Annotated in this window: 60 protein-coding genes, 1 pseudogene and 1 riboswitch (2 of these 62 only partly in view); of the genes and pseudogenes, 42 read left to right on the top strand and 19 right to left on the bottom strand. The window is 39.0% G+C overall.

The genetic code is table 11. The annotated features are described in order from the left end of the window. The 7 genes from nhaC to J2S77_RS07025 all read left to right on the top strand — a co-directional run. A protein-coding gene (nhaC, locus tag J2S77_RS07055) for a Na+/H+ antiporter NhaC (protein ID WP_306975947.1) crosses the window boundary here: on the top strand, positions 1-598 show its 3' end. Its footprint begins 824 nt before the window's first position; only the last 598 of its 1,422 coding nucleotides appear in the window; its start codon lies beyond the left edge, outside the window; it ends in the stop codon at positions 596-598. Between the two features lie 196 nt (positions 599-794). Then, entirely contained in the window at positions 795-1,766 is a 972-nt protein-coding gene (locus J2S77_RS07050; protein ID WP_306975946.1) for a PstS family phosphate ABC transporter substrate-binding protein, read from the top strand. A 95-nt stretch (positions 1,767-1,861) separates the two neighbouring features. Beyond that, positions 1,862-2,791, top strand: a complete 930-nt coding sequence (pstC, locus tag J2S77_RS07045; RefSeq protein ID WP_306975944.1) for a phosphate ABC transporter permease subunit PstC — start codon at positions 1,862-1,864, stop codon at positions 2,789-2,791. Next, the gene (gene pstA / locus J2S77_RS07040) at positions 2,792-3,670 is read left to right on the top strand and encodes a phosphate ABC transporter permease PstA (protein WP_306975942.1); all 879 of its coding nucleotides are present in this window, start codon (positions 2,792-2,794) and stop codon (positions 3,668-3,670) included. Between the two features lie 14 nt (positions 3,671-3,684). Next, positions 3,685-4,470 carry a phosphate ABC transporter ATP-binding protein PstB gene (gene pstB, locus J2S77_RS07035; protein ID WP_306975940.1) on the top strand — a complete coding sequence of 262 codons (786 nt, stop codon included), beginning with the start codon at positions 3,685-3,687 and terminating at the stop codon, positions 4,468-4,470. Between the two features lie 19 nt (positions 4,471-4,489). Then, positions 4,490-5,146, top strand: a complete 657-nt coding sequence (gene phoU / locus J2S77_RS07030; RefSeq protein WP_306975937.1) for a phosphate signaling complex protein PhoU — start codon at positions 4,490-4,492, stop codon at positions 5,144-5,146. A 419-nt stretch (positions 5,147-5,565) separates the two neighbouring features. Further along, positions 5,566-6,153 carry a YndM family protein gene (locus tag J2S77_RS07025; RefSeq protein ID WP_306975936.1) on the top strand — a complete coding sequence of 196 codons (588 nt, stop codon included), beginning with the start codon at positions 5,566-5,568 and terminating at the stop codon, positions 6,151-6,153. 89 nt (positions 6,154-6,242) lie between these two features. Here J2S77_RS07025 and J2S77_RS07020 read toward each other — a convergent pair whose 3' ends face one another. Next, positions 6,243-7,397: an MFS transporter gene (locus tag J2S77_RS07020; RefSeq protein ID WP_306975934.1), complete on the bottom strand. Its 1,155-nt coding sequence runs from the start codon at positions 7,395-7,397 to the stop codon at positions 6,243-6,245. A gap of 140 nt (positions 7,398-7,537) precedes the next feature. Continuing rightward, the gene (locus tag J2S77_RS07015; protein ID WP_306975932.1) at positions 7,538-8,191 is read right to left on the bottom strand and encodes an SDR family oxidoreductase; all 654 of its coding nucleotides are present in this window, start codon (positions 8,189-8,191) and stop codon (positions 7,538-7,540) included. A gap of 169 nt (positions 8,192-8,360) precedes the next feature. Here J2S77_RS07015 and J2S77_RS07010 point away from each other — a divergent pair, with 169 nt between their 5' ends. Then, positions 8,361-9,584, top strand: a complete 1,224-nt coding sequence (locus tag J2S77_RS07010; RefSeq protein ID WP_306975930.1) for a dicarboxylate/amino acid:cation symporter — start codon at positions 8,361-8,363, stop codon at positions 9,582-9,584. Positions 9,585-9,686: 102 nt separating this feature from the next. Then, positions 9,687-10,088, top strand: a complete 402-nt coding sequence (locus J2S77_RS07005; protein WP_306975927.1) for a nucleotidyltransferase substrate binding protein — start codon at positions 9,687-9,689, stop codon at positions 10,086-10,088. Between the two features lie 35 nt (positions 10,089-10,123). Here J2S77_RS07005 and J2S77_RS07000 read toward each other — a convergent pair whose 3' ends face one another. Further along, positions 10,124-10,612, bottom strand: a complete 489-nt coding sequence (locus J2S77_RS07000; RefSeq protein WP_306975926.1) for a DUF1189 family protein — start codon at positions 10,610-10,612, stop codon at positions 10,124-10,126. A 40-nt stretch (positions 10,613-10,652) separates the two neighbouring features. After that, positions 10,653-10,907 carry a YuzB family protein gene (locus tag J2S77_RS06995; RefSeq protein ID WP_306975925.1) on the bottom strand — a complete coding sequence of 85 codons (255 nt, stop codon included), beginning with the start codon at positions 10,905-10,907 and terminating at the stop codon, positions 10,653-10,655. A gap of 177 nt (positions 10,908-11,084) precedes the next feature. On the opposite strand from J2S77_RS06995, the gene J2S77_RS06990 reads away from it, so the two are divergent. The 5 genes from J2S77_RS06990 to J2S77_RS06970 all read left to right on the top strand — a co-directional run bounded on the left by J2S77_RS06990 (position 11,085) and on the right by J2S77_RS06970 (position 14,242). Then, positions 11,085-11,792, top strand: coding sequence for an EAL domain-containing protein (locus J2S77_RS06990; protein ID WP_306975923.1), 708 nt, complete (start codon positions 11,085-11,087; stop codon positions 11,790-11,792). A 118-nt stretch (positions 11,793-11,910) separates the two neighbouring features. After that, positions 11,911-12,540 (top strand): hypothetical protein, encoded by a 630-nt coding sequence (locus J2S77_RS06985; protein WP_306975921.1) that lies wholly within the window; start codon positions 11,911-11,913, stop codon positions 12,538-12,540. A gap of 106 nt (positions 12,541-12,646) precedes the next feature. After that, on the top strand, positions 12,647-12,889 hold the full coding sequence (locus J2S77_RS06980) for a ferredoxin family protein (RefSeq protein ID WP_306975920.1): 243 nt from the start codon (positions 12,647-12,649) through the stop codon (positions 12,887-12,889). Between the two features lie 109 nt (positions 12,890-12,998). After that, positions 12,999-13,322, top strand: a complete 324-nt coding sequence (locus J2S77_RS06975) for a YrhK family protein (protein ID WP_306975918.1) — start codon at positions 12,999-13,001, stop codon at positions 13,320-13,322. A gap of 314 nt (positions 13,323-13,636) precedes the next feature. After that, the gene (locus J2S77_RS06970) at positions 13,637-14,242 is read left to right on the top strand and encodes an alpha/beta hydrolase (RefSeq protein ID WP_306975917.1); all 606 of its coding nucleotides are present in this window, start codon (positions 13,637-13,639) and stop codon (positions 14,240-14,242) included. Positions 14,243-14,305: 63 nt separating this feature from the next. Here the strand turns inward: J2S77_RS06970 and J2S77_RS06965 are convergent, their stop codons facing one another. Continuing rightward, positions 14,306-15,346 carry a C45 family autoproteolytic acyltransferase/hydrolase gene (locus tag J2S77_RS06965; protein ID WP_306975915.1) on the bottom strand — a complete coding sequence of 347 codons (1,041 nt, stop codon included), beginning with the start codon at positions 15,344-15,346 and terminating at the stop codon, positions 14,306-14,308. 185 nt (positions 15,347-15,531) lie between these two features. On the opposite strand from J2S77_RS06965, the gene trhO reads away from it, so the two are divergent. The 6 genes from trhO to J2S77_RS06935 all read left to right on the top strand — a co-directional run bounded on the left by trhO (position 15,532) and on the right by J2S77_RS06935 (position 22,668). After that, positions 15,532-16,506 carry an oxygen-dependent tRNA uridine(34) hydroxylase TrhO gene (trhO, locus tag J2S77_RS06960; protein ID WP_306975912.1) on the top strand — a complete coding sequence of 325 codons (975 nt, stop codon included), beginning with the start codon at positions 15,532-15,534 and terminating at the stop codon, positions 16,504-16,506. Positions 16,507-16,582: 76 nt separating this feature from the next. Next, positions 16,583-16,694: riboswitch (SAM riboswitch) on the top strand. An 89-nt stretch (positions 16,695-16,783) separates the two neighbouring features. Continuing rightward, positions 16,784-17,821, top strand: coding sequence for a homoserine O-acetyltransferase MetX (metX, locus tag J2S77_RS06955; RefSeq protein WP_306975911.1), 1,038 nt, complete (start codon positions 16,784-16,786; stop codon positions 17,819-17,821). Positions 17,822-17,833: 12 nt separating this feature from the next. Beyond that, positions 17,834-19,153, top strand: a complete 1,320-nt coding sequence (locus J2S77_RS06950; RefSeq protein ID WP_306975909.1) for an O-acetylhomoserine aminocarboxypropyltransferase/cysteine synthase family protein — start codon at positions 17,834-17,836, stop codon at positions 19,151-19,153. A gap of 12 nt (positions 19,154-19,165) precedes the next feature. Further along, positions 19,166-20,140, top strand: coding sequence for a homoserine dehydrogenase (locus tag J2S77_RS06945; RefSeq protein ID WP_306975907.1), 975 nt, complete (start codon positions 19,166-19,168; stop codon positions 20,138-20,140). A gap of 89 nt (positions 20,141-20,229) precedes the next feature. Beyond that, complete coding sequence (yfkAB, locus tag J2S77_RS06940; RefSeq protein WP_306975905.1) at positions 20,230-21,363, top strand: radical SAM/CxCxxxxC motif protein YfkAB; 1,134 nt, start codon at positions 20,230-20,232, stop codon at positions 21,361-21,363. 156 nt (positions 21,364-21,519) lie between these two features. Beyond that, positions 21,520-22,668: a dicarboxylate/amino acid:cation symporter gene (locus J2S77_RS06935; RefSeq protein WP_306975903.1), complete on the top strand. Its 1,149-nt coding sequence runs from the start codon at positions 21,520-21,522 to the stop codon at positions 22,666-22,668. Positions 22,669-22,719: 51 nt separating this feature from the next. On the opposite strand, the gene J2S77_RS06930 is transcribed toward J2S77_RS06935, so the two are convergent. Both J2S77_RS06930 and J2S77_RS06925 read right to left on the bottom strand, forming a co-directional pair. Beyond that, entirely contained in the window at positions 22,720-23,109 is a 390-nt protein-coding gene (locus J2S77_RS06930; protein ID WP_306975901.1) for an ectoine synthase, read from the bottom strand. Positions 23,110-23,455: 346 nt separating this feature from the next. Continuing rightward, a pseudogene (locus tag J2S77_RS06925) lies at positions 23,456-24,922 on the bottom strand (catalase); the annotation flags it as partial. Between the two features lie 109 nt (positions 24,923-25,031). On the opposite strand from J2S77_RS06925, the gene J2S77_RS06920 reads away from it, so the two are divergent. After that, complete coding sequence (locus J2S77_RS06920; protein WP_306975896.1) at positions 25,032-25,523, top strand: cation:proton antiporter regulatory subunit; 492 nt, start codon at positions 25,032-25,034, stop codon at positions 25,521-25,523. Between the two features lie 6 nt (positions 25,524-25,529). Further along, on the top strand, positions 25,530-26,684 hold the full coding sequence (locus J2S77_RS06915) for a cation:proton antiporter (RefSeq protein WP_306975895.1): 1,155 nt from the start codon (positions 25,530-25,532) through the stop codon (positions 26,682-26,684). Positions 26,685-26,718: 34 nt separating this feature from the next. Here the strand turns inward: J2S77_RS06915 and J2S77_RS06910 are convergent, their stop codons facing one another. The 4 genes from J2S77_RS06910 to J2S77_RS06895 form a co-directional block, all read right to left on the bottom strand. Then, the gene (locus J2S77_RS06910) at positions 26,719-27,828 is read right to left on the bottom strand and encodes a mechanosensitive ion channel domain-containing protein (protein WP_306975894.1); all 1,110 of its coding nucleotides are present in this window, start codon (positions 27,826-27,828) and stop codon (positions 26,719-26,721) included. Positions 27,829-27,933: 105 nt separating this feature from the next. Further along, on the bottom strand, positions 27,934-28,602 hold the full coding sequence (locus J2S77_RS06905) for a type 1 glutamine amidotransferase domain-containing protein (protein WP_306975893.1): 669 nt from the start codon (positions 28,600-28,602) through the stop codon (positions 27,934-27,936). A gap of 74 nt (positions 28,603-28,676) precedes the next feature. Then, complete coding sequence (locus J2S77_RS06900; protein ID WP_306975892.1) at positions 28,677-29,513, bottom strand: manganese catalase; 837 nt, start codon at positions 29,511-29,513, stop codon at positions 28,677-28,679. Positions 29,514-29,601: 88 nt separating this feature from the next. Continuing rightward, positions 29,602-31,089 carry a spore germination protein gene (locus tag J2S77_RS06895; RefSeq protein ID WP_306975890.1) on the bottom strand — a complete coding sequence of 496 codons (1,488 nt, stop codon included), beginning with the start codon at positions 31,087-31,089 and terminating at the stop codon, positions 29,602-29,604. An 86-nt stretch (positions 31,090-31,175) separates the two neighbouring features. On the opposite strand from J2S77_RS06895, the gene J2S77_RS06890 reads away from it, so the two are divergent. After that, positions 31,176-31,688, top strand: coding sequence for a hypothetical protein (locus tag J2S77_RS06890; RefSeq protein WP_306975888.1), 513 nt, complete (start codon positions 31,176-31,178; stop codon positions 31,686-31,688). A 432-nt stretch (positions 31,689-32,120) separates the two neighbouring features. Here J2S77_RS06890 and J2S77_RS06885 read toward each other — a convergent pair whose 3' ends face one another. Together J2S77_RS06885 and J2S77_RS06880 are read right to left on the bottom strand one after the other, a co-directional pair. Beyond that, the gene (locus tag J2S77_RS06885; RefSeq protein WP_306975886.1) at positions 32,121-33,098 is read right to left on the bottom strand and encodes a hypothetical protein; all 978 of its coding nucleotides are present in this window, start codon (positions 33,096-33,098) and stop codon (positions 32,121-32,123) included. A 106-nt stretch (positions 33,099-33,204) separates the two neighbouring features. Then, positions 33,205-34,098, bottom strand: coding sequence for a diacylglycerol/lipid kinase family protein (locus J2S77_RS06880; protein ID WP_306975882.1), 894 nt, complete (start codon positions 34,096-34,098; stop codon positions 33,205-33,207). A gap of 260 nt (positions 34,099-34,358) precedes the next feature. Here J2S77_RS06880 and J2S77_RS06875 point away from each other — a divergent pair, with 260 nt between their 5' ends. The 3 genes from J2S77_RS06875 to J2S77_RS06865 are packed head-to-tail and all read left to right on the top strand — an operon-like array spanning position 34,359 to position 37,512. Further along, positions 34,359-35,249, top strand: a complete 891-nt coding sequence (locus J2S77_RS06875) for an ABC transporter ATP-binding protein (protein ID WP_306975880.1) — start codon at positions 34,359-34,361, stop codon at positions 35,247-35,249. Continuing rightward, positions 35,249-36,850: an ABC transporter permease gene (locus tag J2S77_RS06870; RefSeq protein ID WP_306975878.1), complete on the top strand. Its 1,602-nt coding sequence runs from the start codon at positions 35,249-35,251 to the stop codon at positions 36,848-36,850. Before J2S77_RS06875 ends, J2S77_RS06870 begins: the two co-directional genes overlap by 1 nt. A 56-nt stretch (positions 36,851-36,906) precedes the next feature. Next, on the top strand, positions 36,907-37,512 hold the full coding sequence (locus J2S77_RS06865) for a CBS domain-containing protein (protein ID WP_306975876.1): 606 nt from the start codon (positions 36,907-36,909) through the stop codon (positions 37,510-37,512). 36 nt (positions 37,513-37,548) lie between these two features. Here the strand turns inward: J2S77_RS06865 and J2S77_RS06860 are convergent, their stop codons facing one another. Then, positions 37,549-38,007: a FixH family protein gene (locus J2S77_RS06860; protein WP_306975873.1), complete on the bottom strand. Its 459-nt coding sequence runs from the start codon at positions 38,005-38,007 to the stop codon at positions 37,549-37,551. A gap of 133 nt (positions 38,008-38,140) precedes the next feature. On the opposite strand from J2S77_RS06860, the gene J2S77_RS06855 reads away from it, so the two are divergent. Continuing rightward, a complete protein-coding gene (locus J2S77_RS06855; protein WP_306975871.1) occupies positions 38,141-39,559 on the top strand; it encodes an amidase in 1,419 nt (472 codons plus the stop codon). On the opposite strand, the gene J2S77_RS06850 is transcribed toward J2S77_RS06855, so the two are convergent. Next, positions 39,542-39,997 (bottom strand): YaiI/YqxD family protein, encoded by a 456-nt coding sequence (locus J2S77_RS06850; RefSeq protein WP_306975869.1) that lies wholly within the window; start codon positions 39,995-39,997, stop codon positions 39,542-39,544. The two genes, J2S77_RS06855 and J2S77_RS06850, sit on opposite strands and share 18 nt — an antisense overlap. Positions 39,998-40,119: 122 nt before the next feature. On the opposite strand from J2S77_RS06850, the gene J2S77_RS06845 reads away from it, so the two are divergent. From J2S77_RS06845 to J2S77_RS06825, 5 genes are all read left to right on the top strand, one after another. Further along, complete coding sequence (locus J2S77_RS06845; RefSeq protein ID WP_306975868.1) at positions 40,120-40,563, top strand: chemotaxis protein CheW; 444 nt, start codon at positions 40,120-40,122, stop codon at positions 40,561-40,563. Between the two features lie 160 nt (positions 40,564-40,723). Beyond that, the gene (locus tag J2S77_RS06840; protein WP_306975867.1) at positions 40,724-41,104 is read left to right on the top strand and encodes a GntR family transcriptional regulator; all 381 of its coding nucleotides are present in this window, start codon (positions 40,724-40,726) and stop codon (positions 41,102-41,104) included. Next, on the top strand, positions 41,097-41,978 hold the full coding sequence (locus J2S77_RS06835; protein ID WP_306975865.1) for an ATP-binding cassette domain-containing protein: 882 nt from the start codon (positions 41,097-41,099) through the stop codon (positions 41,976-41,978). The genes J2S77_RS06840 and J2S77_RS06835 overlap by 8 nt, the downstream gene beginning before the upstream one ends. Next, complete coding sequence (locus J2S77_RS06830) at positions 41,968-42,690, top strand: hypothetical protein (RefSeq protein ID WP_306975863.1); 723 nt, start codon at positions 41,968-41,970, stop codon at positions 42,688-42,690. The genes J2S77_RS06835 and J2S77_RS06830 overlap by 11 nt, the downstream gene beginning before the upstream one ends. Then, positions 42,687-43,382, top strand: a complete 696-nt coding sequence (locus tag J2S77_RS06825) for a hypothetical protein (RefSeq protein WP_306975862.1) — start codon at positions 42,687-42,689, stop codon at positions 43,380-43,382. The genes J2S77_RS06830 and J2S77_RS06825 overlap by 4 nt, the downstream gene beginning before the upstream one ends. Positions 43,383-43,427: 45 nt before the next feature. Here the strand turns inward: J2S77_RS06825 and J2S77_RS06820 are convergent, their stop codons facing one another. Further along, a complete protein-coding gene (locus J2S77_RS06820) occupies positions 43,428-44,681 on the bottom strand; it encodes a GNAT family N-acetyltransferase (protein ID WP_306975860.1) in 1,254 nt (417 codons plus the stop codon). 162 nt (positions 44,682-44,843) lie between these two features. Further along, positions 44,844-46,898, bottom strand: a complete 2,055-nt coding sequence (locus J2S77_RS06815; protein ID WP_306975858.1) for a methyl-accepting chemotaxis protein — start codon at positions 46,896-46,898, stop codon at positions 44,844-44,846. A 514-nt stretch (positions 46,899-47,412) separates the two neighbouring features. Here J2S77_RS06815 and J2S77_RS06810 point away from each other — a divergent pair. From J2S77_RS06810 to J2S77_RS06795, 4 genes are all read left to right on the top strand, one after another. Beyond that, positions 47,413-48,018, top strand: a complete 606-nt coding sequence (locus J2S77_RS06810; protein ID WP_306975856.1) for a YgaN family protein — start codon at positions 47,413-47,415, stop codon at positions 48,016-48,018. Positions 48,019-48,228: 210 nt separating this feature from the next. Further along, on the top strand, positions 48,229-49,254 hold the full coding sequence (gene desA, locus J2S77_RS06805; RefSeq protein WP_306975855.1) for a Delta(5) desaturase DesA: 1,026 nt from the start codon (positions 48,229-48,231) through the stop codon (positions 49,252-49,254). Positions 49,255-49,348: 94 nt separating this feature from the next. Continuing rightward, positions 49,349-50,473 carry a sensor histidine kinase gene (locus tag J2S77_RS06800; protein WP_442319944.1) on the top strand — a complete coding sequence of 375 codons (1,125 nt, stop codon included), beginning with the start codon at positions 49,349-49,351 and terminating at the stop codon, positions 50,471-50,473. A 1-nt stretch (position 50,474) separates the two neighbouring features. After that, a complete protein-coding gene (locus J2S77_RS06795; RefSeq protein WP_306975851.1) occupies positions 50,475-51,074 on the top strand; it encodes a response regulator transcription factor in 600 nt (199 codons plus the stop codon). Positions 51,075-51,347: 273 nt separating this feature from the next. Here J2S77_RS06795 and J2S77_RS06790 read toward each other — a convergent pair whose 3' ends face one another. Beyond that, on the bottom strand, positions 51,348-52,499 hold the full coding sequence (locus J2S77_RS06790) for a PQQ-dependent sugar dehydrogenase (RefSeq protein ID WP_306975850.1): 1,152 nt from the start codon (positions 52,497-52,499) through the stop codon (positions 51,348-51,350). Between the two features lie 100 nt (positions 52,500-52,599). Further along, positions 52,600-53,754 (bottom strand): conserved virulence factor C family protein, encoded by a 1,155-nt coding sequence (locus J2S77_RS06785; RefSeq protein WP_306975848.1) that lies wholly within the window; start codon positions 53,752-53,754, stop codon positions 52,600-52,602. 158 nt (positions 53,755-53,912) lie between these two features. Here J2S77_RS06785 and J2S77_RS06780 point away from each other — a divergent pair, with 158 nt between their 5' ends. The 6 genes from J2S77_RS06780 to J2S77_RS06755 form a co-directional block, all read left to right on the top strand. Further along, on the top strand, positions 53,913-54,209 hold the full coding sequence (locus J2S77_RS06780) for a hypothetical protein (protein WP_306975846.1): 297 nt from the start codon (positions 53,913-53,915) through the stop codon (positions 54,207-54,209). A 95-nt stretch (positions 54,210-54,304) separates the two neighbouring features. Continuing rightward, the gene (locus J2S77_RS06775; RefSeq protein ID WP_306975844.1) at positions 54,305-54,934 is read left to right on the top strand and encodes a YczE/YyaS/YitT family protein; all 630 of its coding nucleotides are present in this window, start codon (positions 54,305-54,307) and stop codon (positions 54,932-54,934) included. A 442-nt stretch (positions 54,935-55,376) separates the two neighbouring features. Beyond that, positions 55,377-55,649 carry a DUF4190 domain-containing protein gene (locus tag J2S77_RS06770; protein WP_306975843.1) on the top strand — a complete coding sequence of 91 codons (273 nt, stop codon included), beginning with the start codon at positions 55,377-55,379 and terminating at the stop codon, positions 55,647-55,649. 62 nt (positions 55,650-55,711) lie between these two features. After that, positions 55,712-56,464, top strand: coding sequence for a class I SAM-dependent methyltransferase (locus tag J2S77_RS06765; protein ID WP_306975841.1), 753 nt, complete (start codon positions 55,712-55,714; stop codon positions 56,462-56,464). 26 nt (positions 56,465-56,490) lie between these two features. Continuing rightward, complete coding sequence (locus J2S77_RS06760) at positions 56,491-56,649, top strand: hypothetical protein (protein WP_306975839.1); 159 nt, start codon at positions 56,491-56,493, stop codon at positions 56,647-56,649. A gap of 109 nt (positions 56,650-56,758) precedes the next feature. Beyond that, a protein-coding gene (locus tag J2S77_RS06755) for a DHA2 family efflux MFS transporter permease subunit (RefSeq protein ID WP_306975837.1) crosses the window boundary here: on the top strand, positions 56,759-57,671 show its 5' portion. It continues 503 nt past the right edge of the window; the window shows 913 of its 1,416 coding nt (coding positions 1-913); the start codon lies at positions 56,759-56,761; its stop codon lies beyond the right edge, outside the window.

Raw genomic sequence — 57,671 nt, 5'->3', positions numbered from 1 at the left:
ACAGGTGGGATCAGTCAATATCTCAGAATGGATGACAGTGGTCCAAGCAGGTTTCGAAACATCGACAGGCAATGAGCAAGTTGATTCGATCATTAATCGTGGCGGGATTCAAAGCATGATGTGGGCAGTTTCCTTACTATTACTCGCGTTATCAATGGGGGGCATGTTGTCTGAGTTAAACGTTATTAACTCATTAATGGCTGCAATCCATAACTGGGTAGAAACACGTGGTAAAGCAGTGCTCTCAACAGTTCTGACAGGTATAGGTATCAATTTAACACTTGGTGAGCAGTACATGTCGGTTATTTTACCAGGTGAAGCGTATGCAAGTCGTTATCAGGAAATGGGGTATGAAGGGAAACATTTATCGAAAGTATTGGAATCAAGTGGTACAGTCATAAATCCATTAATTCCTTATGGTGTTAGTGGCGTGTTTATGGCGAGTGTACTTGGCGTTCCCGTATTATCATATCTTCCGTTTGCATTCTTCTGCTTACTTTGTCCAATCATCACCATTATTTACGGATTCACGGGTATTTCGATGAAACGCCAAACAGAGGTTGTTTCTAACATGGATCCATCTGTTTCATCCTCATAGAATTTAAAACTAATCAAACCTTATGAGTTTCGATACTCATAAGGTTTTTTTGTGAGAACAGCGCCACATCAGGTGTTTCAATGGCTTTACAAAACCTTTACTGAACCTTTACACGCACTTAATGTTATTTTTCTGAATCATGTTATAAGCTTAAATTGTTCAAACATTTATGAATAATAAGAGGGGGTTTTGAACGATGCAAAAGAAAATGTTGAGTTTATTCATGTTGGTAGCGTTAATTTTAATCGCTGCATGTGGAAATGGTGATGGAAGTGACAACGGATCGAGTGAGAATTCTAATGAGAATACGAGTGAGGCAGCTGAAACCACGTCAGGTGATGTTGCTATTGACGGTTCATCAACCGTTTTTCCAATAATGGAAGCTGTATCAGAGGAATTTCAGTCATCACATGAAGATATACGCGTAACAGTCGGTGTATCTGGAAGTGGTGGTGGATTTGAGAAATTCATCAACGGTGAAACAGATATTAGTAATGCATCTCGTTCAATTAAAGAAGAAGAGAAAAGTGCACTTGAAGAAAACGGTATTGATTTCACAGAAATTGAAATAGCATTAGACGGTTTATCAGTTGTGGTAAACGAAGAAAACGACTGGGTCGATGAGTTAACCATTGAGCAATTAAAGCAAATATGGTCTGAAAGTTCTGATGTCACAACATGGTCTGACGTGAATGAAGAGTGGCCAGATGAAGAAATTGAATTCTTCAGTCCAGGAACAGACTCAGGCACTTATGATTATTTCAGTGAAGTTGTATTAGGCGAAAATCAAATTAAACGTGATGCAGCTTTATCTGAAGATGATAACGTCTTAGTAAACGGAGTTACAGGGGATCAGAATGGCATTGCTTACTTTGGTTACGCTTATTACCTTGAAAATAAAGAAGATTTAAACGTTGTACCGATTGTTAATGGTGATGGCGAAGCTGTGGAACCAAGTCAAGTAACTATACAATCAGGCGAGTATGAACCGCTCTCCCGCCCAATGTACATTTATGTTGCGAATGAATCAGTACAGAATGATGCAGTTTATGACTTCTTAACGTACACGTTAGACAATGCAGGAACGTTAGCTGAAGAAGTTGGTTATGTTGGTTTTACTGAAGATCACTATCAAGAGGCACAAGGAAAGATTGATAGTCTGAGATAAAAAATCATTTAACACAGATCTTGATCAAACGAATATAAGGAGGATTACCCTCTTTATATTCGTTTATATGTTAAGACAGTTGAGGAGTATGCTAGATGAAATCAACTCGAGAGTTAATCCAAGAGAAACAATCAAATAAAAATATAGGCAGTATCATGGAGAAAGTCATTCCAATTGTTTTGCTTATGACAGCGATTATTTCTGTGTTAACGACAATTGGCATTGTGATCACACTACTCGTGGAAACGGTGACGTTCTTCCAAAGAGTAAGTATTGTTGAGTTTTTCACTTCAACTGAGTGGTATCCATTTTATGAAGCGGATCCTTCTTATGGGGTATTGTCGTTAATTGCTGGTACCTTATTAATCACGGCGATTGCGATGGTAGTAGCTATACCTATTGGACTTGGCGCAGCGCTTTATTTAAGTGAGTATGCGACAGAAAAGGTTCGTCGAAGGGTTAAACCTATCTTAGAAGTGTTAGCAGGGATTCCTACTATTGTTTATGGTTTCTTTGCCCTAACATTTGTGACACCACTAATTAAAAATCTATTTCTCTCTGATTTATCAATCTTTAATGCATTAAGTGGGGGAATTGTTGTAGGGATTATGATTATTCCAATGGTAGCATCGTTATCTGAAGACGCGATGCGAGCGGTGCCTAATCATATTCGTGAAGGGGCATTTGCGATGGGGGCAACACGTCTTGAAGTTGCCTTGAAAGTAGTGCTGCCAGGCGCTTTATCTGGAGTAGTCGCTTCATTTGTCTTAGCAATCTCACGTGCGATTGGTGAAACGATGATTGTTGCTGTAGCAGCAGGTTCGACGCCGAAATTTACAGCAGACCCAACGGAATCGATTCAGACAATGACCGCTTATATTGTGCAAGTTAGTCTTGGAGATGCAGGATACGGCTCCACCATTTATTACAGTATTTATGCGGTCGGCATGACACTCTTTGTGTTTACGTTACTCATGAACTTATTATCCCAATACATTTCCCGTAAGTTTAGGGAGGAATACTAAATGTCATCAATCGATAAACAGTTAATTCAACGTAAAATGGGTAAACGAACCTTTCAAAATAAGTTGTTAAAAGCAATCTTCTTCATGTGTATTATATTTAGCATACTGGTATTAGGAGCATTAATTATACGAGTCGTATCGCAAGGAATTACTCACTTAGACTGGAACTTCCTAACAAGCTTTGCTTCTCGTTTTCCAGAAGAAGCTGGATTTAAGGCAGCCGTTGTTGGTTCTTTGTGGCTCATGGTGATTGTAGCGCCAGTATCCGTCTTTTTAGGTGTAGGGACAGCGATTTATTTAGAAGAATACGCGAAAGACAATAGATTTACACGATTTATTCAGATGAATATTTCTAACTTAGCTGGTGTGCCGTCTGTCGTATTCGGGTTATTAGGTTTAACCTTTTTCGTCCGGTTAATGGAAATGGGGCGCAGTATTATGGCGGGTGGATTAACACTAAGTCTATTAATCTTACCTATTATTGTTGTTGCGGCCCAAGAAGCGATTCGATCAGTCCCGAATGATCAATATGAAGCATCGTTCGCCATGGGAGCTAGTAAATGGCAAACGATTCGTCGGATTGTCTTACCATCTGCGATTCCAGGGATTTTGACGGGGAGTATTTTGGCTTTATCACGTGCGATTGGTGAGACAGCACCGTTACTGATGATCGGAGCACTCACATTTATTGCTTATCTACCTGAGAATGTGTGGGACGGATTTACAGTCATGCCAATCCAAATCTTTAATTGGACAGGAAGACCCCAGGAGGAGTTCCACTTTGTCGCGGCCTCTGGTATTATGATTCTCTTATTCTTACTAATAATCATGAACTCGGTTGCGATCTATATTCGCAATAAGTTCTCGAAGCGTTACTAAGGAGGTTATTGTATATGACACAAGCACAACAAACAGCCGTTAAACATGATGCAATTTATTCGGTTAATCAATTCAATCTTTGGTATGGTCAAGATCATGCTTTGAAAGATGTGACGTTTGATATTCCACAAAATCAAGTCACAGCTATTATTGGCCCATCTGGTTGTGGGAAGTCGACCTTTATCAAATCGTTAAATCGTATGGTAGAAATGGTGCCTGGCATTAAAATGGCAGGTTCAATTAACTATAAAAACAAGAATATCTTTGACCCTAAATATCAAGTCGAGGAGTTAAGAACAGATGTGGGGATGGTGTTTCAAAAGCCAAATCCATTCCCGAAATCGATTTACGAAAACATTGTTTACGGCCCTAAAATTCACGGTATTAAGGATAAGCAAACGCTTGATAACATTGTCGAAAAGTCACTCAAAAGTGCGGCTTTATGGGATGAAGTGAAAGATCGTCTTCACGAGAATGCATTTGGTTTATCAGGTGGTCAACAGCAACGTCTATGTATCGCTAGATCCCTGGCAATTGAACCTGATGTCATTTTGATGGATGAGCCAACGTCCGCATTAGACCCGATTTCGACTTTGAAAATAGAAGAATTAGTTCAGTCATTAAAAGAGGACTACAGCATTGTGATTGTCACGCATAATATGCAACAAGCTGCGCGCATATCAGACAAAACAGCTTTCTTTTTAAATGGTGAAGTAATCGAATATGATGATACGAACCAACTATTTTCCAATCCGTCTGATCAACGTACAGAAGATTATATTACGGGTCGATTCGGCTAAATAGCGGAGGTGCAAAGGTATGGTAAGAGAGAATTTTACTGAACAACTCGATCATTTGAATAGTCAGTTAGTTGAGATGGGTCAATTAGCACAAAAGGCGATTAATCAATCCATTCTAGCCTTACAAAATCAAGATGTTGATCAGGCACTTAAAGTCATTGACGAAGATGACAAAATCAATCATCTAGAAGAAACGATTAATGAAGAGACGATTTGGTTGATTGCTAAAGAACAACCATTAGCATCTGACTTGAGGCGCTTAGTCTCTACATTAAAAATCACAACAGATTTAGAGCGAATTGGCGATTTGGCCGTCAATATTGCGAAATCAGTCATCCGGATAGGTGATGAGCCACTTGTTAAGCCACTAGAGGACATACCGCGTATGGCAACGATCACCCAAGAGATGGTAGAAGATGTGTTAAATGCTTATGCTTCAGAAGATTTGGTCCAAGCGCAAAAAGTAGCCGACACCGACGATCAAGTAGATGAAATGTATGGAAAGATTGTTCAAGAACTAATGGAAATGATGGCAAAACATCCCGAGCAAATTGCTCAAATCACACAATTAGCTTTTATTTGTCGTTTCTTAGAACGCGTTGCTGACCATACGACGAATATTTCAGAAGGTATTATCTATTTGGTAAAAGGTAAAGTGTATGATTTGAATGACTAATGATGAACATCATGCTAAGTAAAAATTAAGCTTTATTAAAGTCCGTTGTTGATATTGTGATCCGCTTTCGGTGGACGTTTTCCACGGGCACGGCTCGAGCCTCCTCGGAAGAAAAGCGCTTCCTGCGGGGTCTCGAGACTCGTGCTTTTCCCGCAGGAGTTGCCACCTTCGCTCCTCACAATTCAACAACTCAATGCAGCATCATTTGAAATCTATACTAAACTTTAACAGAACCAAAAATTAAAACCATCTCTATTCCTTAAGACGTCACGTCATAATCGATGATGTGTCGTCTTTTTATTAGTATCAAGTCATTAATCAAATGGTGTTTGCGATTAACAGTGGTTAATTGTCAATCACTCCATGTATATTTTGCTAGGTACAATGCAAACTAATCGCAACGAAAGGAGTGAAATAAAGTGAACCACATCAAATTATTGCTGATAAAAGCGGTTGCGTCATTTTTATTATTATATGTCATCTTAGGTACAAATTATCCAGTCACATTCGACGATGTTTTGTTTATAACAGTCATTTTGGGTGCCTTGTCGTATGTTATCGGGGATTTACTCATTTTATTACGAACTAATAATACTGTCGCGACGATCTCGGATTTTATCCTGTCATTTATGGTCGTTTATTTTATGTTGAGTATGATGACTATTGGTGTACCGCTGTTTGAAGTATCATTATTTGCGGCGTTTGGGATTACTGTATTTGAAGTATTTTTTCATTTGTATGTGCTCAACGAACATGATGTCGAGCCGGAGAGTAGAACAGAACACAGGCGACCACAGCAATTACAGACGGAGGTGTCAGATGAATTGGCTCCTGATTATGAACGCGAAAGAGAACGGATTAAGCAAGAAAAGACGAGAGAAGAACTGGCAGATGAACTAAATCCAGATGACTTTGACGAAGAAACAGGTCGGCCGATTAATGAAAGAAACAATGATGATATAACTGATGAACTAAATCCAGATGACTTCGACCAACGAAAAGAGTAAAAAGAATAATAAATATCCCCTTCTTAAATCATAAGAAGGGGATTTCACAATTTTAAGTTCTTCAACACAGTTACTTTGGTTAGTTTGAATTAAGCGGTTCTTTTCTCTAAAATCAAATGATAAATCGAGAGGGATACTGTACCCACTAAAGCAAAGAAACCTAATATCGTATAAAGCATATTCGCATCATAGTAATCAATGATTGAACCGCCCATAAGGGAGCCGATGATACCAGAAACGCCGAAAAAGACGGTGTGGAACATTAAATGTCCTGTACCTTGGACGACTTTTGGGATGAGTCGAGTGATATAATCGAAAGCCGTTAAGTACATAACAGCGAATGTTAAACCGTGCATAAACTGAAGCGCAATGACAATCCAAGGGTCTTGGATAATCCCGAATAGAAACCAACGAATCGTATATAGAAGGCCAGCAGCTATAATGAAGAATAGCGTTTTATACTTACGGAACCAATAGCCAGCCGTAGCAAAAATCGCTGCTTCACTAATCACGCCGACAAACCAAGAAATCCCAACCAAACTTTCCGTCCCACCTAATTCTGCAATATAAATACCAATATAACTGTCACTCGTACGGTGTGTGATGGTGATGAACATAATTAAGACGAGAAATGTCATGAGCTTACCGTTTTTAAATAGTTGTTTAACACTTTTCAGGTTAACGGATTCTTTCGCAGGTTCAGCATCAGTTAATCTGAACGCGACGATTAAGGCAAAAGCTCCGAATAACAAATACGGCCAGATGATGTTTTCGATGCCTGACCATGTTAAATACTGACCAACAATTAGAGATGATCCCGCAAAGCCGACTGATCCCCACATTCTTATTGACCCAAATGAAATATGCAGTTCATCTGCTCGTCTTTGCGATAAGCTATCTCCAAATGCTGTAATCGGTGCCGAGAAGAAATAAAGTAAAAAGGCAAATAATAAGATAAGCACTAAACTATAAACATTGAAAAAGACCATACTGACAGGAAGTAATATGGCTAATAATAAGACCACAATTCTTTTAACCGTTTTAAACTTATCACTAATATAACCCCAGAATGGCTCGGAAATCAGGGCTGCTAGTGGCCCGATTGCTAAGACCCAACCAATTTCGGTTCCAGATAAATTTAAATCCTGCAAATAGAGCGGTATGTAGCTTAATATGATAGTATGTGTCGCGTAAAAAGAAAATAAAAATAGCTTCAATGGTGCTAGGGATTCATTTTGTGTCATAAATACTCTCCGATTTTGAAATAGTTAAACACTTAGATTATCGTAACATGTTTCATTTAGATTAGACAGATTATGTATTGACGTTCCGTGTTAAAAACGAATATAGCGATCGCAAATTGACTGCGATCGCTATGTTAGTTCTAATTTAGGGATTGGATGGCTTGATCAACTTCTTGGTCGCCTTGGACAACTTGGAATTCTTGACCAATTGTACTGTCATGAACCAGGCTGGATAAAATCACACGCGCAATATCTTCGCGTGCCACTTGATCGGGTTTAGTTTGTTCAGCCAGGCTTACTTTGCCAGTTCCTTCGTCATTGGTTAAACGTCCAGGATGAATAATTGTATAATCCAAGCCTGAATCGCGCAGCCAAACATCTGCGTAATGTTTCGCTGCGACATAAGGCGAGAATGACTCGGGCGCTTCTTGAATCGCTTCACGGGATGTGTCGAATGAGCTAATCATGACAAAACGTTTGACGCCCGCTGCTTTCGTCGCTTCAATTGTTTTTACGGCACCATCTAAATCAATCATAATTGTCTTATCTTTCCCGGTATGTGGTCCAGAACCAGCTGTGAAAACGACAGCGTCGACATCATTTGCTGCTTTTTGGATTGTTTCAATGTCATCCTCTAAATCAACAAGAGCAACTTCTGCTCCTAAATCTTCAAAATAGCTTGCTTGTTCTTGTTTGCGAATCATGGCTTTTGCTTGCAGGCCATCATGATCTTGAATGAATTGCACTAAATGCTTTCCGATTTGACCGTTTGCTCCGACAACTAATACTTTCATTTGTCTCATCCTTTCTTCATTCAATCTATGTCTAACGTAACCAAATATATAAGTGAAAGTCTATTATTATGCTTAATGATTTGGATGTTTGACAAATCAAACATGGTCACATAATATGTTTTAAGTAATAATTCTTATAGGAATACTTAGGATTTTGGAGGTGTGTTTAATGAAATCAATGTTAAAAGCTTATTGGAATGGGTCGCTTATTGTGAAGATATCAGTAGCATTAATATTGGGTGTTTTAGTGGGGCTCGTTTTCGGTGAAAGCGTTGTTCCTTATTTGAATCCATTTGGTGAACTGCTGATTCGCCTGTTGAAATTCTTAATTTTACCGCTTATTTTGTTTACACTTATTGTTGGTGTCAATCAGACGAATATTCGTGATTTGGGAAGAATGGGTGGTAAAGTATTAGGTTATTACACCGTGACTTCTGCTGTTGCTATTATAGTTGGTGTCTCAATTGCGTTATTATTAGCGCCTGGTGAAGGGATGTCATTAGATCCAAATGAAAGTTATGATTCACCTGAGCATCCTGGTATCGCAAGTGTACTACTCAATATAGTGCCAGAAAATATTGTGACAGCGTTTAATGATCTAAATTTACTTGGTATTATTTTTACAGCTATTACATTTGGAGTCGCCTTGGCGTACATGCGACAGTCAGATGCTTTGAAGCAACAAGGAGAAATGCTTTATCAAGTGATTGAAGCGTTGAATGAAGCGACATTTAAAATTATGCGTGTGATTCTTCAGTATTTACCAATTGGTGTCTTTGCAATTATCGCGACAACTGTTGCTGAACATGGGATCGATACATTAACATCGTTAGGTGAATTTATCTTAGTATTATACTTAGCTTTAATTGTGCAATTAATACTATATTTAGTCTTTATTAAATTGACAGGTCATTCACCATGGGAATTCTTAAAAGGTGCGCGAACCCCGATGATTACGGCCTTTGTCACTCAAAGTAGTTCAGGGACGTTACCTGTAACATTAAATGCTGCTCGTCAGATGCAACTACATCAACCTTTATATAGTTTTAGTTTACCGTTTGGTGCCACTGTTAATATGGATGGTGCGGCGATTCGAATTGCTGTATCAGCGGTGTTCGCTGCTACGGTAATTGGCGAACCATTGTCGATCGCTGAAGTGCTAACCATTGTTATTATTGGAACATTGGCATCTATTGGAACAGCTGGTGTGCCAGGTGCAGGAATTGTTATGATCGCAACAGTTTTTGCGCAATTAGGTTTACCAATGGAAGCAGTCGCATTATTGACAGCAGTCGATGCATTAGTTGGTATGGGCTGTACAGCACTTAATGTGACAGGTGATTTAGTTGGTACGAAAATTATTAATCGAAGTGAAGAGAAAAACCAAAATTGATGGCAATCATATAGACAAACCTCCTAACACTGTTAGGAGGTTTGTTTTGTATGCGCTGCTCTTTTACAATAGAATGAGACTAACTATGAATGGAGTATAACAATGGAATCAAGTAAATCACTACGCTGGAAGCAACGATTTGAAACGTTCGAACAAAGTTTTATTAAGCTCGCACCCTTCAATGAAGAGATCTTTGAAAATGAATTGGAAGAAGCGGGTTTTATTCATTTCTTCGAAGTCGCGTGGGAGCATGGTATAAATACAATCATTGATTATTTGGATGCTCAGGAAATATCTGTGGATTCTCATCGACAAGCGATTAAAGAAGCGAAGGAATTTCCGTTTATTAAAGATGATAAAGTCTGGTTGAAAGCCTTAAACAGAAAAAATCTCACGCTATATATTCATACGGATAAAGTTCGTCATGAATTAATTGAGGATATTCAAACGTATTATATCGAAGAGCTCAATCATTTTTATCATACATTGAAACAGGAATTGTAAATAAATAAAAACGCCTCATTGTGATCATGAGACGTTTAGGCGGACTTTCGCTTTGGGAAAGTCGTGATCATTTTATATAACAAAATATATAGCAGACCTAAAGGAATAAGCATGAAAAGCCAATGTGACCATTCCATTATTCGCATGATGACAACGATTAATATAGGCAGTGTCAAAGCATACCCCGTCATTTTCCACAATTGATGATAGGCGAGTTTCCGTTTTGTCATCGTTCGAATCATATAAGCAATACCCGCTAGCGCGGAAACGCCTGCTACCGTTAAGAACATGATGATAAACGGAAGTAGTACGATCAATTGCGTAATAAACAGATCTAATGAAGTTCCAGCTTCTTCGTTTAAATAGTGGTACGTAATCCGAATAGTATCTGGTAAACACAGAGTGGTCATTAATAGTAAGAGATAGACCATTGTGTCGCGCATGGTTTCACGATTTAATGCAAATAAAGCTTGCTTTTTAGGTAGTTTGAGACTATTTCGTAAAATTCTTACCATCGTCATCATGCGTCATTCCTTTTTGGTTCTAATCATCTATTTAATCGGATTAAAGTTCATCATTAAATGCAGCTAGTTCTTCATCGATTATTTTTCTTATTTTATCTATGCATTGCTCTGGCGTCTTACCGAAGACACGTCGATTATTAACGAGGGCAAATGGACGCATAGCGCACATGCCACAGTTATTAAGGCAACTGTTTTCCAATACCGCAACATCTGGGTATTCGGATTCAATGATGCCTTCTAAATCAACTTCGGTCATCAAGTTGCCGTCGCAAATTTCTACGACTACGATGCCCATTGTTCATCCTCCTAACACAATTAATAGGGCCAACCAATATTATATCGTCTTTCGGCATTTATACCAAAGGAAATACTTGATGGACTTTGTTTAAACCAGAATATCTTTTATTGCGTGGCTACTCATTTTAGTATTTAATAGTGTTATCAGGTTAATGAGCTAAAGGAGCGTATTGACATGTCAGTAGATGTGGTTCGTCAATTAATTGATTATCAAGCTTTTTATCACCGGTTCCAGCCGATATTGAATTTAAATAGTCAAACGATTGTTGGTTACGAAGCATTATTACGATCGGAGTGGATTGATGCACCTGATGAATTTTTTCGGTCGATACAAGATCGAGAGACATTACTTAAACTAGATAAACTATCGGTCAGCCATGCTGTTAAACAATTTAATGAAAGCGACGTGTCTTCAGGGGTGTTATGTATTAATGTGTTACCATCAACGGTTTCAACAGTAGACTTCCCATCCTTCTTGTCTGGTCTCGTTAACGATTATCACATGGCTCCTGATCAAGTCATTGTGGAGTTGGTTGAGCTTGAAGCGATTAAAAATCTTGATTCACTAAAAGAATCCGTCCAACAACTAAAAGATTATGGTTTCCTATTGTCGATTGATGATGTTGGCAAAGGGTCGTCTTCTTTTCGATTGATGATTGAATTGGAGCCGGATATTATCAAAATGGATCGTTATTTCACCTCAGAATTGGCTTATTCAACACTTAAACAAAAAATGATCGAGTCTTTAATCGGTTATTGTAAAGAAACCAATACACAATTTATTCTTGAAGGTATTGAATCAGCTAGTCACTTGGATGTAGCGCGCCAATTAGGTGTTGAACAAGGTCAAGGCTTCTATTTGGCAGAGCCCTTTTTACTCTAATTGTTGTGAAAGAATGTCGAAAAATTTCGTAACACGTAACTTTTTGATTGACAGCGATTTCATAGATATTTAGACTAGTATTTGTCAGAAAAATAAAACAAGTACCAGGAGGGGTTTCATGAAACGTTTAGTCATGTTCCTGTTTGTTACGATGCTAGTATTAGCGGCGTGTAATGGTGGGGATGATGAGTCATCAGAAGATCAAGAAAACAACCAAGAAGGAAACGAAGAAGTAGAGAATGAAGAAGGTTCTGATGGAGAGAGCAGTTCTGAGGATAGTGAAGACAGTAGCTCAGAAGATGGTTCACCTGAAGAACAAGCTTTAAATGTGATGCGTGATTATAGTGCTGTTATGGAAGAGTCATATGAAGCTAGTGCAGAAGCGGACTTTGAATCAGTTGATGAGTTTGCTCAACACTTAGTTGATGAAGCACCAATTACAGAAGAACAAGCTAACGAAGTTGCGAGTGAAGCACTTGAAGGTGAAGAAGGAAGCTTAACATGGGCTGAAAAGGACTATACATTCTTGTTTGATGAAGAGCTTGCTTCAACAGTCGATTCTTTAGAGTTAATGGAAGATAATCTACAGGTTAGCATGACAATTGATGAAGGCGAAGAATATCGCGGTAACTACGTTTACAATGTTGTCAATGTCGACGGCGAATGGAAATATGACAACTTCCAATTCGGTTATCTACAAGGTGAGCATCCTGATGATCAAACTGAAGAAGATAGTGAAGAAGAATAACTCAATCTCGATAAGGCCTTGGCTTATAAGCCGAGGCTTTATTTTTATTTGTTTGAAGATAAGATTGTTTAAGGTAAAATAGAAGGGACAGAAGGAGGTAATTCATATGGCGTTTGTCATTACAAGCCCTTGTCAAAACGAAAAGGCAGCAGAATGTGTGGATGTCTGTCCTGTTGATTGTATAGAAGATGGAGGGGATCAATTTTACATAGATCCTGAAGTTTGTATTAACTGTGGAGCATGTGTATCAGTTTGTCCGGTTTCAGCAATTGTAGAGGATTTAGAAATGATGCCAGGTGATGAGGTTTATTTAGAAAAAGCAGAAGCCTATTTCAACAATAAATCATAGCACTTAAACCAAAAGAATGGCCGATTTTCGGTCATTTTTTTATGTTTTAAATAAAGATTTTAAGGATATAGTCATATGACAATGTCATATTTTGAGGGAGGTTGATGAGATGGCATTAAAACAAGAACAAGATTTAGCTGATGCTAATCAATTGTCTCGCGAAGCCTATATTGATGAACGAATGAGAAGTCATAATCGATTTTATAAAGATATTTATAATTTGTTGTATACCATAAATGATTTTACGATTGCTACATGGTTTTTAGTAGGGAGTGTGTTTTTCTATTTTGAACCATTAAAAGTGTGGGGAGTAACGCTGTTTGTCCTAGGCAGTTTTCAATTGATGATTAAACCGACGATCCGTTTAGTTCACGAGATTAAGGCCCGTCGTTATTATGGTGAAGAATATGATGAGTTAACAAACCAGTCCTAATATAAAAGCATCCCTAGATTTAGATCCAGGGATGCTGTCGTTTGTTGGGGGAATAAATGTAATACTTCATTATATAATGGCTATACTTTTGAAGACTTAAAGCATAGAAAGAATCCAACCGATTACGACGATTGCACCTATAACCATTAAAATTGTGCGTAACATATGATCACCACCTTAATGAGTTCTTAAAGTTACGCTTCCCCAATCAACAGAATAACAAACATAAGGCAATCATTTTGAAGTTAAGATAAATAAGTGGTAAGATTTTATTAGATTAACCAGTTATTATTGGTGGTTAAAGGAGTGACACGATGAAGCATATTTTTAAAGAAGGCGAAAGCCTAGATAGCCCTACATTATTATTGTTGCATGGAACAGGTGGCACGGAAGAAGATTTGTTACCACTTGTCGATTATATTGACCCAACAGCTAATGTGTTAAGTGTGAGAGGGAATGTATCAGAAAATGGCATGCCTCGTTATTTTAAACGATTAGCGGAAGGTGTGTTTGATGAAGAGGATTTGATTTTCCGCACGAAGGAACTGTATGAGTTTCTTGATCAAGCAGCTAAAGATTATGGATTTGACCGTCAGAATGTTATTGCGGTTGGCTATTCCAATGGTGCTAATATCGCAGGTAGTCTGCTATTCCATTATCAAGATTCACTGCGCGCAGCGAGTTTGCATCATCCAATGGTACCGAGACGAGGTATTGATTTACCAGATTTATCAGGTAAGGGTGTGTTTATAGCGGCTGGAACGAACGACCCGATTTGTCCAGCTCAAGAGTCTGAAGACTTGAAGGCTATTTTATCTGGTGCTGGAGCAGACGTTAAGCTTCATTGGGAGAGTCAAGGTCATCAGCTGAATTTAGGTGAAATTAAAGCTGCTCAGGACTGGTATCAACAATTGGATTAATTATAAATTAAGCCTCAAAAGGAAGATTCCTTTTGAGGCTTTTTACATGATTAAATCATGTGTTTAATCCATATGGGCAAACGGGAGCTCCGTCTCAACTTCTCCGTACATTTTATCTCGATTCAAATCCTCCCCATTTAACCAGTCGCCAAAGTTAAACCGTGTAGGTTCAGCATCACCACCAAGTGCAAACCAAACTTCACGTTCCTTGGGAAAGTAGGCAGAAGTATGAATAGTACCTGACCAGCTTTTATAGTTGTCTGCGAAAATACTACCACCTCGGTCATTCATTAATTGAAAGGCAACATCTGCACTCATATTTGGATAACGTTGATGATTGATGGCTTCTTCGCGCTCGTAGGAATCACCAAGGTAATGACGATTTTCATCGGTTAATTTTTCGAAATGGTTCGTACAAACATTAGCTGTACGAATGGCAACACCTCTTGGGCTTGCTTCTACGATATATGTCTCTCCATTTGGATCTAATAATATATAGCTAAATGCATTTCTATGAGGTAATGATTGTAATAACTGCTTCGCTTCTTCAACATTTCGGCATGTTTCTAAAATCATTCTTCCAATCATATAGCAGACAAAACCAGCTTCAGGCGTTTTGCGATGGGTGAAATTATAAGCCATCACAAGACCATGCTCATTCATGCCATCCATACGGCCGGTTAACCGTGAAGTTGGTCCAATCGTTGCATAACCACCATCATTAGGCTGGAATAAATTAAAACGCCCCTCATAAGTTTGAGGATGATAATCGTAATTACGAATCATATAGTCTTGTTCAGTTAAGATTGAGCAGCCACTTCGGTTAATTTCTACTCGATAGCCGCCAAAGTCACGTAATACTTCTTCTAGGGGCATTTCTAATCCATCGCGTAAACCTAACAATTCATCCCATATTTGTGGTGCGAATCTCATAAATTGTTCTTTTGTTTCATCGATATCAATCTGGAAACGTGGACGTCTTATTTTCCAATGCTTCAATCGATTATGTATGATTTTAGAATCTTTCAGAGCTTTTCCTTGTTCAAAACCAAAATGGTAATGACTACCTCTATATTGAACGATCTGACTTTCGATTGGTTTCATGGCTTCACCTCTTTCGGACTATCTCAATTACTTTATCATGGATCAATACAATTTTAAATGTGAACGCTTGATTAACCTTTTGGTGAATTGATTTGGTTGCTGATTTTCCTATGATATTATATAATACAGTGTTGGTAACTATAGATAAAATTAATTTGAAAATATATAAAAGCAAGGTGATCATAATGTCTAATAAGGATTACAGAGTATTGCTTTATTACAAATATGTTCCGATTGAGGATCCGGAAACATTTCGTGATGAGCACTTACAATTCTGCTTCGACCTTGGTTTAAAGGGTCGTATATTAGTTGCTGAGGAAGGTTTGAATGGAACTGTCTCAGGAACGGTTGAACAAACGAATCAATATATGGAAGGATTGCGTGCTGACCCACGCTTTGCGGACATCGAATTTAAGATTGATGAAGCGGATGATCACGCATTTAAGAAGATGCATGTTCGCCATCGCGATGAAATCGTGAATTTAAGCTTGGATGAAGAAGAAGACGTCTCACCAATGGAAGATACGGCTGAATTTCTTGATCCGAAAGAATTCCATGAAGAGATGCAACGTGATGATGCGATTATTCTAGATGCGCGTAACGATTATGAGTATGATGTAGGTCATTTTCGTGGCGCCATTCGCCCGAACATTCGCACTTTCCGCGAACTGCCTGATTGGATTAAGGAAAACAAAGACATGCTTGAAGGTAAACGTGTCTTAACGTATTGTACAGGTGGTATTCGTTGTGAGCGTTTTACAGGTTGGTTGAAAGAAGAAGGTATAGATGATGTCGGTCAGTTACATGGTGGAATCGTCACATACGGTAAAGACCCTGAAGTTCAAGGAGATCTTTGGGACGGCCAATGCTATGTGTTCGATGAGCGCATTACAGTACCGATTAATCAAGTTGAACACAATGTCGTGGGTCGTGATTATTTCACAGGTGAGCCATGTGAACGTTATATTAACTGCGCGAACCCGGATTGTAATGAACAGTTACTAGCTTCTGAAGAGAATGAACATTTCTATATGAGAAGTTGTTCACCTGAGTGCCGCGAGCACCCTCGCAATCGCTATATCGAGGAGCACGGTTTATCTGAAGAAGAAGTACAGGCGAAGTTAGCTAAGATTGAAGCTTCAAAAAAACAAGAAGTTTAATCTGGTTATTGACTTAAGAATAAGTAAGTGGTAAGATGCATATAATCTAATTAACAAAATTGTATAACAATTTCAACTCTTATCAAGAGTGGCTGAGGGACTGGCCCGACGACGCCCGGCAACCTTCGAACAATGGTTTGAAAGGTGCTAATTCCTGCGAAGCAAGTGATTGCTTTGGGAGATGAGAGAGACAAATGGATTCGTCTATTTACACCTCTCTATCTTTCAAAGGTAGGGAGGTTTTTTATGGTTTTGAAAGCGAAAGGATGACAGCAATATGAACAGAGTCACTGATCGTGTAGTGATTCCAAACGTGACGTTAGAGTCAGGGACGTTTCTTAAAGAAATTGAACTTGTTTATGAACGAGCTGGAACAAAAGGTGCCCCTATCATCCTTGTTTGCCATGCTTTAACAGGCAATCATATCACAGTAGGTACAGAAGATGACCCTGGATGGTGGCGAGGGTTAATCCATGAAGGAGGTTATGTTGATCTCGATCAATATGAGGTGATTACCTTTAATACATTAGGTGGATGTCACGGCTCTACAGGGCCACTATCGCTAAATCCAGAAACAGGTCGGACATATGGTGCTGACTTTCCGACTTTAACGGTTCGTGATTTAGTCGAGATTCAATTTTTAGCTTTGAAGAAGTTAGGCGTTCATCAACTTCATGCTGTGATGGGTGGTTCATTAGGAGGCATGCAAGTGCTTGAGTGGGCTGTGATGTATCCGTGGTTTATTAAAGCGATTATACCACTAGCTGTTACCACGCAGTTCAGTGACTATGCGATTGCCTTTAATCATATTTCGGCTCAAGCGATTCGCCAAGACCCTAATTGGAAGCAAGGAAAATTTCCGAAAGAAGGACTTGGTTTAGCACGTTCGATTGGCATGATTACCTATCGTTCCGCACCGCTATTTCAGTCGAGGTTTAACCGAGAACATGATGGTGACCAATATCAAGTCGCGCAATATTTGAACCATCAGGCGGAAAAAATTGCTGAGCGTTTTGATGCGAATAGTTACTTAGTGTTGTTAGAAGCGATGAATAGTCATGACCTTAGTCGAGGACGTGATGATTTAGAGCAAATCTTTTTTGATTGGCAAGTCCCTGTATATGCATTCGGTTTTCAACATGACTTGTTATATCCACCAGAAGAAATTAGACAGTTTATCCAAGAGCTTCAAGCATTTGATCAAGAAGCACATTATATACATGTTGATACAACGTTTGGTCATGATGGATTTTTAGTTGAATTTGATCATTGGGGACCAGAAGTTGAGAAGGTCCTTCAACAAATAGATAAATAAGGAGCGATTAATATGAGTAATCAAGAACAGTATCGAGTAGAAACAATTGGTATTCACGGTGGTTTAGAAGCAGATCCAGCAACGGGAGCACGCGCATTACCGATCTATCAAACGAACTCTTATCAGTTCAATCATACAGAACACGCGGCGAATTTATTTTCTTTACAAGAAGAAGGCTTTATCTATTCACGTATTGGCAATCCAACAGTGGGTGCATTTGAGGATCGTGTTGCCCAATTAGAAGGTGGGATTGGTGCCTTAGCTTTTTCCAGTGGTATGGCGTCGATTTCAGGTGCGATTTTTAACTTAGCTGAAGCGGGAGATGAGATTGTAGCAGCTTCTACTTTATACGGAGGCACATACAACTTATTCTCAACGACATTACCGAAACATGGTATTACCACACACTTTGTCGACCCGACTGAACCTGAGAATTTCCGCGAAGCAATTACGCCGAAAACAAAAGCAGTCTTTGCTGAAACGATTGGGAACCCTGGTTTACACGTACTAGATATAGAAAAAGTGGCAGAGATTGCACACGAAGCAGGTGTACCATTAATCGTTGATAATACGTTCCCGACACCTTATTTACTTCGTCCAATTGATTATGGAGCGGATCTCGTCGTACATTCAGCAACGAAATGGTTAGGTGGTAATGGTACGACGCTAGGTGGTGTATTAGTTGATGCTGGTAAGTTTGATTGGAATTCGCCGAAGTTCCCAGGCTTCACGGAACCTGATTCGAGTTACCACGGGATTGTGTATTCTGAAGCACTACCTGAGGCCGCATTTATTACGAAGGCGCGTGTTCAAGTTCTTCGTGATACTGGGGCGACATTAAGTCCGTATAATGCCTTCCAATTAGCACTAGGGCTTGAAACATTACATGTGCGGATGAAAGAACACGTTTCGAATGCTCATCGCATTGTCGAATACTTAGATCAACATCCAGCCGTCGATTGGGTGCTTTATCCAGAAAAAGATGATCACCCATCACGGTCATTAGCAGCTAAATATTTACCTAAAGGTGCAGGATCGATCGTGGTGTTTGGTATCAAAGGTGGAAAAGAAGCGGGTGCCTCTGTTATTGACAATGCTCAATTATGGTCGCATTTGGCCAATGTCGGTGATGCGAAAAGTTTAATTATTCATCCAGCGAGTACCACTCATCAACAGTTAAATGAAGAAGAACGCAAAGCATCGGGCGTAACCGAAGATTTAATTCGCTTATCTGTTGGGATCGAACATGTCGATGATTTAATTGCTGACTTAGAGCAAGCGATTGAAGCGGCGACAGGCAAAACATCACAGGAGAGTGAGGTTCATTCATAAAGGAGGCTTATTATGGAGCCGATTCGTGTTGCGATATTAGGGTTTGGAACAGTCGGTAAAGGAGTTTATGCTCATATTAAAGAAGAACAACAATCATTAGAACAAACGTTAAATCGCCCAGTCCAGGTGACGGCTGTACTCGTCAATGATGAATCGAAACATCGTGACGTAGCGAACCATGTCCTACTTACGACCAATATGGATGATGTGCTAGCTCAACAGATTGATATCGTAGTTGAGGCGATTACAGGGGTTGAGTCAGCTTATCAATACGTCACAGCGGCCATTGAACAAGGATGCCATGTCGTTACAGCCAATAAAGCTATGTATGCGGCAAGAGGGCAGAAGCTGCAAGAACTAGCTGAAGAGCGCAGGATTAATGTGAAGTACGATGCATCTGTAGCTGGTGGCATTCCGATTATTGATACACTTAACCAGATTCATCAACTTGAATCGGTTCATCGCATCGAGGCGATTTTAAATGGAACGTCCAATTATATCTTAACCGCGGTTGCAAAAGAGGGATTAACCTTTCATGAAGCATTAACTCAAGCGACACGACTCGGTTATGCAGAAGCGGATCCAAGCCATGATATTGATGGATTTGACGCCTTAAATAAAGCCTATATATTAGCTAATTTACTCCGAAAAGATTATCAGGAGATCACAGTCAATCGGCGAAAAGGCCTTGATCAATTGCAATTAGACGAAGTCCTGAATAAGCAAACTAATCAAGTATTAAAACCACTTGTAACGATTGATGCTACGTCAGAATCGGCAATTGAAATTGTGGTTGAGCCGACATGGGTTGAAGAAAACCACCCATTATCTTCAGTTGATGGCGTACAAAATGCGATTGTCATATCTAGTGATCGACTTGGATCCTTAAAATTAGAAGGAGCGGGGGCAGGTGAGAAACCAACTGCTCATGCAATTGTGCAGGATATTGTCAAAACGGTGAAAGAAGATAATCGCATCTTAGTCTAGTGTTAAACAGCTTGGGAATTCGTCCGTTAGTAACCTATTCGTTATGTTAGAATGGTGATAGATTATGACGTTTAGAAAGGACGAAACTTATGCAAATGAGTAATCAACACCAAGAGTTATCACCTAGCTATGATCCTTGGGAAGCGTATATGGACGTTGACGAACACGGAGAACTCGTGCTCTCTAATATTGAATTCACGACAACGCATTTATGTAATATGCGTTGTCGTCATTGTGCGGTTGGAGATACGTTAATGAACCGCGACCCTGACCCACTACCGATTGATGTACTTTTAAAACGATTAGATGAAGTGCCACATTTACGGACTTTGAGTATTACGGGTGGCGAACCGATGTTATCGAAAAAGTCCGTTGAACAATACGTCGTTCCGTTATTGCGTTATGCCCATGAACGTGGAGTTCGTACGCAAATTAATTCTAATTTAACACTTCCTTACGAACGATATGAAGCCATTGTTCCTTATTTAGATGTCCTACATATTTCGCATAATTGGGGCACCGTTGATGAGTTTGCGGAAACTGGTTTTGCTCTAATGGAACGGAAACCTTCATTTGATAGTCGTGCGATGTTTTTCGATCGGTTAGTTGATAATAGTCAGAGACTTTCCGCTGAAGGTGTCATGGTCTCAGCCGAAACCATGTTAAATGGCCGAACGTACCCACATTTACAAGAGATTCACGAACATGTCTTACAAATGGGGTGTGCTCGTCACGAGATTCACCCGATGTATCCAGTCGATTTCGCGAAAGATTTAGAGACATTGTCACTTGATGAGATGAAACACGGGATTCGTCATTTACTAGATATTCGTGATGAAGATGTCTGGATGCTTTTCGGGACACTGCCGTTTTATCCATGTAGCCAATCAAATGATGACTTAGAATTACTGCAACGCCTAGATGAAGCGAAAAATGTTACAGTCCGTAATGATCCTGATGGGCGCTCACGATTAAATGTGAATATCTTTTCTGGTGAAGTAACGGTGACGGACTTTGGAGATGAACCGAGTCTTGGTAATATTCAACATACGCCTTTAGTTAAAAGTTTCGATCAGTGGATGGCATCCAACTTAGCTCAGTCGTTGAATTGCCATTGTCCAATGGCGAAATGTTTAGGTCCGAATGTGTTAGTCAAAGATACGTATTACCCAAATGTTGATTTCCAAAAACGACAGACTAAAATTTCTCTACAAAATCGATAGTATTTGATAAAGAGCGGATGGTAAGAACCATTCGCTTTTTATTTTTTTGAAAATAATCTCATTATTCCGATTATTTGAAATAGCATTGTGATTTTGATTTTAAAACGGTATGATATCTCTTAATACTTTTTAGCAAGAAGGGAGTCGACCAATCAAATGAAACTCATATTAAAATTATTAACAGGTATTATTCTCGGTACAATTATTGGATTAATAGGGATTGAGTGGTTAACGCGTTCCCTTGTGACAATCAGTGACCTATTCGGACAGTTTATTGAATTCATGATTCCGCTCATTATTTTATTTTTTATTGCTTCAGGGGTATCTCATTTAGGTCAGAATTCTGGCAAATTAGTCGGGCTAACTTTGGGGACGGCTTACACATCAACCATTTTAGCTGGGACGGCAGCTTTTTTTGTTGCGACAATTATTATGCCATTCGTAGCAAGTGATGGTACGGCCCCAGAGGAAGGGAGTGCACCTGAAAGTTTTCTTGATTTAACGATTGATCCGTTAATGGGGGTCATAACAGCATTAGTTTTAGCATTTACGTTTGGTATTGCTATGGCGAAGCTTAAAAGTGAGGCCTTAATTAAGGTCTTTGATGAAGGTAAGACGGTCGTTGAATTTGTGATTATGCGTGTTATTATCCCTATTTTACCGTTTTTCATCGCAGGGATATTTACAGAAATGGCCGCAGAAGGCACAGTCTTTGACACATTATCTGTGTTTGGTGTTGTGCTAGTGGTTGCGATCGTCATGCATTGGATATGGTTAACCATTCAATATACAGTTGCAGGTTTTTATACTGGACAAAATCCATTCAAGTTACTCAAAACAATGCTACCAGCTTATTTCACTGGACTTGGTACGATGAGTAGTGCTGCTACAATTCCAGTGACGTTAAAGCAAGCAAAACAAAATAATGTGAAAGAAGATGTGGCAGATTTTACAGTACCTTTAAGTGCTAACATTCATTTATCGGGTAGTATGATTACGATTGTGAGTTGTACGGTTGCCGTTATGTCCGTCATGGATGGTTTTAGTACGCCTGGATTATTTGATATTTTACCAGTTATTGTAACACTTGGTGTAATCATGATTGCAGCACCTGGTGTTCCTGGTGGTGCTATTATGGCAGCGATCGGTATTTTAGGTTCGATGCTCGGTTTTACAGAATCCGCTATTGCGCTCATGATTGCATTGTATATGGCTCAAGATAGCTTTGGTACAGCGACGAATATAACAGGTGATGGCGCGATTGCACTGTTAGTCGATCAATTCACAAGTAAGATGAAAGGTTAAAAAAGTGCTAGATTGCTCAAGCTTAGCAATCTAGCACTTTTTAATTTCTTATTAATCTTCATCAACTGGATAAACGCCGTTCTCGTCATGCACTTCCTTACCTGAAAGTGGCGGGTTAAAGACGCAAACAACGCGCATATCTTCTTTTCCACCGCGCAGGAGGTGCTCATCATGCTCGTCTAACGAATAAACCGTACCTGGTGTGATTTTGTAGACCTTGTTATCTTTTAGTGTTTCGACCTCACCATCGCCTTCGATGCAGTAGACTGCTTCTAAATGGTTTTGATACCAAATATGTGTCTCTGTTCCGGCTTTAATCACCGTGTCATGTAGAGAAAAACCCATGCCATCTTTCTTTAATAACAGGCGACGACTGTCCCAGTTTTCCCCTCTAACGTCGTTTTCTGTTCCAATAATGTCTTGTAATTTAACTGTTTTCATAATGTAAGAATCCCCTTCCTGTTTATCTTTTTCATTATGATATAAAAAACAATATACGATTATTATTTTCTCATTTGAGTGATTGCTTTGAAAAACACCATACAAATATAAAAATTATAATTATCAGATATTTACTGGTATTTTCCTGAGCTTAACTCAATCATTTATAAAATAGCGCTTATTTGGTTACGTATACTCATGTTTAGTCTAAATTCAATTCTTAAGAAACAAAAAACTTCTAACACCATAGGAGGTATTAGAAGTTTGTAATAACTTAATAAGGGTCTGAAGGGTGACCAATTTCATCTGAATTTAATTTAGGATCAGGAGTTGCATTTGGATCATTTAAGCCCTGAGCCACACGTTTTCCGTACTCTGAATCAGCTTTAGTTAAGTTTTCGATCATATGATTTTGAATGGTTTCATGACATTGTGATAAAGCATTAACCAAGTTATTGATTAATTCATTCTGTTCCCATTCATTCATGCGGCGGTAAGTTTCACCTGCTTGACCGAAATGATTTTGCCGTTCGATAGGATCGCGCACGATATGGCCTTCCACATAAGGTTCATGTTCCTCACCAGGATTCTCGGCTTCAAGGTATCCATCTAGCGCTGAAGGTTCGTAGTTAATATGTGGACTTTTGTCCTCAGCGTAATCTGTGCGGTAATCCATTTGACCACCGTTTTGATTCGTACGAATCCCTTTTATTGGGCTGTTAATCGGTAACTGTAAGTAGTTTGGGCCGACACGATAACGTTGTGTATCGGAATAAGAATAGGTTCTACCTTGTAATAGTTTGTCGTCTGAAAAGTCGAGGCCATCGACGAGAACGCCTGTACCAAATGCAGACTGTTCCACTTCAGCGTGATAATTTTTCGGATTGTCATTTAACACCATTTTACCGACTTTATGCCATGGGAATTGGTCACGATACCACAATTTAGTCGGGTCGAGAGGGTCGAAATCGAGCTCTGGATGCTCACCTTCTTCCATGATTTGAACATATAATTCCCATTCTGGATAATTTCCTTCTTCAATGGCGTTATATAAATCTTCTGTGGCATGATTAAAGTTTTCGCCTTGGATCTGGTTCGCTTCTGTTTGTGTTAAATTCTTAATGCCTTGAACAGGTTCCCAGTGATATTTAACCAAGACAGCTTTTCCTTCAGCATTTACCCATCTGTAAGCATGGACACCTGATCCCTGCATATAACGATAATTCGCAGGAATACCCCAAGGTGAAAACAGGAACGTGATCATATGGGTTGCCTCAGGTGATTGACTGACGAAATCCATAATTCGCTCAGGGTCTTGTATATTGGTGACAGGATCGGGTTGAAAGGCGTGAACAAAGTCAGGAAACTTGATGGGATCTCGGATAAAAAAGATTTTTAGATTATTGCCGACTAAATCCCAGTTACCATCTTCCGTATAAAATTTCACAGCAAAACCACGGGGATCTCGTAGTGTTTCAGGAGAATGCTTACCATGGTTAACGGTGGAAAATCGGACAAAGACAGGTGTTTGTTTACCTTTTTCAAATACTTTAGCCCGAGTGTATTTTGATAGAGGTTCACCATCTAACTCACCATAAGATTCAAAGTAGCCATAAGCACCAGCACCACGTGCATGAACAATACGTTCAGGGATTTTCTCACGATCAAAGTGACTGATTTTCTCAAGAAAATCATAGTTTTCAAGTACCATCGGACCACGTTTACCAACGGTTCGAGCGTTTTGGTTATCCGTGACAGGATGACCTTGTTGGTTCGTCAACGTTTCTTTTTGATGATGCTTTTTCATATTCATAGCCTCCTTACTAATCACGTCATTAGTATGAACAATTGCTTAAAACTTATTAGCAAATGGGAAAAATTCTATATATAATAGGGATAAGAAGAAATAGAGGAGGCGCTTTATGCAATTTCATGAAACAGAATTACCAGGTGTCGGTAAGAAAATCACCTTTAAAAATAGTGAAGGAATCTATACTGTTATGATTTTACATCATAGTGGAAAACGAGAATTTTATTATTTAGAGGATGATGACGATGATGAACCTTTATTTTCGACAACTTTTACTTCAGAGGAAACTAAAGAGTTGGCGATCAAATTGCTTGGAAGTCGTGAGGAAACGCCTGAAGAAGACTCTTATGATCAAATGAGCCTCGTTCGGAAAAAGGCACTGGTTAATTGGGTGGATATAAAACAAGGTTCTTGCATGATTGAACGGTCAGTTGGCAGTGCGCAAAACTTGAGTGAAAACGAAGTGTCGATCGTGGCTGTTTTCCGTGAAGATGAACTGTTGTCCAAACCTGCTGATGATGTAGTGATTCATGAAGGTGATACTTTAATGGTACTTGGCCGGAAAAAAGCGGTCGAAGATTTTGAAAAGACCTGTAAGGAATAACAGCTCATGGACTTACCAGAGATGTTATCAGCAGGGTTACTGTTATTATTACTATTTGTGGTCGGGTATATCTCGCTTAAAATTAAAGTTCCCAATGTCATCACGTTCTTATTCGTTGGACTGGTGATTGGGGGCTTGATTGAGGATTCGCATATATTAAGTTTTGCTGGAGAAGTAGGCATTATTTTATTGTTCTTTATGTTAGGTATGGAATTTCCTTTAAAACAGTTAAGTCAAGTAGCTAAAAAGGTGTTTAAAGCAGGTATTCTTGATGTCATACTCAGTTTCGGTGTGGCTATGGGCATTGCTTTGATGTTCGGTGTCGACTGGATTACGGCGATGCTGATCGGTGGTGTGGCTTATGCGACTAGTTCCTCAATCACCGCAAAATTACTAGAGGGTAGTAAGAGAATGGCGAACAAAGAGTCTGAATTTATGTTAGGCTTGTTAATCTTTGAGGATATAGTTGCGCCTGTTTTAGTCGCGATTTTAGTAGGATTAACAGCTGGTTCAGCGATTACTGCGGGTTCTATTAGTTTGATTTTGTTACAAGTATTACTTCTTATGGCGGGAGCCGTTCTCCTATCATTATGGGTGATGCCGAAGTTTCGTCCGTTTGTTGATCGTTATATGAACGAAGACTTTTTTGTACTGTTTGTCATAGGCTTAGCCTTAACATACGGTGGTTTAGCGTTATATTTAGATCTTTCTGAAGTGTTGGGCGCTTTCTTGGCTGGAATTGTATTAGCCGAGTTAAAACGGACAGAAGAAATGGAGCATTTAGTTATAAACTTTCGTGACTTATTATTACCTTTGTTCTTTGTTTATTTCGGTACGAATATTGAATTAACAGAAGGGATTCCAATGGTTCCGCTGTTATTGGTCCTATTGGTTTGGTCAATTATTGCTAAGTTAGCAGTAGGTTATTGGGGCGGACAATCGTATGGGATGTCAAAACGTGTTTCTTTAAGAGCCGGGTTATCCTTTACACAGCGCGGTGAATTTTCTATTATTATCGCTGCTTTAGCATCACAAGAGATCATGGCATTTAGTAGTGTGTTTATCTTAATGTCAGCTTTAATTGGTGTCGTATTATTTCAAAACGCACCGAAAATGGCGAATCGAGTTTTCCCTAAAAAACCAAAAGCACAGTCGACATAATATAATAAAGTCGAAGTAGCGCGCTACTTCGACTTTATTCATCTTGGTTAAAAGGTTTATTCATACGTTCAACGGATTCATCTTCGGCATTCAAATATAATGTTCGTGTTGGGAAGGCAACAGAAACATCTTCTTCTGATAAGATGTCCATGATTTGTAAGTTAATATCTTCTTTAATTTTGATATATTCTCCCCAATCCGTCGTTTTCGTAAAGAAATAAAGCATAATATCTAAACTACTACTATTATATTCAGTAAAGCGCACGGCAATTGTTTCTGGATCAATATCATTATGATTCTCTAGTAGTTCACGAATACGTTTAACTACAGTCTCAAGCTTCTCTTTAGGTGTACTATATTCAACACCTAAGTTAAAGTAAATACGGCGCTTGCCCATTTCACTCCAATTTGTAATCGGTTCGTTTGATAGTGTTGCATTAGGAAGTGTCACAAGTGATTCAGCGAAAGTTCTCACTCGTGTACTTCTAAATGTGATATCTTCAACGAAGCCCTCAACGCTAGGGGTTTCTATCCAATCACCCATCGTGAACGGCTTTTCTGTGATAATCACAACGCCTCCAAACAAATTTTTGATCACTTCTTGGGCCGCAAGTGCAAAGGCTAATCCACCAAGGCCGAGTCCTGCTACAAAGCCGCTTACATCATAGCCAAATTCTTGTGCGATAATGCTTAGACTGATGGCAATGACAATAAATCGAATCGCTTTAGATAAGAAAGGAATTAAGATTTGGTCAATCTCTAAATTGATTTTGTCGTTCACTTTCATCAGCAATAACGAGGAGCTTGAAGCTAAATTATAGAGTCCCCAGGTAATCACAATGATGACAGATGAACGGATGAAGTGTTCGAATAATTCATTGTCTTGTTCGAGAAAGGGAACATAATAAACAGCAATATAAACCCCGACAATGACAAATAACCATCCGACCGGCTTTTCATATGATTTTACAATATAATTGAGTAGATCTGATTTGGTTTTATGAGTCACAGCTAAAATGAGTTTGAAAATATACTTCGCAAATAATCTTCTTGCGATTAAAAAGCCGAAAAATATGGCTGCAGCAATCATTAAGCTGTACCAATGTTCATAATGAAATATGTATTCCCAAAATCGCCAGTTCATATTGAGAGCTCCTTGTGATCATGCTTTTAATGCTAAATTTATCATACTACAGCGTTTAAGAAACTTAAAGGCTACTCCTTAAAATAAGAAGTAGCCTTTCTGTTATTAGGATACTGTTTGTGCTTCGATCGCACGGATAAAACGGTCAGCTGTTGAACCACTGGATTGTGGGTTTTGCCCCGTGATAATGTTATGATCGCGAACTGAATAATCGCTCCACTTATCACCACGTTCAAAGTTTGCACCTTGTTCACGCAATTTCGATTCAAGCATGAAAGGCATGTATTCATCTAATTGCATTTCTTTCTCTTCTTCATCTGTGAATGCTGTTAGGTTCTTGCCTTTGACAATAGGTGTTCCATCTTCATAGGTCACATTGACTAATCCAGCAGGACCATGACAAACAGAACCGATGACTTTATCTTTTTCAGCGTATTGCTGTAAGACGTATTGTAACGTTTCATTGTCTGGTAAGTCGAACATTGTGCCATGTCCACCTGGTAAAAAGATACCATCAAATGCATTTGCGTCTGCTTTGGATAATTGTTCAGTATTTTCTAACGCTGTTTCAGCAGCTTTCCATTCTGGTCGGTCTTCAATACTATTTGGATCAAGGGGAACTTTGCCACCCACAACACTAGTCACTTTCACATCATATCCTTGTTCTAGAAACTTAAGATAAGGAACCGCGAATTCTTCTAGCCATAATCCTGTTTTGTGATCTTCTGTGATCGTTTCGTGATTAGTTAAAATCATTAAGATTGAATTTGCCATGGTAATTCCTCCTTTTCTAATTTCCTTTGTAACATGTTGGTTTAGCGAGAATCAAAATGTATGTTTGAAGCCCCTTAGCAAAGTTGCGGCGGAATATTGAAATTTGTATTAAATGTATAAGGTGGTGCTGGTGGAATGGAAGGGATGCCTCCATAAGCTGGTGGATTAGGCACGTAATTAAAGTAAGAACAGCCGTCAATACTTGGTCCGTGCGCCCAACGCCCTTCAGCACTTGCATTTCCTTGTGAAAAATTGTAGAAGTCATAAGCCACTGACTTCAATTCTTGATTAGAAGGGAAGGTCGACGGAACCACAACACCTTCACGTTCTTCAAGCTCTTGTAAGGCGGCTAACCACATATTCTGGTGCATGCGATCGCGAGCAATTAAGAAAGATAACATATCTTTGACGCCACGGTCGTTCGTCATTTCATATAAACGAGTGGCTTGAAGGCGTCCTTGTGACTCCGCCATAACATTCGCGCGAAAATCGGCAATCAAATTGCCACTTGCTCCAATATAATCTGCCGTCCAACTGTAACCATTACTGTCTTGTGGCATAGCGCCAAGTCCTGAAACGATGGCGTGCTGAGGGTTCATGCCGCCAATAATGGCAGCCATAGCAGGGTCTTCAGAAGCTTGCTCAAGAGTACCTGCTGGTGCATCATCTAATAGACGAGCAATCATTGTCGCTAACATTTCAACATGTGCTAATTCTTCTGTCCCAACGTCATAAAGTAAATCCTTATACTTTCCTTCCATACGCAAATTAAATCCTTGGAATAAGTATTGCATCGCAACTGAAATTTCTCCGTATTGCCCGCCTAAAATTTCTTGAAGGCGTCTAGCAAACAGAGGATCAGGTCGTTCGGGTTTAGCTTCGAACTGCAATTCCTTCACATGATAAAACAATAGATGTCACTTCCTTTTCCTTCAGTGTCATTCTATATCTATGCGTATGTGAAGGCGTTTGTCCCTATTCTTTTACTTACCAAGATTATTAAAGCAACTTACGTTTGGGTTTTTGCCTAGTTGGATCCGTTGTATGCAAGATACTTGGTCTTAGGTCATTGTATGGAATAGGTGAACGGAAAAGGGTTAATAAAAAAGCACGACCATCAAATGGAATAAATGGCCATAAATATGGAACATCAAGCGTCTTGGTCTTAATTAATAAAAGGATCCATAAAGTTATAATTATAATAAAACCTGTCGAACCAAAAGCGGCGGCACCCGTTAAAAAAATTAATCTAAAAATCCGGTTAGCAAGACTCATTTCATAACTTGGTGTCGCGTAGCTCCCGATGACTGCAGCAGCAATATATAGGATTACTTCATGTGTGAACAATCCAACTTCTACTGCAATCTCGCCAATGAGAATGGCTGAGACAAGTCCGAGCGCGGTTGCTAAAGCGCTAGGGGTATGAATTGCTGCCATCCTCAATATTTCAACCCCGACTTCAGCTAATAAGAACTGAACAAATATAGGGATTTGCCCAGGTTGTTCAATGCCAATGAATTGAAAATTTTCGCCTCCTAACTGTTGATCCGTTGCGAGTAAATACCACATCGGTAATAGAAAAAGAGCAATGAGAATCGCTGCGAATCGTACCCAACGAAGGAACATCCCGACAACAGGCGATTGGCGATATTCCTCAGCATGTTGCAAATGATGCCAAAAAGTTGTTGGACAGATCATGACACTCGGTGAACCGTCGACAATGATTAAAACATGTCCCTCTAATAAATGCACACTTGCTGTATCACTACGCTCGGTATAACGGACGAGTGGATAGGGGTTGAGCCGTTTGCCAAATATATATTCTTCAAGTGTTTTCTCTCCCATAGATAACCCATCGACTTCAATGGCCTCGATCGATTGTGTAAGTTTATCTACTATATCCTGATCCGCAATGCTATCGATATAGGCGATGGCAATATCCTTTTTCGACCTTGTCCCAACTTGCATATATTTCATATTAAGTGAACGGTCGCGAATGTGACGACGTATGAGACCGGCATTGAAGACAATCGTTTCCACGAAACCATCACGCGGTCCTCGTACAACCCTTTCTAGGTCAGGTTCTTGGGGCGAACGTATGGAATATTCTCGTGTATCGACTAAAATGGCTTCATCACAATCTTCAACAATGAATGCAGATTGACCTGATAGGACTTGAGTGATGACCGTTTCGAGATCATCTGTCGTTTCAACTTCTTGGTGTGGAATGATAGATTGAGTTAACGTATCAATTGGGTCCTTTTTTAGGTCAGACGTCTCCACATTGTTCAAACTCTTGATTGTTTCAACTAAAGAATAATTATTAGCAAAACCATCTACATAGAAGAGAGCCATTTTTCGTTCAGCGTGGACGAGTTGATGATGAATGACATCAAAATTATCATCAACACGAAGTTGTTCTTTTAGAAATTGTACATTTTTCTTAAAATCTTTATAAACGGGAGAGGAGTTGTCTTGTGTTCCCATGTGTTCACCTTCTTCATAAATGCTTAATGTTAGTATGAAGAGGGTATGACGAACTTATACGTGATGGTGTGAAGAGAGGGATTAATGTGAGATGTTTTTTCCGAATCGGAATTGTCTTATTTTCCATACCAGCAATATTAGGATTTGGTGAAGCGGGGAGGACGGGGTCAAATCATGAGCTACTCGTATACAGTTTGCTGTTCGGCTTATTTTTGATTCAAGTTGGATTAGTGGGTTATTGGCGTTATGAATCGTCTAAATTATGGCGTGTTAGTTTGCTTATATTATGGACGGGAATTCCTTTTCTCATGATTAGTCAGTTCGTTTCGTTGCTGGATTTAGCTAATGAAGTTGAGCAAAATGTGTTGTCTCAACATGGAATATTATTACCCATTGGAATATTGTCATTAGGATTTCCAGTCGGCCTGATGTTATGGGGATATGCTATTAATCGAGAGCTAACATTTTTAGGAATTGGTTTATCAATTTCAGCCTTGGTCATGGTAACAGGTCTATTAATAACGCCAATGATTCACCACAGTGGTATCATTCTTGTTTCAATTTGCTTGTATGGGGTATCGAATCGGTTGTTTCAATAAAAGTTTTTTAAGTCCGTTGTTGAATTGCGATCCGCTTTCGGTGGACGCTTTCACCCATAGGGCACAAGTGCAACATCTGCTCAATCTCACTACGTTCGTTTTTCACAGTGTTTTCTATGCAGGGGCACGGCTCGAGCCTCCTCGGAACTAAAGGAACTTCGGCTAACTACCGGACGTCCTGTCCGAACGCCGAAGTGACCCACATCCTGTGGGCCTCTGGGGGTCTCGAGACACGTGCTATTCCCGTGACGGCCCGGACGGCCTAATGTGGACGTTGGTCACAGGACGTGACCGCTTTTAGTCGACCAGGAGTCGCCACCTTCGCTTCTCACAATTCAACAACGAAGTGCTCAACCAATGTCATTCAACTCTAACATTAATAAATTCTAATAAAAAAATCTCCCGGGAAGTTCCCGAGAGATTGTGGGTTTATTAGTTCATGCCACCCATATCTTGCATCATCATATCATTCATCATCTGATTTAATTCTTCAAAACTAATTGTTTCTTCATTTTCTGGATCAATACTAAATTCAACATCACCGTTACGGTTGCTGTAAGTCGTTTGCACATTCATGTAAAATTGCATCGACTCATCTGATTCTGGATCTTCAAATAACAGATCAGCTTCAATAGTATCTTCTTGAATCTGGTCATCTTCAATCACCATTGACATATCAAATTGTTCAACGGTTAAGACTTCATCCATTTCTTCCATCATGGAATCGAAATCTTGATTAAATGTATCTACCTCTTCTTGAGTGAACATTTCATCAAACTCTTCCATGAAGGCTTCCATTAAGTAACGAAAATCTTCTTGTGTAATTGACACAGAATAACGATCTTCTTCTTGTGTAAAGTCGCCTTCATCTTTTTGTTCGATGAAATCATCAGCAATAGTTTGTGCGCGTTGTTGCATTTCTTCCTGATCCATCTCAGGCATGTCTTGACCTTCTACTTCTTGCATGTTCTGTAAGTCCATCTTCACAAGTTTCCCTTTAGCTTCTTCAGGAATTGGGAACATCATGCCTAAGTTATCAGCTAAACTATCTGTACTCATATACATGATCTGGTTTTCTAAGTCTTGTAAGAATGGAAGCTGGACATCTAGAGATAATGGCGGAATCGAACCGCTAATATCCATGACCACTTCTTGCATTTGTGCTTCTTGATCATATGTTTGGTCAACTTGTAGTTCAAAATCATTTAACATACTCGTAACTTGGTCAAACATTGGATCATTCATATTGCCACTTAACTCAAAGTCCACTGTTGATGACGATTCATAACTTTCAGCGTTCATCATGTTATCGAATGCGTCAACGACAACTTCCTTATCACTACGTTCATCTCCACACGCCGCTAGCACAACAAATAGCACCAATACAGCTGTGAGTAATACTTTCTTCATCTTGTTACCCCTCTCCTAAATAATGACAACTTAATCATACCATATTTTCAACTCATATAGTGTTGAAAACAGTAAATTCTTTTATATAAATTTTACCTTTTTTTTGCTACATGCCTGGGCTGGTGATAAATGTTAACTTTTTCTTACCTGCTGTTATATGAGCGGGGGTTTGGATATAATTTTCACCATCTGTGTCCACTTGTAATGTTCGATCCGACTCAATGACAACATTTTTCGCTTGAAAATGACGAATTTGGCTAAGTTCTTTTGTACGACTGAAGACATTTTTCAACGACAGCCATTCTTTAATGGTGTTCATATTTGATTCCTCAACAATGACAATATCTAAGCGTTCATCGCTAAAGTCTATTGTTTCAATCGGGAAATGATGTGTTCCGATGAAAGATCCATTCATCACAAGTAACATGGCGGCATCGATTTCATAATCTTCACCGTCAGCTTTGACATAAAATCGTTTCGTATCGCCTTCTTGAAAAGACTGAATAGCACTAATGAAATAACTTAATGTCCCGAATGATTCCTTTAACTCTTGATCAATACCTTCAGAGGCATCAGTAATAAGACCCATCCCAGCAAAGTTTGTGTAAAAGTGATTGTTAATTTGAGTAATATCAACATCTGTTGTCTCATTATGATTGATGACCGGTCCAAATTTTTTGAGGTTCTGTGGCAGTCCAAGTGTACGTGAGAAATCGTTACACGTACCTCCAGGGAGTAACAAAATAGGCGGCATGTCATCTAGTTCAGCTAATTCGTTAACGGCTGTATGTAAAGTGCCATCGCCTCCGTACAAAATTAACAAATCATACTGTGAAATCGTTTGGCAACAATCTTTTAGTTCTTGTTCTGATTCTGTTTGAACGAGGTCGATAGCTTTGATTTGAGTAGCTAATATTGGCATGGTTTGTTTTAACATCGTATCTTTTTCTTGGACGTTTTTATTGCCATTAAATAAAAATAACGCGTGACGGTAGTGCATGTAATCACCTCTGTATGGTATTAATTCCCCTTTTAGTGAATTTGAAACAGGCAAAAGAAATAAGTGTCTTCACAGAAAAACTCATCTGTTCAGTCATTTTACTATAAACTGTATATAAAAGTTATTATAGTTTCTGAAAATGATCTTTTAAATTTTTAAATAAACCACTTATTGAGAATCTATTTTACGTTAAAATGGGTATATAACTATTGTAAGGTCATTACACCACTACTTGATTAGAAGTAAAAGGGGAGAGTTCTGTGTCGGTATTACAAACAAACGGGTTAACGAAGCGTTTTGGTCAAGTCGAAGCCTTATCTGGAGTCGATTTGGAAGTTGATAAAGGAGAAATCTTCGGTTTTATTGGCCCTAATGGTGCCGGGAAATCGACAACGATTCGAATTTTATTAGGTATTTTGAAAGCAACAGCTGGGGAAGCGACTATTTTTGGTCAGGATGTTTGGCATGATGCTGTTAAAATTCATAAACGCATAGCGTATGTACCAGGTGATGTTAATTTATGGCCTAATTTAACAGGTGGTCAAGTGATTGATTACTTAGTTCATTTGCGAGGTCAAAAGGTGAATCAGGAACGGAAACAACACTTGATTGAACGTTTTCAGTTGGATCCGACAAAAAAATGCCGTACCTATTCGAAAGGGAATCGTCAAAAAGTAGCTTTAGTGGCAGCATTTGCAGCGGATTGTGATTTATATATTTTAGATGAACCGACCTCAGGGCTCGATCCCCTTATGGAACGGAAATTTCAGGAACTTATTTTAGAGGCAAAAGCAGAAGGAAAAAGTGTACTACTGTCGAGTCATATATTATCTGAAGTCGAGAAACTATGTGACCGTATTGCGATTATTCGTGATGGTGAAGTGATTGAAACCGGGACGATGTCAGACTTGCGCCATTTAACGCGGACGCATTTATATGTCGAAACAGAAAAAACGTTGGTCTTACCAGATCAAGGGATTCACGAATGGAAAGAAACGGACTGGGGTTACCAATTTCAAGTTGACCGGGAAGTATTAGATGATGTGATGCAAGCCATTGCACAAGCTGGAGTGACGAAAATTGAAAGCGCCCCACCTACTTTAGAGGACTTATTTATGCGCCATTATGATGTTGGAGAGGGTGACGTCTAATGCGAGCTTGGTTTAGTCGAACGGGGTCTATATTGTTATGGCAATTGAAACAAGATCGATTGAGATTAGTCATATGGCTGGTTCCTATTATAGCTGTCACTGTTTTAACAGCCATCTTATTTGAAGGATTATATCCAGATGAAGGAGATCGTCAACGTTTGGCGCAATCTGTATTAAATCCAGCGATTACGATGTTGTTAGGACCAGCTTATGGTGTCGAACAGTATGATATTGGCGCGATTATGGCACATCAAATGTACTTATTCACAGCGTTAGCAACTGCAATTTTTAGTATTTTAACAGTATCGAAACATACGCGTGAAGAGGAATCTCTTGGTCGTATGGAAATCATCCGTTCACTTCCAACAGGACGTTTGGCTCCATTAGCTGCGATTATGATTCACCATACTTTGTCATTTGTCGTATTGGCCTCTGGTGTAGGGGCTGGATTGTACTTATTATCGGTTGCCTCGATTTCGTTTGAAGGTGCTTTGTTATATGGCGTAGGAATAAGTGCTGTTGGTCTATTTTTCGCTGCTGTTACAGCTGTTTGTGCGCAATTAGCTGAGTCATCCAGAGGTACCATTAGTTTAGCGTTTTTTGTGTTGATTTTTTCTTATGCGATTCGGGGACTCGGTGATGTATCATACGACGGTTTATCATGGTGGTCGCCACTCGGATGGATGCTTGAGACACGTGTGATGGTGGATAATCATTGGTGGCCAGTCACGCTGTTATTGGTAATGGCATTATTATTAACGGGTCTAGCACTTTATTTGAATGCAAAACGTGATTTAGGAGCAGGATTATTACCAGCACGACAAGGCCCACGAAACGCTTCGAAATGGTTACAGACTCAAGTTGGTTTTACAGTGACGATGCAACGAGTCTCGATTATTGCTTGGGCCGTCGGTATGCTGATTTTCGGAGCTACCTATGGTTCCGTGTTAGGCGAAACAGGAACGTATGTAGCAGAAATTGAAATTATGAAAGAGATGCTTAACATTGATCAATTAACAGGTCGAGCCTTAATTGAAGAATTCGTTTCCATGCTAGCTGTTATCATTACGATTTTTGCGACAGTGCCAGTCATTTTATCCATGTATCGATTGGCTAAAGAAGAAAAGTTAAACCGGTTAGAATCTGTTGTCGCAACGGCTACATCAAAACAATCATTACTCGGTATTCATTTAGTGATTGGTTTATTGTATAGTCTGATTGTCGTCAGTGCTGCTGGTATTGGTATGGGGCTGATGGGTCAGAGATCAGTTGATGGATTGCAGTTTATGACAGTTTTCGAAACGATGATGGCGTACTTACCTGCAATTTGGGTAATGTTAAGCCTTGCAGCCTTATGTGTTGGCATTGGAAGATGGTTATGGATCACTTGGGCCTATTTAGGTTATTCCTTTGTTGTCGTTTATTTGGGTGGTGCTTTAGAATTTCCTGAATGGATGAATAAACTGTCACCTTTTGAATGGGTGCCAAGTTTACCTGTAGAGGATTTTAAACTGATTAATGTTTTAATCTTAACAGGTATAGCAGTTCTTATAAGTCTGCTCGCACTCGCTAGTTATCGCAGGCGAGATTTAGCTGGATAAGATGTATAAATCATTCCTTTTGACACATGATAAGCGTTAGAAGGAGTGATGACATTATGGAGAATACGATCAAAAATTTAATGAGTTCAAACATCGTATCGGTTACATCTGATCAGACTGTACAGGAAGCGGCGGCATTAATGGAACAAAATGATATTGGTGCCATTCCAGTTATCGAAAATGGTCAGCTAAGAGGGATTGTGACGGATCGTGATATTACACTTCGAGCAACGGCAAAGAATCAACAAGGTAACTGCCCGATTGGCCAGTGTATGAGTGATCAAATTGTATCAGCTGATGCAAGCATGGATGTACATGAAGCAGCGCAGATGATGGCACAAAATCAAATTCGTCGTTTGCCTGTTACAGAGAATGGTCAAGCTGTCGGTATGCTATCGATTGGTGACCTCGCTCAGCAAAACATATATCAAAATGAAGCGGGAGATGCTTTGTCGAATATTTCGATTCCGAAAGCGAAACAAGCAAATGCCCAGGCTCAGGGTCAAGCCCAGGCACAACAGATGCAGCAAGGGCAACAAGCGCAACAAGCACAAGCGCAACAGGCCCAGCAAGCGCAACAAGCACAACAGGCTCAACAAGGACAAATGAATCAACAAAGTCAATCAATGAATAACTCACAAAAGAATCCAGGCATGCAATAAGAAAAAAGGCGATCCCGCGAATGGGTCGCCTTTTTACTAGTTATGATCGCTATGATCTTCGTCGTGACTTTCTTCATTAGACTGGTCTTCATCTAATTCTGCCTCACCAACAGCGAGTGCTTGCTGAGGCATCGTATGTTGATCAACTGCTGTAACATGAGCAATCATGTGATAGACCGCGTCTTCTTCGAATGTATAATTGGCTTCATAGACACCTTCTTCGGTGAAGGAGCCCTCAATCATGTCGCTTTCTTCTTTCGAGCCTTCTTGCCAAACTTCAAACTCAACCTCGTCAGCTTCATTAACATTGTTACCATCATGAGTGACGTGAGCTGATAAAGTGACATCGCCTTTTGAGACATTTTGTTCAGTTAAGATTTCAACTTCTAGTGGTGCTAATGAATCGGGTTCAGATGACTCCTCAGTTTCCTCATTACCACAGGCTGATAATATGATTAGAATGATAGCCATTAGACTAATAAGCTGTTTTGACAATCGGAACACTCCTATTAATTAGTGAATTTTTCATATGGTTAATGTATCATGATTTATAAGTTGAATGCACAAGTATGTGTGAACGTTTTGCGGAAAATAAATGACGAAATACTGACACAAATGAGGTGACAAGATGAAACAAGATTTCTCTCAATACGATGGGGTAGGATTGAAACAGTTGACCGATCAAGGTGAAGCCTCATCTTATGAAATTCGAGCACATTTTGCCAACAAGATTAAACAATTGAATCCATTATTGAATGCGGTCGTCCATGATATGACCGATTTACCGGCTGAAGCGAAAGATGATGCTCAGAGTCTCTTGTCAGGCTTACCGATTTTGATTAAAGATTTAAACCCTGTGAAAGGACAGCCATTCACTAATGGCTCGAAATTATTGCATGATCACATCGCACCAGCTGATGATTGGTTTGTACAGAAATATCGGCATGCTGGTTTACATATTCAAGGTAAAACAAACACCCCGGAATTCGGTTTTACGCCAATAACCGAGCCGACACTTTTCGGTCCAACTCGTAACCCTTGGGACTTAACGCGCTCGCCAAGCGGGTCGAGTGGTGGCGCTGCTGCTGCAGTTGCCTCTGGCATGGCTCCGTTTGCACATGCTAGCGACGGGGGCGGTTCGATTCGTATGCCAGCCGCGATGAATGGTTTATTTGGGTTTAAGCCATCTCGTGGCCTGTCACCTATTCCACCCTATATTAATCAAATCTCAGTTAACCATGCCGTAACACGATCTGTGCGTGATAGTGCTGCTTTATTAGATATAATTAAAGGTGGGACGAACCAAGACCTGTACCCGACTCTTCGTTCTGACGAATCTTTTTCAAAATCACTTCAGCATAAAGTGAAACCATTAAAAATTGTGGTGACGCCTGACTGGCATGGTCAAGTTACGATTGATCAAGAGACTAACCAGGCCTTTGAGAAAGCGAAAAGATTACTAACTAACCTAGGGCATGAAGTAGAAGTCATTAAACCAAGATTCGATTTTCATGATTTTACTGCTCAATTTATGAATGTATGGATTGCCTCTGGAGCTGTGGCTATTGAACATCTTGGGTCGCTTGTCGGACGTAAGCCTTCGAGTGATTTACTTGAGTCAGTCACCTACGATTTGTATCAGCAAGGCTTAAAGATGTCAGCTTTCGAATATGAAGAGTCACGCGTTCGGATGCAATTACTCTCGAAGTCATTTGCGGATATTTTCAACCAATATGATGTTCTCATGATGCCTGTCATGAATCAATCAACGTTTAATACAGGTGATATGGTACCTGAAACAGTCGCTGAAATGACCGACATCATGCTTCATAATTGTAGTTTTACTCAAATCGCTAATGCCAGCGGACAACCAGCTATGAGTGTGCCAATTGATTGGACACAGGAAGGTTTACCAGTTGGCATGCAGTTTCAGTCAGCCCTAGGTCAAGATCATCTATTACTTCAATTGGCTCAACAATTAGAAACAGCGAATCCTTGGTTCCATCAGTATGTTTCACTCGAGCGGTCTTTAAACACTATGACCTAAATCATCTAAAAGCTTTTGAAGGCTACTTGTGAAGTGTTCGCGATTCTCATTAGAAAAAGCTTTTGGCCCTTTCGATCGTTCACCACTTTGTCTGGCGAGGGCATTTAGATAACGGGATTGTAGGAGTCCATCAATATTATCGTCAGTATAAACCATACCTTTGTGATGGATCGCATGAGCTCCTTTTCCAAGCACGAGAGAAGCGAGTCCATAATCTTGGGTGACAACGAGATCGCCCTTTTGGACATTCTGGATGATCTTGTAATCAGCAGCTTCAGATTCTGAATCGACATAAATCGCGTCGACTCCTGGTTGTTGATCGTTGGGAGAGAAGTGGGCAAAACTTTTGACCATAATGACCGGAATATGATGTTTTAAGGCTTCCTCTATTGTTTCATGTGTAACTGGGCAAGCATCAGCATCAATCAAAATATTCATAAACATGGCACCTCTTTTTTTGAGAATAGGATAAAAGAAATAGGTAAAAAAGTGTGTATTTTTGTCGATATAAACAGTATAATAGTCTTAATATATAAATTATTAATAAAGGTGGGAGAAACATGGCTGAGATGTCGAAATATATTATCTTTGAACTTAATAGTGAACGATTTGCGATTAATATTCAACAGGTAAGGTCGATTGAGAAATTGCCAGAGCTTACAACAATGCCACAGATGCCCGAATCGATGAAAGGTATTTTTGAATTAAGAGGTGCCATTACACCAGTTATTGATTTAAAAGAGAAGTTGGAAATGGGCCAGGCTAATAATGATGAAGAAACACGGATCTTAATTCTAACCATTGATGAAAAGCCGTTAGGTGTAATTGTTGATAAAGCAACAGAAGTCGTGGATATTGATGAAAGTACCATTGAAGCTCCACCAGAAATGGTAGCAGGAGTCGATCGTGAGTACATAACAGGAGTCGCGAAAAGTGGAGAACAACTCATCGTTATTCTTGATTTAGATCGTATTTTATATTACGAAGAATACAATGTTAGTTAATAATTTAGTTATTTAATCCCTTTATGACAAGTGTTCAGACGCTTGTTGTAAAGGGCTTTTTTGTATTGAGGTTGACAGTTATTAAATTAAGTGTAAACTAGAACCCAGTACATTACATAACTAATGCACTAACTTACATCGAATAAAGGCAGGCGAATCGATGTTAAATCATAAGAGTATGAAACCCATTTATGTGCAAATTGCCGAATGGCTTGAGAATGAAATCTTAAACCACCGCATTCAAGCACACGATAAAATGTATTCGCAATATCAGCTGGCAGAACTGTTTAATATCAATCCTGCAACAGCTGGAAAAGGGATCACAAAGTTGTTGGATGATGACTTAATCTACAAAAAAAGAGGGTTAGGGACATTTGTGTCAGACGAAGCGCGTTTAAGAATAATTCAAAAACGCAAAGAAGAGACATTACAAACGTTAATTGATGAATTAGTTCTAGAAGCTGATTATCTAAATGTAAGTGATGACGAATTAATTGAACGGATTAACCAGGCACGTAAAGGAGGAAGTTATGATGGCTGAGATTGAACTGAGTGATGTGATGAAACGCTATCGAAACCAGGAAGCAATTTCTTCGCTCACATTAAGTATTCCTGATCAAAGTATAACGGGACTAATTGGACCGAATGGTGCTGGAAAGACAACATTACTTAATTTAATGGCTGGAATTGAAGCCGCAACAGAAGGAGACGTTTCTGTATTTGGAAACGAACCGCTTGAGAATTTAAGTGTTGCAGCCAATCTATTTTATGTACATGAAGACATGATGTACCCGCAAGATTTTCGGATTAGTGAGGTCTATCAAGCCTTCAAAAAGGTTTATCCTAATTGGGATCAAGCATTAGCAGAAAATTTGTCGGATCATTTCAATATATCATTAAAACAAATGCCAATGGACTTATCTAAAGGTCAGGCGAGTACATTAAATGCCATTATCGGATTAGCCGTACAAACACCAGTAACGTTATTTGATGAACCGACAACAGGTATGGATTATGGTGTGAGAAAGGACTTCTATCGAGCGTTGTTAAAATCGTATATTGCTCATCCGCGAACTATTATTTTATCCAGTCATTTATTAAATGAACTAGAAGATCTATTAGAACATGTCATTCTATTAGACCATGGTGAGCTTGAACTTATGATGGAGATGGATAAGTTAAAACAATACGCGGTCGGTCTAGTTGGAGAATATGATTCCATGATTGATCAACAAACGATTCTTTACCAAGATCGGATGGATCTAAATCAACAGTATTGGGTGATCAAGCATCCTGGTGAGGACATGTTACAGGAGCTACGTCAGCACGGTTTTACGATTTCTCCAGTTGCTCCAGCAGATTTATGTGTTTATTTAACCCAAATGAACAGGGGTGATGTCGATCATGTCTTTTAAACAATTAACTTATCGTGACGTAACAAGGCAACAGGTTGGTTTAAAATTAGCTGCATTTCGTCGTGTTTTTTCAACACTTGCCATTTTGCAAATCGTAGGCTTTCTATTTTCGGTTGCAGGCAGTCAACAGGTTGGTGGAAGTACTGACGTAATGAGTTATATGCTCTGGGAAATCAATAGTAATGTTGTTATTATGTTTACGTTACTGTGGGCTTTAGCCACTCTGTTTGGGATGATTACTCGTGATCAACGACAAATGGAGTTTATGTTTGTTACAAATCGTTTTATTAGTCATTTATCGAATATTATTTTTCTAATTATAATGTCGGTTGTAGCAGCCTTTTTCACAGTTGGAATGACTCTGACCATGCAAACGATTGGTTATTTCCTTCATGACCCTTTAATTATTCAATCAGTTTTTACGGTGTTAGATTTAGTGGTGCTATGGGGGATTGTTACGTTACTTGTATTACTCATCTCTATAGCTAGTTATACATTGGCGACGATCATGCAATTACATACATTATTGAAAGTCATTGTTCCAGCCGTTGTAATCGGAGCTTTCTATATGCTCGCGCCGATTCGAAATGTGTTTGGATGGGTTGTGTTAGAGCAATCGGTTTTGATGCTAATGGTTAAGGTATTGATGGTTGCTTTAATGCTATCTGCAGTTGTCTTGTTTGGTGTCAAACGGTTGGAGGTGAGACGATGAACGTAACGGCATTGTTAGTTTTATTACTATTATTAGCTATTTCACTTGCGCTTGGTTTAACGATGGAGAAATGGCAAAAAACATCCTGGTTTCGAAGTCGATTTCTGATGATTTATATCGCTTGTCTAGCAGTAGGGTTCGTTACGTACTTCGTGTTTGTCGCTCCTTCTCAAGCGGAAGTAGAAGGGCAAAGTCAGTCGTTAACGCCTGGTGAGGTAAGTGAAACCATCTCTGATCAGGGTATTAGTGTTTTAGAGGATATGTTATCGGCAGAGGAATGGACAGTACCACTCGATCAAAGTTTGAGTTTAGAGCCAATTAATACCGGTCTTAAAACAGGACAGTTTTTGATTGTAAATGAAAATGATACATTATCTAATCAAGCTTCTGTCAAACTATATCGTCCACCTTCTTTAGTTGTTCGGGGTAAGCAATTACCAGTCGATTTTCCGTCTGTAAATACCACGATTAATGATGGACAAATTCAATTTGAGGAGGAAAGATTGGAGATCGAATATGTGACGCTAGGGCATTCACTGTTTTTAGAGTACTATAATGGTCATAGTGATCGTCAGAATGATCGCCAGAATAGTGGGATTTCAGTTAGTAATTTTTCTGTATTAGTTGTAGAAGTACCACCTGGTGTTGAGGTCGAGAATGAGTTAAATATCACTCCGGTTGATCTGGATTAAGTTAAAGCCCTAGTCCTTACGCATAAGGACTAGGGCTTTTTTGGATTAAAAATTAGTCATGGAAATTGGTTGATACCTTGTTCGGAAAATATCGTCAATAATATGAACGTGATCATCATGAGATAATTCGACTTTTCCATAGAGATAAAGTTTCTGGACGTCAACTACGCCTAATAACAGGCTCGTTAAATCAGAAATGTCAATTTTAATAATTGTGTCTGCTTTTGCCCCATGAATGACAGCTGGTTTGCCGTTTGTGAAAGCGACAGTCACTTCACCATCATTCGTAGGATACATGGAGTCTGTCACTTGGAACGTTACTGTGTGATTGGCGTTATTAAAATTGTGTTGTTTAAGTTGATTGAAAAAGCGCTCAACGTTAATAATCCGATACATTAAGCCGAGTCCAGATGTATTGGTTTGATGATAAACGAAATTAACCAGGTTGTCTGATCCATCACGGGCATCGGTGAAAAAGTGATGAAGCGTATCATCTTGCGTTGGTACGGAAATACGGTTCACTTGGTCTTTTTGAGTATGGAAAAACGTCGATAACTGATGTAAAGCATCACGGTTCGTATATATGAATTCATGAATTGTGATGTTACTGGATAAGAAGTTGTTCACTTCACGTTTTTTGAACGAGAAGATCGCATAGCCTGTAACGACTCCATTTTGTTTAACACCAACGATTTTAATATCGAATTGTTCAAATGGGCGTTTATACTGGAAACCTTCCTTTTTCATGACTCCATGGTGTTGTTCTGCGAAACGATTATAACAAACGACAAGATCATCTTTGTCCTCATGTGTTAAATAAGTGATGTCATCTTTTTTGCTAAAGTTAGGGAAAGCGTGCGGTGCAATGTTATAAACATCCTTTTTCTTGCCGTAGCCAAAGCCCATTTGATAATAGAAGTCTGGACGAAAGGCATATAAAGTTGCGAGCGAAAACCCACGCTTGTCATAATGATCAAGGAAATAATCGACTAATGATTTCGCGACGCGTTCCTTTTTATGTAACAAATCAACGGCCACAGAACTAAGTCCACCAACTGGTAAGAATGTTCCGAACACATTCATTTGAAAGTCAAACAGTTTCATGGAGCCAATTAATTGGTTTTGTTCAAAGGCGCCATATGGAACAACCAAGTTGGTTTCTTGGAAAAATGATTTTTCGCGTTCGACTAATCGTTTAATATCTTCTTCCTTCTCGGCTGCATTTGCCGTATAGGCTTGTTCATGTAAAATTATATTATCGCGGAATTCTGATTCATCTAATGGTCTAATCTCGTGCATAACATGGCCTCCTTATTTTACCTTATTATAGACTGAATGGCCTTTAAGTTCCAATAGTTTATGGAAATGAGAGGATTTCATGATTATTTAAGTGCTAAAAATTGAATGACTGTCTAGTAAAAGAGCGACCACCCTTCTGTTTGGATGGTCGCTCTTTAAAAGTTATTGTTGATTTAATTTAAATTCATTAATCAATTTGTTTAATTGTTCACTTGATTCATTTAAATCTTCAGCTGATTCGGATAATGATTGTAGTGCGTTTGTTTGTTCATCAATCGTAGCATTAATTTCCTCATTGGATGCAGCTGTTTCTTGAATATTAGCTGAAATGGATTGAACCGAACCGACCACATGATCTTTGTATTGATTCATCTCTTGAATTGCTTGGACGTTCTGCTCAACACTTTCGGTAATGTTCTGGACCGCTTGGCCAATGTCGTTAAAGACTTGAACCGTTTCATCGACGACTTCGTTTTGAGAATCAGTCGTTGATTTCGCTTCTTTCATCGAATGAATGGCTTCATTGGAGCGCTCTTTTACATCATCAATGATTTTGCGAATTTCTTCTGTTGAATTTGAAGACTGCTCGGCTAATTTCCGAACCTCTTCAGCGACAACAGCGAAACCTTTACCATCTTCACCTGCGCGTGCAGCTTCAATTGAAGCATTTAAAGCTAATAAATTCGTTTGTTCAGAAATATCGTTAATCGTATGAATAAAGTCACTGATTTTTTGGATTTGGTTATTTAATTCTTGGACAACATTTTCGGCTTGATTAAATTGTTGTTTCGATTCATTTGAATATTCAGCGAGCTGATCCATCTGATTTAACCCTTTGTTATTAACGGTAACAGCTTCTTCAGCTAGCTCGTTCATGTTTGTACTACTATCAGAAATAGAATCGATTTGTTCACTTAATTGGTTCATTTGATCCGTCATGGTTTCAAGGTTTTCTGATGATTGTTGCGCACCTTTTGCGATTTCGTTCATCGTGCCTTGAATTTCTTCGTTTGATGCAGTTGTTTCCTCACTGACAGCGCTGAAGTTCTCCGATGATGAACGGATGACCTCGGCTGATTCGTGGGTTTTCTGCAACAACTCTCTCATATGTTGGACCATTTTATTGAAGTGATCATATAAATAACCGATTTCATCATTAGACTGGTGATGAGCTTCGACGGTTAAATCACCGTGAGCGACGTCATCCATTTTCTCACGTAGAGTAGTGATCGGTTTTGATAAACGTCCGCTAAAGATGTAAATTCCTGTACCAAGTACAAGAAGCACGACCACACCAGTGATAAGTTGTTGAATTAATAAATCGTTAAGTGATGCATAAATTTCATCTTCTGGCACGGCAATACCAAATGTCCAGCCTGTCGTTGGCATCGTACGATAATAGACTTGGTTCGTTGTATCATTAGCATCTACTGTGAATTGACCTTGTTCATTTCCTGTTAGTTGATCAGCATAATCACCAAACATGTCTGTTTCGTCAATCGTCGAATTCATTACGAGTGAATCGTCCTGGTGGGCGATGATTTGTCCGTTGTTGTCAAAACCAAATGCCCAGCCTGATTCATAGATTTGAATATCAGAAATGATTTGTTGGATTTGTGTTAAATCGGTATCAGCTGTGACGACTCCATTGAAATTACCTGAACTATCAGTGAAAGGAACAGTCGTTGTGACCATCGTAATTCCACTAGCATCATCATAGTAAGGATTACCCCAAACCGCTTCTTCTGATCCTTCAGCTTGAGTGTACCAATCCCAGCTCGGGTAATCGTAATCCGTTTCTTCGTAGACATCCGTATAAACTAAATCTTCACCGTCTTTATAAACATACGGACCAAAATATTCTCGGTCTTCGTCATATTCGTATGGTTCAAACCAAATGCCTGAGCCATATGTATCAGCATTAGTGGCAATATTATTTTCTAACATTTGTATGTAATCTTCTTCAGATACTGAATCACCAGTAGAAGAAAGCGTACTTGCCGTTGTTTCAGCAAGTTGTTCATGACTGGCGAATCTTTCTTCAATTTGACTAATGGCATCGTCCTGTAAATTCGTGATTCTATGTTCAATTTCCTCATCTAGCTGACTTTTTGAAATATTATAAGACAGAATAAGAAAAATTGAGAGTCCGACCACCATTAAAGGAAGAAAAATAAATAAGAGCTTCCTTTTAAGACTTGATGTTCCCTTCTTCATAACCAACCTCCCGTTAAGTTTGTTTAAAAAATTTTTAACATTAGATAATTTATCACTAAATACCCATTTTGTCAAAATGAGTCGAAAGGTGTTATGAGCATTATAGATCAGAGTCTTGTCAGTTTATAAGGGATGAAGTTAGTTGTGGTAGGACTTAAATAAATAATAGCCAAGTATTTAATGAATTTCATAGAGTTAAATAACGAGGGTGCATAAGTTTATGTATTTCTGTTATTTTATGTGATAAAATTATTGCTAAATTAATTGTTACTTTTATTTCTATTTATGGTGATAAAATATATAGTAAGAGATTTATGACAATGGCATTCATTAAACCTAAGATCAGAAACGCTCAGAAGGTATTCTGGGAGTCCTTGGAGCATATTATAGCCATTGTTATTACTTTTGATATGCTTTTTTCTTTGGTATTAGCTCACGCTGTTTAACTTGTAGAATTTATAAAGGGAGAGTTTCTTAAATAGATGAGATAGTAGAGTTGGGAAGTGAGGATAAAATGAAAAGATTATTTACGAAACTAACCATAATTTTTGTGTTAATTGTTTTAAGCGCTTGTAATAATAGTGATTCAAATTCAAACACCATTTCTGTTTCAGAGACTACAGATAGAGAAAATATTATACTTTCGACTACTACAGATAAATCTTTTGTATTTGATTTTGAGATAGATGATGAATACAAAGAAGTATCTGTATGGATTGAAAAATATGAAGCTGGTGAATTGGTTGATGATCGATTAAGTAATGTAAAAACACAGATAAGTGAAAGTGGTTCGATTGTTTTTTCAAACTCTAAGAATAGTAATACAGAAAATCAACATACATTTAATATTGGAATAGGTAGTAATGGTAGCACAGGGTCAATAAGTGGTTACGACTTAAATTCAAATGATTTGGATAATATGGCAAGTGTGTGGGGGAGTTTTCTAGAAGAACTTAGTGTAGATCAAGACGAATTAGTATTAGCAAACATTGGTTATTCCAATAATGAAAACGGCATGAGCTCTCTTTCAAAAGATTATTATGAAGATCCTGAAGGTAATAATAATGAGTTGAAGAAATATGATGTTGCTTATCTTCTTAAAGCTAAATTTATTAAGTAGAGTAATTTAACTAGATGACAGTTATGGAATTGAATCATTGCCCCATATCAAGTGTCATGACACCAATCAGTCATGGCGTTTTTGTTTGGTCATGAGTCTCAATCTAAAACATATGACGTTTGTCACATAAAACTCCTGACGTTCATGACTATTTAAGCGAGCTGTTTTTTTCTAAGATGAGTGAAAGAAGACTTATCATTGGAGGCAGTTATGGCGAATAAAAAATTAGCTCAACTTAAACAAGACATCAAACCATTTGAAAGCTCCGGTACGAAATCAAGTGTATGGCAATTGGTTAATACATTGCCTCCATTCTTTTTGCTTTGGTTTTTAGCTTATGAAGCGATTTCAGTATCATTGATTTTATCCATTGGCCTATCGGTTTTAGCGGGTGGATTTATGGTGAGAGTATTTATCATCTTTCATGATTGCTGTCATGGGTCGTTTTTTAAAAATCGTAAACTGAATCATTTCATTGGAACGGTTACAGGGATTATCACAATGTTCCCGTATAGGAAATGGAAAAGAGAACACTCCATTCATCATGCTACTAGCAGCAACTTAGACAAGCGGGGTACGGGTGACGTCTGGGTAATGACTGTAGAAGAGTACAAGAAGTCATCAAAGTTGGAGAGGCTTCAATATCGCTTATATAGAAATCCGTTTGTTATGTTCGTGTTGGGTCCCGTTTATTTATTTTTAATAACGAACCGAAGAAATAGAAAAGATGCTAAGAAAACAGAACGCCAAAATACGTATTTGATCAATATTTCAATTATTGGGATCACTGCTCTATTGATTTGGGCGATTGGGTGGACGAGCTTTTTGATTGTTCAATTACCGATTGCGTTTATTGCAGGGTCTCTTGGAATATGGTTGTTTTATGTTCAACATCAGTTTGAGGATTCTTATTTTGAAGATGAATCTGAGTGGGATTATGTTAAAGCAGCTATTGATGGAAGTTCTTATTATAAGCTTCCACGGGTTCTTCAGTGGATCACGGGGAATATCGGCTACCATCATGTTCATCACTTGAGTCCTAAAGTGCCGAATTATAATCTAGAAAAGGTACATGAGTCGATCCCACCTCTGCAACAGGCAACGACGATTACGATGGGAAGCAGCTTGAGATCGATCCGATTTAAGTTATATGATGAGAAGAGTAAGACCTTCGTTCACTTTAAAGAAATTCATGAACGGCTCCAATCTTCTGATAAGGTGTTCACAGAAAACTAAACTTCAGTAAAAGAAAATCATTCACAAAGTGGATGGTTTCTTTTTTTGGTGAAATGGGTGATACTGATAAGAGATTCAAGAAAGGAATTTTTTGATGCAAAATTGGTTTAATTTATTCCCTAAAAATATAAGTTTGAGCATATACGTATGGGTAATTTCGAGCTTATTGCCCTTTTATTTCATTTTTCGGTCAAATACATTGTCGGAAATATTGCTTGGTGTGTTATTGATTGTTATATTCTTTGTTGCGTACCGGCTTTCCTTTCTATCGATTGGAGGGTTTTTGTACATATGTGTTTCAATCATGATGCTGATTAGTGTTGGCATGTCTTTGTTTTATGGATATGTATACTTTTCATTATTTATTGCTTTTTTCATCGGAAATGTGCAACATAAAAGTGGTTTTATTTCGCTTTATGTCGTTCATTTAGTTTTGACCGTTGTTGCTTCGGCATCGAGTTATTTTACACAACAAGAGCTGTTCTTATCTCAATGGCCATTTTTAATCCTAACCATTCTTGGGGTAGTATTGCTACCAATCAATACATACAACCGGAGAAAAAGGCAGAAGCTTGAGGCACAGTTATCCGATGCCAAAGATAGAATTTCACAGCTACTGGTCTTTGAAGAACGTCAACGAATTGCGCGTGATTTGCATGATACACTAGGACAAAAGCTATCTTTGATTGGATTAAAAAGCGATTTGGCTGGACGCTTGATCGACAAAGATCCTGATACAGCTAAAGTTGAAATCCAGGATATCAACCAAACTGCTCGCACAGCCTTAAAAGAAGTCAGAGATATGTTATCGGGCATGCGAATAACGAAGTTTTCTGAGGAGATTAAGCATGTTAAGCAGCTGTTGGAAGCGGCAACAATTCAGATCGATATCCAAGGCGACAAAGAACTAAAACATGCACCCTCGTTAGTAGAAGACGTCATAAGCATGATCTTAAAAGAGGCTGTGAACAATGTGGTTAAGCATAGTCATGCGACACACTGCAATATAACCACTACCGAATCAGCACATGAAACAGTTTTGACGATTGAAGATAATGGCGTCGGAATAGAAACTGAAGGTAGCTCAGCATCCGGCCATGGGGTGAATGGAATGATAGACAGGTTAGAATTTGTGAATGGAAAACTGGAAATCATAAGTGATGAAAATGGAACAAAATTGACTGTGACCATACCCAATGTCATGAAACAGGAGGGTTAAAATGATTCGAATCGTGTTGGCTGAAGACCAAGGAATGTTACTTGGAGCACTAGGTTCTTTGTTGAACCTTGAAGAAGATATGGAAGTAGTCGGCAAAGCCAAAAATGGCGAAGAGTCCGTCCGTCTGGTAAACGAATTGAAACCGGATATTTGTATTATGGATATTGAAATGCCGGTTAAAAATGGGTTGGAAGCAGCCGAGGAAATAGGCGACCAGAAATGTGAAGTCATCATTTTGACCACCTTTGCAAGGGCGGGTTACTTTGAACGGGCACGTAAAGCTAAAGTTAGTGGGTATCTACTAAAAGACAGTCCAAGTGAAGAGTTGGCCAGTTCGATCCGAAGTATTTTAAATGGTCGGAAGGTATATGCGCCAGAGTTAATCGACTTGGTGTATGAGGAAGACAGTCCTTTAACGGAACGAGAAAGTGAAGTCATTGAGTTAATTTCTAAGGGGAAAAGCACCAAGGAAATTTCCAAGGAACTGCATTTAACGAACGGAACAGTGCGTAATTATATCTCGGTTATTTTTGATAAACTGGAAGTATCGAATCGAATCGAAGCCATTTCGAAAGTAAAGGATAAGGGTTGGGTCGAATAGAGAGTGAAAGAGCTCAGAGCGTCGAAACTTATAATAGATTAGCTATTTGATGCATCAAATGAATCGAATTGATTTGATGAATAAAGATGAACACTCGGGATGGAACCAGGATGAAGATTGTTGGAAAGACTCTAGTGACTGATTTTCAGTTAACTAGAGTCTTTTTTGTAGATTTGATTATCCTTGAAAGTGTGAGGGCGAGCTGAACCCCCGCAAGTGCAAGCATAACCCTCACAATGGAGCTCTCTATAAAACCCTTCCAATCCGAAAAAACTACTCCGCTATCTTCGATAACTGATCATCATCTTCTTCTGGGTTACCACGTCCATCTGTATTGTTTGTCAATACGTACGCTTCACCGTCTGCAACGAGGATATCTCGCAATCTACCTTCATCATCCAAGATTATTTCTTGGTTACCTGATTCGATATCGAAGCGGTAGAGGGATTGTCCTGCTAGTCCGGTTACCAAAAGATTTCCTGCATCGTCAAATGCCGCTCCGGATGGTGCCCACGTTTCTTCGCCGGAATGAATGGTTGGGGGTTCCATTCCATCGGCTGTGTCATCGCCGCGAACGACTGGCCAGCCATAATTGTTTCCTGGTTCAATATGATTGATTTCATCATATGCTGTGCTCCCGTGTTCTGAGCTATATAATTCGTCGTTTTCGTTCCAGTCGAGTCCTTGTGGATTTCGGTGGCCATAGGAATAAATTAATGAATCTTCAAATGGTTGATCATCTGGAATTGATCCGTCAAAGTCCATACGCAAGATTTTACCGGCTAGGTTATCTGTTTCTTGGGAAAGGTTTTCATCGCCTGCATCACCTGTGGTGGCATACAAATAGTCGTCTGGTCCAATTGCAAGTCGTCCGCCGTCATGGATTCGACCTGCTGGAATTTCATCGACCAACACATCGGTTTCTTGCCAGGTTTGGTTTGATAATTCAATTGCTATAATGCGATTGAACATTCCCTCACCGGTTTGATACGTATGATAAATATAGGCGGTTTGGTCATCCTCCGGGTCTAGAACCATACCAAGCAAGCCTTCTTCGCCTTGGCCGGAAACGACTTCTTGTTCAAGTTCAATCGTCTGTCTTTTCATATTTTCACCATCAAAATAAACGATTGATCCGGAGCGTTCGGTCATGTAAAATTCATCATCATTTTTAACGATATTCCATGGACTATTCAAATCATCAACTACTGTTTCTGGTTCTTCCAGAAACGTTAATTCTTCTACATTTTCTCCATTGGGATCACCGTTCTCACTTGACTCTGTTTCACCTGATTCCTCAGTCGAATCCTCTTCACTAGCTGCTTTATCCGAGGATTCTTCTGTCGGTTCTTCTGTTTCTTGGTTACCGTCTGTTTGACAGCCTAATAAAAATAAAGCCATGAATAGTGGAAACGTCCATTTCACTAAAATCCGCTCCCTTATTTACATCTTTCCTTTTATTTTTCCCTACCAATTTGTCTGCTAATCATATAAGCCCCTTTCTATACTTAAAAGGGGTGGTTGCCTATGACTGATTGTCTTTTTGTTTGGTCATTTCGGCCATTTGCTTCCAAATAGACCCTTGCGCTGATTCACCTTCTTGAATTCGGGATAATGCCATTTTAGCTTGCATTCGAACTTCGAATTCAGAGTCTTCTAATGTGTCTTTTAAGGCTGGGATGGCTGATTCATCTCCGTATTCGTATAAAAACATCGCTGCTCGCCATCGAACGATGCGACTTTTGTCTTGGAGAGCATCAATCATTTGTGGAATAGCGTCTGTAAAACCAATGTCAGATAGGCAGTCACCTGCTGTGCGCCGGACGGTAACAGTTTTATCCTGCAATGCTTCATATAGATAAGGTGAAGTCGCTTTCTCTTCGACCATGCCTAAGTAAGCCGTAGCTAGACGTCGTATCGACATTTTTGGATCTTTTAACGCTTTTCCGAGGATTGGTAAGTCATCGGATGTCGGATCAGGTATACGGTCTAATGCCGCATAGCGACTTTTCCAATCGTCGAGCTGTAAGTCAGCTTCCGTCAGAGGTTTTAGGACCTTTCCTTGTTGCTGGTCGTTTTCGCCTGATTGTGCCATATCGATAAGCGTTTTGAGTCGTTTATCTGGATAAGTGGCGTCAACCTCTTCGACCACGTCTTGTCCTATATCTTCTGCATCTCCATAACGCGGGTCTTGTTCGATCCATTCCCGTTCCATCAGCATATTGCTTGAATCTTTTGAAGCCTCCATTGCAGCATCAGTAAACCGCTGAGGCAGCCCAAACCGTTTTTCTTCATCATTTTCTATTAATTTGACTTGCATGGGTATGCCACGAAATTGTTGGATATAAACTTGAACAGCACCAAAGGCTTCCTCATCGTAATCTGTTGATGTTTGTTCTTGTTCTATATCGGCATGATCTGCACTGCCTAATACAGCTTCAACCTGAGGTAAAATCGTTTCCCATTCGACTTTTGGATGGCGTTCTAAGGCGATGAAATCAATGACGCGATAGAGTTCTTTTACCCCTTCGATCGCCAATAAGTTTGATACATAGGACGGGGCATCAGTTAAATCGTCGTTTTGGGTATATGTTTGAGTTTCCATATCTGACAAGCGTTCATCAACATTTATCTTCATGGAATAAGGACTCGGTGTTGGTTCGATTGATTTGATTTTCATGGTTAAAAGTCTCCTTTCATCAACCTATAGTCATTCTATCATATCAAATTTTTGTGGCTAGCTTAGGTCTTAACGCACTTATTTTTTTCAACAAAATAACATAAGATAGGCTTTGAACGGGTATGGTTAATGTAGTTGTAAAAGTAAGGAGTGACATCATGGAATCAACAATTCCCTGGAATAAAATACGTCTATCGGCTATGATAGGCTTGATCGTGATTTATATAATCTATTTAATAGGCTTTGATCCTCATTGGGTTTGGGGAGTCCTCAGCTTCATTGGTTTAATATATGGAATCGTTGAATGGAAATTATGGGAACGTCATATTGGTGATGAGAAAGAGTTATATCTTATTATCAGTTTATTGGTAACGAGTCTAGGTGTACTCGGTTACACCGTTTTTTCACTGATTATAACCAATATCATACTACCACTAGATTCTGTCATTATGTAAATCAAACCATATAACCATTAATATTGTATTCGAGTGTGAATGCGTGGTATTATATTTAAGTTGAATTGATTTGAAATAGAATGGGTGTTTATATAATGAAAGATTTAATGTATTCCATTATGTTTTACGTTTTTGGGATGTTAACCCTATCGTTTGGAATTACAATGTTAATTTTATCAGATCTAGGTGTTGGTGCTTGGGATGCGCTGTTCGTTGGTTTGTCGAATATATTTGGGATGACAGTTGGAACATGGATTTTCCTTGTTGGTATTGTACTCATTATCATTAATAAGTATTTATTACAAAGTAAATTCGATTATTCAGCCGTCATCACCATTTTCCTAATCGGTTTATTTATCGACTTCTGGTTGCTTGTCGTATTTGATGGCGTGATGGTCACCGAAATGGCAGCTCGCATTGGATTACTTGGTTTAGGTGTTTTAGGAATGGGTGCTGGCATTGGGATGTATTTACAGTTGGATTTTGCCCGTAATCCGATCGATAACTTAATGATGGCTGTCCATTATCGCACAGGGTTGAGCTTAGCTGTTTCTAAATCAGGATTAGAAATTTTGATTATGATTATCGCATTCTTAATTGGTGGTCCTATCGGAATTGGAACAGTAATCGTCGCGTTTGGCATTGGTCCGCTTGTCCAGTTTTTCTTTAAGCGCACAGCCAAAGTCAAAGCGTTACTTGTAAATCGTTGGAATCCATCAACCTAAATACAACTTTGAAATAGAAGCTACTCACTTATGTGGGTAGCTTTTATTATCGTTTGATGGCATACAACCAACTGTATCCAGCAATTAATCCGATGATGCTTAAAATAGTCATCGGTTTGCCAATGCCATAAAATAATGAGGATGCAAGGTTGTTACTGCTCCCGACTAGCCAAAATAATCCACCTATTACTAATAACGGTAAGAAAAAACTGAAAAATAAATGCAATCTTGTATAACTACGTAATTGGATGATACGGAGAAGAGCAGTTAACCCGATAACAATCAGCGTTAATAATATATAATGAGAAAAGTTCAAGGCCTAATCACCTTCCTAATATAAGAGGTGTTGCTCTATAATATGATTGAAAATGGGTCACTATTTTAGAAAGACCATTTTATGTTAAAGTTAAGCTACTTAGTAATAAAAATTCGGGGTGAAACTATGGATTCTACGGAAGGTCAACAGCAAGCTTCACATAGTGGTCTGGCTATTGCCTCACTTGTCATAGGTGTTGTCTCATTAGTGAGTATGCTAGTTTGGACTATTATGGGGATGGCTGTTTCGGTTGTAGGGATATTATTTGGTGTATTTGCGATTGGTATGATTCGTAAACAAAAGACTCCAGGAATAGGTTTAGCAAAAGCAGGCTTATTTTGTAATATTGTCGCTTTGGTAGTACCACTCGTTACTGTTTTAGTTATTTTATTTATGTAATAAACGAAAAGATCTGTTTAGGGATCTCTTGCTATAAAATGATAAAAGGTGCGCGTTAGTTTATGTATGGATTTTATAATTCAATGGCAACAGAAGTTGATGATTTAACTCATCCTATAGGAGACTCATTTGGCGATCTTGAATTCTATCGTAATCGTTTAGAAGGTGTTCAAGGGAAAGTGTTAATGCCTGCTGTCGGGACGGGTCGTGTGATGATTCCGTTAATTGAGTCAGGTCTGAACGTTGAAGGGATGGATGTTTCGACGGATTGGTTAGATTTATGTAAAGATCATCTTGAAGCAAGGGGTCTTCCTACACGCTTGTTTCAAGGTGAGACGCATACTCTTTCAATTGATGCGACCTATGATGCTATTATATTGCCTGCTGGTTCCATTCATACGTTGAGTGAGTGGGATCAATTGATGGAAACTTTAACTCGTTTTTATGATCATTTACAAGTTGATGGTCGCTTGATATTTGATGTAACATTTCCGAGGACAACTGAAGTTGGACATGTTAAAACACATGAATGGGAATCTTTTGATGGTGATGTGATCACATTAGAAGATAAAATAGTTGATGTGAGTTGGGTTGATCAGCTTATCAAGTCACATCATAAATATGAACGGTGGCATCGTGGGCAATTTGTTGAAGCGGAATTAGAACGCGTGTCGTTTAAGTGGTTTGGAATTGAAGAGCTTAGACTTATGTTAGCACAAGCTGGGTTTATTAATATATCATTAACAGCAGACTATAAAGAGGAAGCACCAATTAATGGAGAAACGAACACGATCACTTTTGAAGCGGTGAAGTAACATGAACGTCGTAAGGAGGCAATTGAATGAACATTAAAGGAAAAACAATTGTTGGGATTATGATTGCTGTAGTCATCATTATGGCTTTCGTTATTTATTTTATGTTCTCTTATTTTGATGAAAAGGATTTGATTGATGAAGCCCAGCATAATAGCCCTGAAGTGAAACATCGCTTGGTGAGTTGAAGCGATGTTTTATTTTTATATAAATTTTTTAAGCAAAACCTTTCGTAAAACGAAATATTTTTGCTATGATTAATTGTTGGTGATTAATTTATAGAAAGAAGGAATAATAATGTCACTAGGAGACCAACAAGAAAAAGATGATATTAAACGTGCACCCTTAATGTTGGTTTTAATTTCAGGCGCGTTTGTTGCGATATTAAACCAAACATTACTCGGTACAGCACTTCCACATATTATGCGGGACTTACAAATTGATGAATCTACCGCACAGTGGTTACAATCAATATTTATGTTAGTGAACGGGGTTATGATCCCTGTGACGGCCTTTCTAATTGGCCGATTTACGACAAGGGCATTGTTTTTAACAGCAATTGGTTCCTTTGCCGTCGGGACTTTATTGTGTGCTATTGCGCCAACCTTTGGGTTCTTATTAGGTGGACGTATTTTACAAGCTGCTGGTGCAGGAATTATTTTGCCACTCATGCAGACGATTATCTTCTTAATATTCCCAATCGAAAAACGCGGACAAATCATGGGCCTATTTGGACTGGTAATAGCTTTTGCACCAGCAATTGGTCCGACATTATCAGGTTGGTTAGTAGAACAATTTATCTGGCGTAGTCTATTCTGGGTTGTCTTACCGATTGCAATTATTGATATTATTGTAGCGTTCTTTATTTTGAAGAATGTAACAAAACGAGATTTTCCAAAAATCGATGTGTTATCCATTATCTTATCTACGCTTGGTTTTGGTGGTCTATTATATGGCTTTAGTGTTGCCGGAAATGAAGGTTGGGGCTCACCTGACGTTTATATTTCCATGGTTATCGGAGCGATTACCTTAGCGATTTTCATTTTAAGACAACTGAAATTAAAACAACCTATATTAGAGTTTCGGATCTTTCAATATAAAATCTTTACGATTGCAACGGTGATTGGTATGACTGCTTTCTTTGCTATGATCGGCGGGGCGATTGTATTACCACTTATGATGCAAAATACGTTAGGTTACTCACCGATTG

Source organism: Alkalibacillus salilacus, from assembly GCF_030812915.1.
GTDB classification, from domain to species: Bacteria; Bacillota; Bacilli; order Bacillales; family Alkalibacillaceae; genus Alkalibacillus; species Alkalibacillus salilacus.
This window is presented reverse-complemented; position numbering and strand designations above follow the sequence as displayed.

Bases quoted from the DNA above. Each gene is read 5' to 3' on its own strand.
- J2S77_RS07050 (WP_306975946.1), top strand. From the start codon at position 795: ATGCAAAAGAAAATGTTGAGTTTATTCATGTTGGTAGCGTTAATTTTA.
- pstC (WP_306975944.1), top strand. From the start codon at position 1,862: ATGAAATCAACTCGAGAGTTAATCCAAGAGAAACAATCAAATAAAAAT.
- pstA (WP_306975942.1), top strand. From the start codon at position 2,792: ATGTCATCAATCGATAAACAGTTAATTCAACGTAAAATGGGTAAACGA.
- pstB (WP_306975940.1), top strand. From the start codon at position 3,685: ATGACACAAGCACAACAAACAGCCGTTAAACATGATGCAATTTATTCG.
- phoU (WP_306975937.1), top strand. From the start codon at position 4,490: ATGGTAAGAGAGAATTTTACTGAACAACTCGATCATTTGAATAGTCAG.
- J2S77_RS07020 (WP_306975934.1), bottom strand. From the start codon at position 7,397: ATGACACAAAATGAATCCCTAGCACCATTGAAGCTATTTTTATTTTCT.
- J2S77_RS07015 (WP_306975932.1), bottom strand. From the start codon at position 8,191: ATGAAAGTATTAGTTGTCGGAGCAAACGGTCAAATCGGAAAGCATTTA.
- J2S77_RS07010 (WP_306975930.1), top strand. From the start codon at position 8,361: ATGAAATCAATGTTAAAAGCTTATTGGAATGGGTCGCTTATTGTGAAG.
- J2S77_RS07005 (WP_306975927.1), top strand. From the start codon at position 9,687: ATGGAATCAAGTAAATCACTACGCTGGAAGCAACGATTTGAAACGTTC.
- J2S77_RS07000 (WP_306975926.1), bottom strand. From the start codon at position 10,612: ATGATGACGATGGTAAGAATTTTACGAAATAGTCTCAAACTACCTAAA.
- J2S77_RS06995 (WP_306975925.1), bottom strand. From the start codon at position 10,907: ATGGGCATCGTAGTCGTAGAAATTTGCGACGGCAACTTGATGACCGAA.
- J2S77_RS06990 (WP_306975923.1), top strand. From the start codon at position 11,085: ATGTCAGTAGATGTGGTTCGTCAATTAATTGATTATCAAGCTTTTTAT.
- J2S77_RS06985 (WP_306975921.1), top strand. From the start codon at position 11,911: ATGAAACGTTTAGTCATGTTCCTGTTTGTTACGATGCTAGTATTAGCG.
- J2S77_RS06980 (WP_306975920.1), top strand. From the start codon at position 12,647: ATGGCGTTTGTCATTACAAGCCCTTGTCAAAACGAAAAGGCAGCAGAA.
- J2S77_RS06975 (WP_306975918.1), top strand. From the start codon at position 12,999: ATGGCATTAAAACAAGAACAAGATTTAGCTGATGCTAATCAATTGTCT.
- J2S77_RS06970 (WP_306975917.1), top strand. From the start codon at position 13,637: ATGAAGCATATTTTTAAAGAAGGCGAAAGCCTAGATAGCCCTACATTA.
- J2S77_RS06965 (WP_306975915.1), bottom strand. From the start codon at position 15,346: ATGAAACCAATCGAAAGTCAGATCGTTCAATATAGAGGTAGTCATTAC.
- trhO (WP_306975912.1), top strand. From the start codon at position 15,532: ATGTCTAATAAGGATTACAGAGTATTGCTTTATTACAAATATGTTCCG.
- metX (WP_306975911.1), top strand. From the start codon at position 16,784: ATGAACAGAGTCACTGATCGTGTAGTGATTCCAAACGTGACGTTAGAG.
- J2S77_RS06950 (WP_306975909.1), top strand. From the start codon at position 17,834: ATGAGTAATCAAGAACAGTATCGAGTAGAAACAATTGGTATTCACGGT.
- J2S77_RS06945 (WP_306975907.1), top strand. From the start codon at position 19,166: ATGGAGCCGATTCGTGTTGCGATATTAGGGTTTGGAACAGTCGGTAAA.
- yfkAB (WP_306975905.1), top strand. From the start codon at position 20,230: ATGCAAATGAGTAATCAACACCAAGAGTTATCACCTAGCTATGATCCT.
- J2S77_RS06935 (WP_306975903.1), top strand. From the start codon at position 21,520: ATGAAACTCATATTAAAATTATTAACAGGTATTATTCTCGGTACAATT.
- J2S77_RS06930 (WP_306975901.1), bottom strand. From the start codon at position 23,109: ATGAAAACAGTTAAATTACAAGACATTATTGGAACAGAAAACGACGTT.
- J2S77_RS06920 (WP_306975896.1), top strand. From the start codon at position 25,032: ATGCAATTTCATGAAACAGAATTACCAGGTGTCGGTAAGAAAATCACC.
- J2S77_RS06915 (WP_306975895.1), top strand. From the start codon at position 25,530: ATGGACTTACCAGAGATGTTATCAGCAGGGTTACTGTTATTATTACTA.
- J2S77_RS06910 (WP_306975894.1), bottom strand. From the start codon at position 27,828: ATGAACTGGCGATTTTGGGAATACATATTTCATTATGAACATTGGTAC.
- J2S77_RS06905 (WP_306975893.1), bottom strand. From the start codon at position 28,602: ATGGCAAATTCAATCTTAATGATTTTAACTAATCACGAAACGATCACA.
- J2S77_RS06895 (WP_306975890.1), bottom strand. From the start codon at position 31,089: ATGGGAACACAAGACAACTCCTCTCCCGTTTATAAAGATTTTAAGAAA.
- J2S77_RS06885 (WP_306975886.1), bottom strand. From the start codon at position 33,098: ATGAAGAAAGTATTACTCACAGCTGTATTGGTGCTATTTGTTGTGCTA.
- J2S77_RS06880 (WP_306975882.1), bottom strand. From the start codon at position 34,098: ATGCACTACCGTCACGCGTTATTTTTATTTAATGGCAATAAAAACGTC.
- J2S77_RS06870 (WP_306975878.1), top strand. From the start codon at position 35,249: ATGCGAGCTTGGTTTAGTCGAACGGGGTCTATATTGTTATGGCAATTG.
- J2S77_RS06865 (WP_306975876.1), top strand. From the start codon at position 36,907: ATGGAGAATACGATCAAAAATTTAATGAGTTCAAACATCGTATCGGTT.
- J2S77_RS06855 (WP_306975871.1), top strand. From the start codon at position 38,141: ATGAAACAAGATTTCTCTCAATACGATGGGGTAGGATTGAAACAGTTG.
- J2S77_RS06850 (WP_306975869.1), bottom strand. From the start codon at position 39,997: ATGAATATTTTGATTGATGCTGATGCTTGCCCAGTTACACATGAAACA.
- J2S77_RS06845 (WP_306975868.1), top strand. From the start codon at position 40,120: ATGGCTGAGATGTCGAAATATATTATCTTTGAACTTAATAGTGAACGA.
- J2S77_RS06840 (WP_306975867.1), top strand. From the start codon at position 40,724: ATGTTAAATCATAAGAGTATGAAACCCATTTATGTGCAAATTGCCGAA.
- J2S77_RS06835 (WP_306975865.1), top strand. From the start codon at position 41,097: ATGGCTGAGATTGAACTGAGTGATGTGATGAAACGCTATCGAAACCAG.
- J2S77_RS06830 (WP_306975863.1), top strand. From the start codon at position 41,968: ATGTCTTTTAAACAATTAACTTATCGTGACGTAACAAGGCAACAGGTT.
- J2S77_RS06825 (WP_306975862.1), top strand. From the start codon at position 42,687: ATGAACGTAACGGCATTGTTAGTTTTATTACTATTATTAGCTATTTCA.
- J2S77_RS06820 (WP_306975860.1), bottom strand. From the start codon at position 44,681: ATGCACGAGATTAGACCATTAGATGAATCAGAATTCCGCGATAATATA.
- J2S77_RS06815 (WP_306975858.1), bottom strand. From the start codon at position 46,898: ATGAAGAAGGGAACATCAAGTCTTAAAAGGAAGCTCTTATTTATTTTT.
- J2S77_RS06810 (WP_306975856.1), top strand. From the start codon at position 47,413: ATGAAAAGATTATTTACGAAACTAACCATAATTTTTGTGTTAATTGTT.
- desA (WP_306975855.1), top strand. From the start codon at position 48,229: ATGGCGAATAAAAAATTAGCTCAACTTAAACAAGACATCAAACCATTT.
- J2S77_RS06800 (WP_442319944.1), top strand. From the start codon at position 49,349: ATGCAAAATTGGTTTAATTTATTCCCTAAAAATATAAGTTTGAGCATA.
- J2S77_RS06795 (WP_306975851.1), top strand. From the start codon at position 50,475: ATGATTCGAATCGTGTTGGCTGAAGACCAAGGAATGTTACTTGGAGCA.
- J2S77_RS06785 (WP_306975848.1), bottom strand. From the start codon at position 53,754: ATGAAAATCAAATCAATCGAACCAACACCGAGTCCTTATTCCATGAAG.
- J2S77_RS06780 (WP_306975846.1), top strand. From the start codon at position 53,913: ATGGAATCAACAATTCCCTGGAATAAAATACGTCTATCGGCTATGATA.
- J2S77_RS06775 (WP_306975844.1), top strand. From the start codon at position 54,305: ATGAAAGATTTAATGTATTCCATTATGTTTTACGTTTTTGGGATGTTA.
- J2S77_RS06770 (WP_306975843.1), top strand. From the start codon at position 55,377: ATGGATTCTACGGAAGGTCAACAGCAAGCTTCACATAGTGGTCTGGCT.
- J2S77_RS06765 (WP_306975841.1), top strand. From the start codon at position 55,712: ATGTATGGATTTTATAATTCAATGGCAACAGAAGTTGATGATTTAACT.
- J2S77_RS06760 (WP_306975839.1), top strand. From the start codon at position 56,491: ATGAACATTAAAGGAAAAACAATTGTTGGGATTATGATTGCTGTAGTC.